67 protein-coding genes (2 of these 67 only partly in view) are annotated in these 53913 nt (G+C 57.4%); 44 read left to right on the top strand and 23 right to left on the bottom strand.

The window, feature by feature from the left end; translation table 11 throughout:
• From ACIPQ1_RS09225 to ACIPQ1_RS09190, 8 genes are all read right to left on the bottom strand, one after another.
• Positions 1–301, bottom strand: the 5' end (the start) of a protein-coding gene (locus tag ACIPQ1_RS09225; protein WP_411386660.1) for a ligase-associated DNA damage response exonuclease. It extends 731 nt beyond the left edge of the window; only the first 301 of its 1032 coding nucleotides appear in the window; its start codon is at positions 299–301; the stop codon falls past the left edge of the window.
• 204 nt (positions 302–505) lie between these two features.
• Positions 506–868, bottom strand: a complete 363-nt coding sequence (locus ACIPQ1_RS09220; RefSeq protein ID WP_446533994.1) for a Mor transcription activator family protein — start codon at positions 866–868, stop codon at positions 506–508.
• A gap of 31 nt (positions 869–899) precedes the next feature.
• Positions 900–1220 carry a hypothetical protein gene (locus tag ACIPQ1_RS09215; protein ID WP_446533993.1) on the bottom strand — a complete coding sequence of 107 codons (321 nt, stop codon included), beginning with the start codon at positions 1218–1220 and terminating at the stop codon, positions 900–902.
• A gap of 1 nt (position 1221) precedes the next feature.
• Positions 1222–2403, bottom strand: coding sequence for an ExeA family protein (locus tag ACIPQ1_RS09210; RefSeq protein WP_446533992.1), 1182 nt, complete (start codon positions 2401–2403; stop codon positions 1222–1224).
• On the bottom strand, positions 2403–4157 hold the full coding sequence (locus ACIPQ1_RS09205; RefSeq protein WP_446533991.1) for an integrase: 1755 nt from the start codon (positions 4155–4157) through the stop codon (positions 2403–2405). The genes ACIPQ1_RS09210 and ACIPQ1_RS09205 overlap by 1 nt, the downstream gene beginning before the upstream one ends.
• A gap of 3 nt (positions 4158–4160) precedes the next feature.
• On the bottom strand, positions 4161–5087 hold the full coding sequence (locus tag ACIPQ1_RS09200) for a hypothetical protein (RefSeq protein WP_446533990.1): 927 nt from the start codon (positions 5085–5087) through the stop codon (positions 4161–4163).
• Between the two features lie 10 nt (positions 5088–5097).
• Positions 5098–5400, bottom strand: coding sequence for a helix-turn-helix domain-containing protein (locus tag ACIPQ1_RS09195; RefSeq protein ID WP_186642575.1), 303 nt, complete (start codon positions 5398–5400; stop codon positions 5098–5100).
• Between the two features lie 217 nt (positions 5401–5617).
• Positions 5618–5854, bottom strand: a complete 237-nt coding sequence (locus ACIPQ1_RS09190; RefSeq protein WP_204126644.1) for a DNA-binding protein — start codon at positions 5852–5854, stop codon at positions 5618–5620.
• 98 nt (positions 5855–5952) lie between these two features.
• Between ACIPQ1_RS09190 and ACIPQ1_RS09185 the strand changes: the two genes are divergently transcribed.
• The 5 genes from ACIPQ1_RS09185 (at position 5953) to ACIPQ1_RS09165 (ending at position 8557) form a co-directional block, all read left to right on the top strand.
• Positions 5953–6396 (top strand): helix-turn-helix domain-containing protein, encoded by a 444-nt coding sequence (locus ACIPQ1_RS09185; RefSeq protein ID WP_446533989.1) that lies wholly within the window; start codon positions 5953–5955, stop codon positions 6394–6396.
• A 16-nt stretch (positions 6397–6412) separates the two neighbouring features.
• A complete protein-coding gene (locus tag ACIPQ1_RS09180; protein WP_446533988.1) occupies positions 6413–6898 on the top strand; it encodes a hypothetical protein in 486 nt (161 codons plus the stop codon).
• Positions 6899–6975: 77 nt separating this feature from the next.
• The gene (locus tag ACIPQ1_RS09175; protein WP_446533987.1) at positions 6976–7575 is read left to right on the top strand and encodes a hypothetical protein; all 600 of its coding nucleotides are present in this window, start codon (positions 6976–6978) and stop codon (positions 7573–7575) included.
• 194 nt (positions 7576–7769) lie between these two features.
• A complete protein-coding gene (locus ACIPQ1_RS09170) occupies positions 7770–8117 on the top strand; it encodes a hypothetical protein (RefSeq protein ID WP_446533986.1) in 348 nt (115 codons plus the stop codon).
• A 53-nt stretch (positions 8118–8170) separates the two neighbouring features.
• Positions 8171–8557, top strand: coding sequence for a Rap1a/Tai family immunity protein (locus ACIPQ1_RS09165; protein WP_446533985.1), 387 nt, complete (start codon positions 8171–8173; stop codon positions 8555–8557).
• Between the two features lie 73 nt (positions 8558–8630).
• Here the strand turns inward: ACIPQ1_RS09165 and ACIPQ1_RS09160 are convergent, their stop codons facing one another.
• Positions 8631–9233 (bottom strand): hypothetical protein, encoded by a 603-nt coding sequence (locus tag ACIPQ1_RS09160; RefSeq protein WP_446533984.1) that lies wholly within the window; start codon positions 9231–9233, stop codon positions 8631–8633.
• A 234-nt stretch (positions 9234–9467) separates the two neighbouring features.
• Between ACIPQ1_RS09160 and ACIPQ1_RS09155 the strand changes: the two genes are divergently transcribed.
• The 10 genes from ACIPQ1_RS09155 to ACIPQ1_RS09110 all read left to right on the top strand — a co-directional run bounded on the left by ACIPQ1_RS09155 (position 9468) and on the right by ACIPQ1_RS09110 (position 16582).
• On the top strand, positions 9468–9968 hold the full coding sequence (locus ACIPQ1_RS09155; protein WP_446533983.1) for a structural protein: 501 nt from the start codon (positions 9468–9470) through the stop codon (positions 9966–9968).
• The gene (locus ACIPQ1_RS09150) at positions 9965–10171 is read left to right on the top strand and encodes a DUF7940 domain-containing protein (RefSeq protein ID WP_446533982.1); all 207 of its coding nucleotides are present in this window, start codon (positions 9965–9967) and stop codon (positions 10169–10171) included. Before ACIPQ1_RS09155 ends, ACIPQ1_RS09150 begins: the two co-directional genes overlap by 4 nt.
• Before the next feature lie 26 nt (positions 10172–10197).
• The gene (locus ACIPQ1_RS09145) at positions 10198–10503 is read left to right on the top strand and encodes a DUF2730 domain-containing protein (protein WP_305490573.1); all 306 of its coding nucleotides are present in this window, start codon (positions 10198–10200) and stop codon (positions 10501–10503) included.
• Positions 10500–10793, top strand: coding sequence for a VpaChn25_0724 family phage protein (locus ACIPQ1_RS09140; RefSeq protein ID WP_446533981.1), 294 nt, complete (start codon positions 10500–10502; stop codon positions 10791–10793). The genes ACIPQ1_RS09145 and ACIPQ1_RS09140 overlap by 4 nt, the downstream gene beginning before the upstream one ends.
• A gap of 2 nt (positions 10794–10795) precedes the next feature.
• Positions 10796–11347 carry a phage protein Gp27 family protein gene (locus ACIPQ1_RS09135; RefSeq protein ID WP_431480840.1) on the top strand — a complete coding sequence of 184 codons (552 nt, stop codon included), beginning with the start codon at positions 10796–10798 and terminating at the stop codon, positions 11345–11347.
• Positions 11344–12948: a hypothetical protein gene (locus ACIPQ1_RS09130; RefSeq protein WP_411387106.1), complete on the top strand. Its 1605-nt coding sequence runs from the start codon at positions 11344–11346 to the stop codon at positions 12946–12948. Before ACIPQ1_RS09135 ends, ACIPQ1_RS09130 begins: the two co-directional genes overlap by 4 nt.
• Positions 12945–14327, top strand: a complete 1383-nt coding sequence (locus ACIPQ1_RS09125; RefSeq protein ID WP_411387105.1) for a DUF935 domain-containing protein — start codon at positions 12945–12947, stop codon at positions 14325–14327. The genes ACIPQ1_RS09130 and ACIPQ1_RS09125 overlap by 4 nt, the downstream gene beginning before the upstream one ends.
• A gap of 1 nt (position 14328) precedes the next feature.
• Entirely contained in the window at positions 14329–15129 is an 801-nt protein-coding gene (locus tag ACIPQ1_RS09120) for a phage head morphogenesis protein (protein ID WP_446533980.1), read from the top strand.
• 108 nt (positions 15130–15237) lie between these two features.
• Entirely contained in the window at positions 15238–15714 is a 477-nt protein-coding gene (locus ACIPQ1_RS09115) for a phage virion morphogenesis protein (protein WP_411387103.1), read from the top strand.
• A gap of 121 nt (positions 15715–15835) precedes the next feature.
• Positions 15836–16582: a hypothetical protein gene (locus tag ACIPQ1_RS09110; RefSeq protein WP_446533979.1), complete on the top strand. Its 747-nt coding sequence runs from the start codon at positions 15836–15838 to the stop codon at positions 16580–16582.
• Between the two features lie 200 nt (positions 16583–16782).
• Here ACIPQ1_RS09110 and ACIPQ1_RS09105 read toward each other — a convergent pair whose 3' ends face one another.
• Positions 16783–17898 (bottom strand): hypothetical protein, encoded by a 1116-nt coding sequence (locus ACIPQ1_RS09105; protein WP_411387101.1) that lies wholly within the window; start codon positions 17896–17898, stop codon positions 16783–16785.
• A gap of 855 nt (positions 17899–18753) precedes the next feature.
• On the opposite strand from ACIPQ1_RS09105, the gene ACIPQ1_RS09100 reads away from it, so the two are divergent.
• The 3 genes from ACIPQ1_RS09100 (at position 18754) to ACIPQ1_RS09090 (ending at position 21388) form a co-directional block, all read left to right on the top strand.
• Positions 18754–19110, top strand: a complete 357-nt coding sequence (locus ACIPQ1_RS09100; RefSeq protein ID WP_411387100.1) for a helix-turn-helix transcriptional regulator — start codon at positions 18754–18756, stop codon at positions 19108–19110.
• The gene (locus ACIPQ1_RS09095) at positions 19082–20146 is read left to right on the top strand and encodes a reverse transcriptase family protein (RefSeq protein ID WP_411387099.1); all 1065 of its coding nucleotides are present in this window, start codon (positions 19082–19084) and stop codon (positions 20144–20146) included. The genes ACIPQ1_RS09100 and ACIPQ1_RS09095 overlap by 29 nt, the downstream gene beginning before the upstream one ends.
• Before the next feature lie 234 nt (positions 20147–20380).
• Positions 20381–21388, top strand: coding sequence for a hypothetical protein (locus ACIPQ1_RS09090; RefSeq protein WP_411387098.1), 1008 nt, complete (start codon positions 20381–20383; stop codon positions 21386–21388).
• A gap of 59 nt (positions 21389–21447) precedes the next feature.
• Here the strand turns inward: ACIPQ1_RS09090 and ACIPQ1_RS09085 are convergent, their stop codons facing one another.
• Entirely contained in the window at positions 21448–23790 is a 2343-nt protein-coding gene (locus ACIPQ1_RS09085; RefSeq protein ID WP_411387097.1) for a KAP family P-loop NTPase fold protein, read from the bottom strand.
• A 563-nt stretch (positions 23791–24353) separates the two neighbouring features.
• Here ACIPQ1_RS09085 and ACIPQ1_RS09080 point away from each other — a divergent pair.
• The 9 genes from ACIPQ1_RS09080 to ACIPQ1_RS09040 all read left to right on the top strand — a co-directional run bounded on the left by ACIPQ1_RS09080 (position 24354) and on the right by ACIPQ1_RS09040 (position 30443).
• Complete coding sequence (locus ACIPQ1_RS09080; protein ID WP_411387096.1) at positions 24354–25178, top strand: phage protease; 825 nt, start codon at positions 24354–24356, stop codon at positions 25176–25178.
• A gap of 8 nt (positions 25179–25186) precedes the next feature.
• Positions 25187–25555 (top strand): head decoration protein, encoded by a 369-nt coding sequence (locus ACIPQ1_RS09075; RefSeq protein ID WP_411387095.1) that lies wholly within the window; start codon positions 25187–25189, stop codon positions 25553–25555.
• Between the two features lie 12 nt (positions 25556–25567).
• Complete coding sequence (locus ACIPQ1_RS09070) at positions 25568–26548, top strand: major capsid protein (protein WP_411387094.1); 981 nt, start codon at positions 25568–25570, stop codon at positions 26546–26548.
• Positions 26549–26551: 3 nt separating this feature from the next.
• Entirely contained in the window at positions 26552–26983 is a 432-nt protein-coding gene (locus tag ACIPQ1_RS09065; RefSeq protein ID WP_411387093.1) for a gp436 family protein, read from the top strand.
• A complete protein-coding gene (locus ACIPQ1_RS09060; protein WP_411387092.1) occupies positions 26983–27465 on the top strand; it encodes a Gp37 family protein in 483 nt (160 codons plus the stop codon). Before ACIPQ1_RS09065 ends, ACIPQ1_RS09060 begins: the two co-directional genes overlap by 1 nt.
• Entirely contained in the window at positions 27462–27704 is a 243-nt protein-coding gene (locus ACIPQ1_RS09055) for a hypothetical protein (protein WP_446533978.1), read from the top strand. The genes ACIPQ1_RS09060 and ACIPQ1_RS09055 overlap by 4 nt, the downstream gene beginning before the upstream one ends.
• 3 nt (positions 27705–27707) lie before the next feature.
• The gene (locus tag ACIPQ1_RS09050) at positions 27708–29129 is read left to right on the top strand and encodes a phage tail sheath subtilisin-like domain-containing protein (protein WP_446533977.1); all 1422 of its coding nucleotides are present in this window, start codon (positions 27708–27710) and stop codon (positions 29127–29129) included.
• The gene (locus ACIPQ1_RS09045) at positions 29130–29654 is read left to right on the top strand and encodes a phage major tail tube protein (RefSeq protein WP_411387089.1); all 525 of its coding nucleotides are present in this window, start codon (positions 29130–29132) and stop codon (positions 29652–29654) included.
• Between the two features lie 96 nt (positions 29655–29750).
• Positions 29751–30443, top strand: coding sequence for a hypothetical protein (locus tag ACIPQ1_RS09040; RefSeq protein WP_411387088.1), 693 nt, complete (start codon positions 29751–29753; stop codon positions 30441–30443).
• Between the two features lie 532 nt (positions 30444–30975).
• On the opposite strand, the gene ACIPQ1_RS09035 is transcribed toward ACIPQ1_RS09040, so the two are convergent.
• The 3 genes from ACIPQ1_RS09035 to ACIPQ1_RS09025 all read right to left on the bottom strand — a co-directional run bounded on the left by ACIPQ1_RS09035 (position 30976) and on the right by ACIPQ1_RS09025 (position 32772).
• Positions 30976–31143 carry a hypothetical protein gene (locus ACIPQ1_RS09035; protein WP_411387087.1) on the bottom strand — a complete coding sequence of 56 codons (168 nt, stop codon included), beginning with the start codon at positions 31141–31143 and terminating at the stop codon, positions 30976–30978.
• 479 nt (positions 31144–31622) lie between these two features.
• Complete coding sequence (locus ACIPQ1_RS09030; protein WP_411387086.1) at positions 31623–32207, bottom strand: hypothetical protein; 585 nt, start codon at positions 32205–32207, stop codon at positions 31623–31625.
• A 58-nt stretch (positions 32208–32265) separates the two neighbouring features.
• Positions 32266–32772, bottom strand: a complete 507-nt coding sequence (locus ACIPQ1_RS09025; RefSeq protein ID WP_411387085.1) for a hypothetical protein — start codon at positions 32770–32772, stop codon at positions 32266–32268.
• 1089 nt (positions 32773–33861) lie between these two features.
• Between ACIPQ1_RS09025 and ACIPQ1_RS09020 the strand changes: the two genes are divergently transcribed.
• Positions 33862–34227 (top strand): DUF6124 family protein, encoded by a 366-nt coding sequence (locus ACIPQ1_RS09020; protein WP_411387084.1) that lies wholly within the window; start codon positions 33862–33864, stop codon positions 34225–34227.
• 60 nt (positions 34228–34287) lie between these two features.
• Here the strand turns inward: ACIPQ1_RS09020 and ACIPQ1_RS09015 are convergent, their stop codons facing one another.
• Positions 34288–34494 carry a hypothetical protein gene (locus ACIPQ1_RS09015; RefSeq protein ID WP_411387083.1) on the bottom strand — a complete coding sequence of 69 codons (207 nt, stop codon included), beginning with the start codon at positions 34492–34494 and terminating at the stop codon, positions 34288–34290.
• A 61-nt stretch (positions 34495–34555) separates the two neighbouring features.
• Positions 34556–34849, bottom strand: a complete 294-nt coding sequence (locus tag ACIPQ1_RS09010) for a hypothetical protein (protein ID WP_411387082.1) — start codon at positions 34847–34849, stop codon at positions 34556–34558.
• A 159-nt stretch (positions 34850–35008) separates the two neighbouring features.
• On the opposite strand from ACIPQ1_RS09010, the gene ACIPQ1_RS09005 reads away from it, so the two are divergent.
• The 6 genes from ACIPQ1_RS09005 to ACIPQ1_RS08980 all read left to right on the top strand — a co-directional run bounded on the left by ACIPQ1_RS09005 (position 35009) and on the right by ACIPQ1_RS08980 (position 40856).
• Positions 35009–35323 (top strand): phage tail assembly protein, encoded by a 315-nt coding sequence (locus ACIPQ1_RS09005; protein WP_446533976.1) that lies wholly within the window; start codon positions 35009–35011, stop codon positions 35321–35323.
• Positions 35324–35664: 341 nt separating this feature from the next.
• Complete coding sequence (locus ACIPQ1_RS09000; RefSeq protein ID WP_446533975.1) at positions 35665–38181, top strand: phage tail tape measure protein; 2517 nt, start codon at positions 35665–35667, stop codon at positions 38179–38181.
• Entirely contained in the window at positions 38181–39062 is an 882-nt protein-coding gene (locus tag ACIPQ1_RS08995) for a phage tail protein (RefSeq protein ID WP_446533974.1), read from the top strand. Before ACIPQ1_RS09000 ends, ACIPQ1_RS08995 begins: the two co-directional genes overlap by 1 nt.
• A complete protein-coding gene (locus ACIPQ1_RS08990) occupies positions 39062–39268 on the top strand; it encodes a tail protein X (protein WP_030132023.1) in 207 nt (68 codons plus the stop codon). Before ACIPQ1_RS08995 ends, ACIPQ1_RS08990 begins: the two co-directional genes overlap by 1 nt.
• Entirely contained in the window at positions 39256–40308 is a 1053-nt protein-coding gene (locus tag ACIPQ1_RS08985; protein ID WP_446533973.1) for a phage late control D family protein, read from the top strand. The genes ACIPQ1_RS08990 and ACIPQ1_RS08985 overlap by 13 nt, the downstream gene beginning before the upstream one ends.
• The gene (locus tag ACIPQ1_RS08980) at positions 40305–40856 is read left to right on the top strand and encodes a phage baseplate assembly protein V (RefSeq protein WP_446533972.1); all 552 of its coding nucleotides are present in this window, start codon (positions 40305–40307) and stop codon (positions 40854–40856) included. The genes ACIPQ1_RS08985 and ACIPQ1_RS08980 overlap by 4 nt, the downstream gene beginning before the upstream one ends.
• A gap of 9 nt (positions 40857–40865) precedes the next feature.
• Here ACIPQ1_RS08980 and ACIPQ1_RS08975 read toward each other — a convergent pair whose 3' ends face one another.
• Positions 40866–41495, bottom strand: a complete 630-nt coding sequence (locus ACIPQ1_RS08975; protein ID WP_446533971.1) for a hypothetical protein — start codon at positions 41493–41495, stop codon at positions 40866–40868.
• An 85-nt stretch (positions 41496–41580) separates the two neighbouring features.
• Entirely contained in the window at positions 41581–42375 is a 795-nt protein-coding gene (locus ACIPQ1_RS08970; protein WP_446533970.1) for a hypothetical protein, read from the bottom strand.
• A gap of 109 nt (positions 42376–42484) precedes the next feature.
• On the opposite strand from ACIPQ1_RS08970, the gene ACIPQ1_RS08965 reads away from it, so the two are divergent.
• Genes ACIPQ1_RS08965 through ACIPQ1_RS08935 form a run of 7 tightly spaced genes read left to right on the top strand, consistent with a single transcriptional unit; the run spans position 42485 to position 46967 of the window.
• Positions 42485–42862: a GPW/gp25 family protein gene (locus tag ACIPQ1_RS08965; RefSeq protein ID WP_446533969.1), complete on the top strand. Its 378-nt coding sequence runs from the start codon at positions 42485–42487 to the stop codon at positions 42860–42862.
• The gene (locus ACIPQ1_RS08960) at positions 42846–43967 is read left to right on the top strand and encodes a baseplate assembly protein (RefSeq protein ID WP_446533968.1); all 1122 of its coding nucleotides are present in this window, start codon (positions 42846–42848) and stop codon (positions 43965–43967) included. The genes ACIPQ1_RS08965 and ACIPQ1_RS08960 overlap by 17 nt, the downstream gene beginning before the upstream one ends.
• Positions 43960–44505: a phage tail protein I gene (locus ACIPQ1_RS08955; RefSeq protein ID WP_446533967.1), complete on the top strand. Its 546-nt coding sequence runs from the start codon at positions 43960–43962 to the stop codon at positions 44503–44505. Before ACIPQ1_RS08960 ends, ACIPQ1_RS08955 begins: the two co-directional genes overlap by 8 nt.
• Positions 44505–45449, top strand: coding sequence for a glycine-rich domain-containing protein (locus tag ACIPQ1_RS08950; protein ID WP_446533966.1), 945 nt, complete (start codon positions 44505–44507; stop codon positions 45447–45449). The genes ACIPQ1_RS08955 and ACIPQ1_RS08950 overlap by 1 nt, the downstream gene beginning before the upstream one ends.
• Before the next feature lie 5 nt (positions 45450–45454).
• Positions 45455–45952, top strand: coding sequence for a DUF4376 domain-containing protein (locus tag ACIPQ1_RS08945; protein WP_446533965.1), 498 nt, complete (start codon positions 45455–45457; stop codon positions 45950–45952).
• 2 nt (positions 45953–45954) lie between these two features.
• The gene (locus ACIPQ1_RS08940; RefSeq protein WP_431480806.1) at positions 45955–46155 is read left to right on the top strand and encodes a Com family DNA-binding transcriptional regulator; all 201 of its coding nucleotides are present in this window, start codon (positions 45955–45957) and stop codon (positions 46153–46155) included.
• Positions 46116–46967, top strand: a complete 852-nt coding sequence (locus ACIPQ1_RS08935) for a DNA cytosine methyltransferase (protein ID WP_446533964.1) — start codon at positions 46116–46118, stop codon at positions 46965–46967. The genes ACIPQ1_RS08940 and ACIPQ1_RS08935 overlap by 40 nt, the downstream gene beginning before the upstream one ends.
• Positions 46968–47311: 344 nt before the next feature.
• Here the strand turns inward: ACIPQ1_RS08935 and ACIPQ1_RS08930 are convergent, their stop codons facing one another.
• Positions 47312–49762 carry a penicillin acylase family protein gene (locus ACIPQ1_RS08930; protein WP_446533963.1) on the bottom strand — a complete coding sequence of 817 codons (2451 nt, stop codon included), beginning with the start codon at positions 49760–49762 and terminating at the stop codon, positions 47312–47314.
• Between the two features lie 363 nt (positions 49763–50125).
• Between ACIPQ1_RS08930 and ACIPQ1_RS08925 the strand changes: the two genes are divergently transcribed.
• On the top strand, positions 50126–50683 hold the full coding sequence (locus ACIPQ1_RS08925; RefSeq protein ID WP_446534044.1) for a cysteine hydrolase family protein: 558 nt from the start codon (positions 50126–50128) through the stop codon (positions 50681–50683).
• 275 nt (positions 50684–50958) lie between these two features.
• Here the strand turns inward: ACIPQ1_RS08925 and ACIPQ1_RS08920 are convergent, their stop codons facing one another.
• The 4 genes from ACIPQ1_RS08920 to ACIPQ1_RS08905 form a co-directional block, all read right to left on the bottom strand.
• A complete protein-coding gene (locus ACIPQ1_RS08920) occupies positions 50959–51162 on the bottom strand; it encodes an SEC-C metal-binding domain-containing protein (protein ID WP_003198420.1) in 204 nt (67 codons plus the stop codon).
• A 5-nt stretch (positions 51163–51167) separates the two neighbouring features.
• Complete coding sequence (locus ACIPQ1_RS08915; protein ID WP_446533962.1) at positions 51168–51653, bottom strand: LEA type 2 family protein; 486 nt, start codon at positions 51651–51653, stop codon at positions 51168–51170.
• A gap of 71 nt (positions 51654–51724) precedes the next feature.
• A complete protein-coding gene (locus ACIPQ1_RS08910) occupies positions 51725–52213 on the bottom strand; it encodes a YchJ family protein (RefSeq protein WP_186708421.1) in 489 nt (162 codons plus the stop codon).
• Between the two features lie 2 nt (positions 52214–52215).
• A complete protein-coding gene (locus ACIPQ1_RS08905) occupies positions 52216–52713 on the bottom strand; it encodes a DUF6231 family protein (protein WP_250965792.1) in 498 nt (165 codons plus the stop codon).
• A gap of 191 nt (positions 52714–52904) precedes the next feature.
• Between ACIPQ1_RS08905 and ACIPQ1_RS08900 the strand changes: the two genes are divergently transcribed.
• Entirely contained in the window at positions 52905–53600 is a 696-nt protein-coding gene (locus ACIPQ1_RS08900) for an OmpA family protein (RefSeq protein WP_186708425.1), read from the top strand.
• A gap of 90 nt (positions 53601–53690) precedes the next feature.
• Positions 53691–53913 carry the start of an OmpA family protein gene (locus tag ACIPQ1_RS08895; RefSeq protein WP_434705183.1) on the top strand. The gene runs 503 nt beyond the window's last position, so 223 of the gene's 726 nt are visible here — the first part of the coding sequence; the start codon lies at positions 53691–53693; the stop codon falls past the right edge of the window.

Here is a 53913-nt window from a genome sequence, read left to right as displayed (position 1 = left end):
GGTACTCCAGCCGCACCTGGGCCGAGCCCAGGACGTGGCCGGCGGGGTGGAAACTCAAGGTTACGCCGTGGTGTTGCAGGCGTTCGCCGTAGGGCAGGGTTTGCAGGTTGATGTCCTGGCCCAGGCGGGAACGCAGAATGCCTTCGCCAGGTGCCGCCGCCAGGTAGTGTTGGTTGCCGCTGCGGGCATGGTCGCCGTGGGCGTGGGTGATGACCGAGCGTTCCACCGCGCGCCACGGGTCGATGTAGAAATCCCCGGGCGGGCAGTACAAGCCTTCGGGGCGGGCAATGACAAGATCCATGCAGTCACCGGAGCGATGGGCTTGTCAGGTAGAGGCGAGGGCGGGGGGAGAAGTTCTATCGGGTTTTCGGGGTGGATGGTGTTCAGGGTTGAGATAAATCCTACCGCATAAGCGAGATAAATCCGGGCTATTCCGGGCTAGGCTGGCACAAACTGGGACAGCCTATGCAATACCGTTGCAACCAGTGCAATGAAAACGCCCCGCTCAGTCATCGACTGGCGGGGCGAACATATCGACCTGGCGACGCGCAATTTCATCCTTTCGAACCGCCTTAACGATCTTATAGATCCACTGAAGCGATACCCCCCACTTGCGCGCCAGGTCGCTTTGATTGGTGCCGTTGAACTCCTCGTAGATCTGCCGATCCCGCCGGCTCAGCTTGCCCGCCAGCCCCATGGGAAAATAGACATTCTGCCCACCCCAATGCGCTGCCATCCGATCGGCGACCTCAGTGGCCACATGGCGAGCGGCCTCATCATCCATCGACACCAACTCGCCAAGCGCAGCCGCAACGTGTTCGGTCAGATCAACGAGCAGTTCCGGCCCCTTGCTTCGGAAGTCACTCATACATCAGTCACCGCAGCATCTAGGGCCAGATTCATTGATCCTGCTCCTTCACTGGCGTGAACCAAGCCACATCAACACCCCGAACTGTCACGATGTTACAAGTCAACGGCCCCGCGACTGAATAGCGAATCCCCCTCAGCTGAGATCCAAATCGGCGCATAAACAGCCCAAGACTGTCCTGCTCGATAAAGATCCTATTGTCCAAGAACACCAAAAGCATGATCGAGACCCCAGCTTCACGGATGTCACGAGTCAACTCATTGAAGGCGGCCAGTTGCGCCGGAAACGCCTCCGTCAAAATACTCAACGGCTTGACCGGCGCCGCATCCCTTACCAGATCCAGAGAATCCATCTCAAACCCCCTTAACAACATCGGCGGTCACCTTAGGCACCCCCAACTGAGCAGCCAAGTTCATCGCCGCAATCACCAAATTGCCAATCGCCAATGGATAAAGCAGCGAAACAGTCCCATCACGCCCCCCATAGCGAGTAGGCTGAGACAACCGCGCCGCAATCGCCTCAATGGCACCGTCATCAATGACGTCCCCCAGCACCTTGCCCACCCGATCAAAGCGGAACGTCAAAAACTCCCCCAAACGCGAATGCACTACCGGCATCAACTTGACCCGCTCACAACGCTGCACCACCTCACGCACATCCGCGTTGCGCTCACTCAACTTCACCCCAAGCTCAGGCTGACCGATCATGATGATGCTCACCAACTTAGTGAACCCGATCTCCAACTCCAGGATGCGCTTAAGGTGCTTCAACGTCGGAACCGGCAAACTGTGCGCCTCCTCAAGTACCAGGCAATGGCGATACCCAGCCGCATGCGACTCCTTCAACGCCTTATGGACCTGAGCGAAACGCGCCTCAGGGCTACTTTTGGGCTTCGACAACGGCGCAACAGCCGCCATCATCGACTCGGCGATATGCGTGCTCTTCAACGACTTGCCCTTAGCGTCGTTATCCTCGGAAGCCAACACATACGGTTCAATGATCATCACCGGATCATTGTTCTCGGCAATGCGGTTCACCAGATCCCGGCGAAGCGTACTTTTGCCGGCCCCCGATTCCCCCTCAACCGCCAGAAACCCACCGTGCCGGGCCGTCTGATACATCGCCTCACGCACATAACGAATCTCCGGGCTCACCCACATATCCTGCGCACACTGCAACTCATCAAACGGATCACGAAACAAACCAAACGCCTTGCGAGTGGCTGGCTGCAGTACTTGTTTGGGCAATAACATCGATTCCTCCTCCCCGGACGCCCCCTTCACAAGGGCCGAACCTGCCGTATTGGCATACGGCCGATCCACTTCATCAAAAGCGTTACCAATAGCGGCATCATTGACGCCGGACTCCGCCAAGAACCCCCGAATGCGTCCCCGCAAAACCTCACCGTCAAGACGGCGAGGCCAAAGGTTGTGGTTCACCAACTGCGCAATTGTTGCGCAACTCAAGTTCAGCGAATGAGCCAACGCCGCCTGAGGTCGGCCCACATCCTGCAAAATCCTTTTCAGCTTCAACATCACTCAACTCCAATCGAATGGCGCATGACCTCAGCGGGCCGTTTCAACTCAGCCTCAACCGCCTCAATCTGTTCTTGGGGAACACCCTCTGGAAACCGCGTCAGCAACCAACCAAACGTCTGAGCCGACCAAAGATTGCCCAAACGCGGACGCAGAAGCTTCGCCGCCTCAACATGACTCAGCGGGGCAATCTCAACAGTGGGAGCATTAAAATCCAGATGCGTACCACGCCGCGGCAGATAAGCCGGCAGCACGGTGTCATTGACGTGCTTATGTGGATCGATCAGCCCACCAAACGGCACGGCCTTCGATTTGCGGGCGGCCTGCGCATCGGCCTGATTGCTCGTCCCCGTCGCAATCTGCTCCAACACCTTGCGCGACACCTGGGCCGGCGTCTCAGCGTGGCGCTTATACCGCTCACCGAGCATCGCAGACGACTCGGCAAACCCGAACGCATCCACCCCAACGCGCTCAATCACGTGATAGCACTCACGCCCATCATCGCCCACCAGCACCGCAATCGCCGAGTCCTTATCGCGCCAGCAATTGCGAGTGATCAGCAACTGATCACCCACCATCACATCCGGCACTGAACTCACATCAAACTGCGAGCCGCGAAACGAAACCCTCAGCAAATTGCTCACCTTGCGGTTTTCCGGCGTACTCACCGCCAGTTCGCGGCACACCTCAACGCTTGGTGCCAGGCGCAACTGCTCCGGCTTAATCAACTGCCAAACGCCATACCGGGTACGCCGCGTGCGGGTATGAATCGACGTCCCATTGAAATACCGCATCCACTGACCGGCCCACGCATTGATCTGCTCCAGACTCGTGGCGGCCTGAAACTTCAGAGCGCTCTCAAACTCACGCTCAACAATATTGTGGGCCTGCTCAACCTGGCCCTTGGCCCGCGCATTACCGGGCCTATGAATCATCAAATCAACCGACAGAACACGGCAAAGATTGCGAAAAATACCACTCGTCATCGCCGCCCCAGGGTCCGTCATCAACACCCAAGGCACCCCATGAAAAGGGTCCGACTCACTGCGCTTCTGCATTGCATTAATCAACACACTGCACAGATTCTCAGCCGACTCCGCCCCCAACACATACTCCACATACAGCGTGCCGCTCGTATGATCGGTAATCACATACCGCCACAGCCGCTGGCGTTCGATCTTCTTCAGGTTCGCGGGCTTGCCGTCATAGAACTCGGCCTTGTTCATCACCCGAGCACCATCATCGGCCAGATAAAACTGCGTCGATATCGAGGCATCAATCTGCCAAACATGATTGGGATGCTGACTCGCCAACGACACCGCCGGGGCGTCCTGCAAAAGCTGTTCGGGATGCAACTTATAAGCGCGCAACGCCCGGCTAATCGCACTGCGACTCAAAGGTCGAAACTCGCCCGTAGCCTCATCCAACCTGCCAGCCATCACCAAGTTATTGCTGCGCAGGCGCTCGACGGCTCGCTCAATCGTCGACAACTGCTTATTGTTCGCCCGGATCGATTCCAACAACACCGCCGAAATCAACCGCGCTTCCTCAAGCGGCAACGCACTGCAACCTGCATCACTGCGCCGCTTACGCGGCTTCGCCAAACGCACCGCCTTCAACTGGCGTTGCAGGGTAGAAATCGACACCCCTAAAGCCAGCGCCCCAGCTTCGTAAATAGCCGTACGCTCACCGTGCATAGCCGCATCAGCGCGCCGTGCGACCTGCATCAACTGCTCAATGTGTACTGGATTCATCAATCAGGCCTCCGCAGGCGTCATCCACGCCACGCCATTCGCCTGATTTGGCAAGTTGAACTCGCTGCGAACCGCCCCCAGCGTAATCTCCAACTGCCGAATCAAACCGGCCCTAAAGACACGGTGGTCCTCGCCACCGACAGCCAACGCCTCCAGCTTCGCAAACCCCTCGCGTAGCGGCCCCAACACACTGGCCTCGGCCTCATAAGCGATCGCCGATACCTCCGCACGCAAAGCCTTCGCCGCCTCATCGGCAGGCATCGCCTGAATCCGCTTGCGAGCCAGCTCCAACTCCCGCCGAGCCTTATCCAACTCACCAGTCTTCCTCGCCATCACCTCGCTTTGCGCGGCGTAATCAGCCTTCGCCTCATCAAGTCGCCGGCCCAGCGTCTCTTTCTCCTTGATGTGCTTGGCAATCATCTCCTCAGCCAGATCAACAAACGCCTCCTTATCGCCGGCTTTCGCCACCTCAACCAGCGCCGCCTGCTGGTCCTGCGGCAATCGCCGATACTGGCGCAACTCCCGGTAACCAATCCCCATCCGCGACATCGAATCCAGCGCCTCCTCACCGAAGGCCCGCAGGTTCGCAATATCCCGATCCACCTGATCAACCGAGCGTCCCAGCAACCCACAAAACTCATCCCACGTACCGCTCAACGTTCCCGCACCGTGCGGACTTTTGCGCCCGGCCAAGCCTCGATACAGCTTGTTCTCCTTCACAAACGCCAACTTCGACGTCCGCACCGTGCGGGAAAACGCCTCAAACACCCCGGCCATTTGCGTCTGGCCCAGCAACTGATTCACCGTGTCGCACTCTTCACTGTGCGAGGCCAACAGCGCAGCCATCGCATTCTGATCAGCCGTCAACATCACCCCATCCAACACAGGCAACGCCAGCGCCTCCGCGGGTATGCTCTTGCTCCGTGCCATACAACCCTCCTTAAACAATCGACCCAGCGGCAATCCGCTGATTGATTTCCTGCATACGGCCCGTCAAACGGGCCATGTGCTCGGCATGCGCCTGCGCGATCTGCAACACACCCACCGAGTGGGCAAAGCGGCCGTTATCCAGCTTCACCGCCAAGCCTTCCTCAATCAGCGTTTGCATCGCTCGCGTGATATTGCTGGGACTGTCCTGCGTCAGATGGGCCAACTCCGCATTACTCAACCCCGTCACCGTGTGGCCCTTCAACGCCTTCAGCGCACGCAAAACACGTGCGGCCGCCGACACTGAGCGATTCATAACCTCGCCTCCGGCATAAACAATTCAGGTAAATTGACGACATCAACCCCCTTGGCTCCGACTCGCGGTGGGGTCCGGTAGGTGTTGAAAACAACGAAAAAGGTGTGAATTCGTGGCTTTTTTGTAGGAAGTTTCTTTTTTTGCTCTGCGTACCCACGCGGCCTAGGTTTTAAAGCGGTAGATTCCAAATTACCGATATGATTTTTCATCACGAGCCTCACGCCACAAAACGGTTGAGCTCAAGGGCCGCTGCCGGATCAGTACAAATTTCTCCGGCCTTAAGACCCAACTTGATCGCGATCTGATGGGCCTGACCTCGTACACACTTTTTGCGCCCACCCAACACCTCGAACACCAGGTTGGGTGAGAAACGATTTGCGATTGCCCATTGGGTAATCGAGATACCTTTGGCCTTAAGCTCAGCTCGGGCCTGATCTGCTGTACGTAGCTCCATGGGTTCACTCCGGGGGGCTAATGGCGCCACTTGGGTGCCGACTAAGTTGCCGTTCGTGGTCGGACGGTGTGAATTGATATTGGAACCAATCGGTTCCCATGAAAAGGCTTTTTGGCAACCGAATGGTTTCTTTTTGTGAGCGGCTGCGCGCCGAACGAACGCGACTTGGCCTCAACCAGACCGACTTCGCGGCACTGGCCGGCGTGACAAAAAAAACGCAGATGCTCTACGAAGCAGGCGAACGTGTACCCGACGCCAACTACCTAGCTGCCATCACCGAAGCCGGTGCCGATACGTACTTCATCATCACCGGGCAAAAAATCGACGCCACGCCGCCCGCCACGCCCTGGACGCCCGTCGATGGCGAAAAGCTCTGCCGAATCATCGAAATGCTAGAGGCCGCCGCCAAACAAGCCGGTCGGCGCTGGCCGGCCAAAAAATTGGCCGAAGTGGCCGCCGAGATCTACAACGCGCTGGGTGAAGATCAAGGGTTTGATCAACCACGCGTTGAGCGAATATTGAAGTTGGTAGTGAATCGCTAAATAGCAAAGGAGTTCTATGCGAAGAGAGGACGAGGCCCTGGTTAACAATCTGTCAGCCAGGCTTTCTGAGGAAATCGAAAATCTCCCCAGGGATGGAAAAAATCGCGAACTCACCATCAAGATCAAGGGCAACCGGGGGCACATCAACCTCGGCCATCAAATCTTTGACATAAAGACCGCCAAAGCGCCCCCGCCAGAAGGCAGTGACCGCGCACGAGAGTGTCCGCAATGTCACCACTGCACCTGGCGCTACACGCAACTGTGCATGCACTGCGACTACAACCTGCACCGCCACGACAAAGTTGCTGAGCAGGAAAAAGAACGGGCACGCCAAGAGCGCCACAATCTCAAGGTGCTGAAAATTGCAGTCTGCTGCGCGGGCATTACCGCGCTGAGCGTTATCGTCATGGAATTCCTGCCCGAAACGCCAGAAGCCTTGGCCCTAGGCCTGACAGGCGTCCTTGGTTTCCTCACACTCATGATCATGAGGTCACACAAATAGAACGCTGGTGGACAGCACTGTAGTTGCCAGCTTTTAACGGTCAGGGACGACCAACGACACTTTAAAAGGAGGTTTCAATGACCGAGAAAAAACGCAGCACGCCTTGGAATGATCGGCCAACCGCCGAAAAAATTGCACTGATCGTCGGCTGGTTAATCATCGCAAGCCTCATGGCTTACGCATTCCTGCCGAACAAACCCGAACCGGGCGCGCCCTCATTAGGCAGCGAATCTGAAGCGCTTCCCTCCGCAGCCCAACACAACCGCGCCAGTGCACAGGCCTTGAGCAGTGCAACCCGCTTCCTATCGCAACTGGATAGCGCAATGGCCGAAGGTATGTACATATTGAAGGCCAACCAGCTACCTGAACTGGCCGCCCACAGCCAACTATTCAAATCATTGCTTGAAGAGGGCTACGCGCAATTTGGCCGCTCCGTATTTCAACCCTTGGGTCGGTGCAGCTCGGCGGCTGTCTTTGCCAACAGCTGGTGGCAGGCCCAAGTGACTGCCGTTCACCAAGGAGGTACTGAGACGATTCCCGGCGCGATCCAAAGCCACTTGGATGAGTACACACTCAACCGAGCTGACTGCCTGCAAAGCGCGGCCCCCTCAGCCGACACCGCTACGTCAACCATCGAAAAAACACGACCGATTGGTCAGCGCACTTATCAGCGATGACCTGCTGAGAGCAACGCGTCGATGCAGGTGGCGACAAGCAGAAATCGCCAAAAGCTGCCTGTTGATGGAATAATGGCAAATAGATGGCTATGCTTACTTGACTGCCGGAGGATGACCTCGACTTCAATAATCGCCACGCCAAGCCTAAGTGGCAGGTGCGAATTGCAATTTTCAACCCTAATCAAGATCGGCCGATGCAAAACACTTTGAAAACTTTGGCTTACTTACCGATGCTTTGGGCCACATTAGCCAGCGCAACGTCACCATGCACAGGTGATGGGTGCGTCGACGAAGCATCGGCTTCCCTTATTGCACCCTATGATTTTTTCGAAGCCAAGTGCTCTTCGGTGAATCCTGGTATGCGGGAGCGATACTCTGCGGTGGCCGCCCACCTCCTACAGGATGCGGACGCAGACACCCTCAAAAACTTGCGGGCTTCGCAAGCCTACGCTCGTGTATTCGCCAAGATAGAGTCGAAGGCGAACTCATTAAGCTCAGATGAGCTTGGCAATGCTTGTGAGAATTTTTCGAAAGAAAACTAAGGCCCAGAAAAAAAGAGCAAAAAACGAATCCAACCAGAACAATGAGCATCGATATGTCGAAACAGCTATTCACGTTCCTTCTTATGGGAACCCTGTCTACCTCTGCTCTAGCCCTCCAAGAGCCCGCACAGCAGACGCTCAAGTACGATGGCAATGAACTACTTCGCGCATGCCACGAGTGGAGCAATTCGGATGCATCCCGAAGAGACCCGTTCCGGGCCGGCTACTGCGTTGGTACCATACTTAGCGCGAAGAGCACGATATCCGCTTTGCAACAGGCTCAATTGATGAAGCCATTCGTGTGCGTTCCCAAGGGTATTATTAACAGCGAGTTGATTAAGTTGGTGATGCTGCGCCTGGAAGACGATGAGCAGTTGCGCCAGATGAATCAAAACGTGGCTGTCGCCAGTGCGCTATCGGATGCCTACCCTTGCCGATAGGACAGCGCCCTTTGGGGGGGCATGATTTGCCCTGGCATCCCACATGTGAGGGCGCAGCCCTACCTGTTTTGTCTCACTCATAATTTGCGGGAGCGGCTTCCAGATATGCGTGAAGTTGCGACAAGAATATGCAGTGGCCCTTGATTTTAGCCAGCTCCGTCATCAGCAGATCAATCCGGAAAATCATCAGCTTCGCGTTGCCACCTTCCGGCGCAATACCATCGCGCTTTTTTGCGTCTGTCGCGCTTCTTGAGAGAGCCACCAGATGCTTCCCATCCGAGTACCGGTGAACGACCCAGTGAGAGAATGTGTGTCGGAACACTCTGTGCATCTCAAACGTCTCCACCGCGGAGATGATGCCGGCCTTGTCAATATTCAGGGCGGTCTCATGAGCTTCTTTTTTTGTGTGGATCAGGACGTCGGTATCGTTCAGTGAGTATGCCGAATCACTTGAAGTACCAAGCCGACGCTCTTGAAGCATAGCGATGAGCCCACGGCACAATGCGTCTGCCACGCAGTACATCTGGATAAGTTCGCCGATCAGGGCGAGATCCTCCTTGCCGACACCCAACAGGAGTCGTGGCAACTCACGAGTACCTTCAGCGCCCTCCAGTAGACGCATAATCTCGCGCGTCTCTTCATCGACCGATCCAACCATTGAATTGTCAGCTTCCATTTTTTTGACCTCGTGATGCCGGAGCTAGCGGATAGACCTAGGCGGCTGTTGTGCAATGGCTACGTACTCGGGTGCTGGTTTGCAGCTTACCTCAACAGAATCTCTTTGTTGTCTGTTCGGTTAACCATCTCCTTAAACCCGATTAAAAGCCCCTCCAGCCCACGCCGCCCACCATAGCGGCGTCAGCACATCCAGCGTCCCACCCCAGGGGCGCCACGACTGGAGGCAACCCCCATGCGACCCGAACACCCCCGCGGCATCCGCAACTACAACCCCGGCAACATCCGCCACACCCAAGGCATCCGCTGGCAAGGCACAGCCCCCAACCAGACCGACAGCCAATACGTCCAATTCATCAACCCACGCTGGGGCATCCGCGCCATCGCCCGCGTCCTCATCACCTACCAAGACAAACGCCGCGCCGCCGACGGCAGCCCCATCGACACCGTGCGCGAAATCATCGAACGCTGGGCACCTCCCACAGAAAACAACACCGACGCCTACGTCATCAGCGTCGCGCGCGCCCTAGGCTTAGACCCCGACGTAGCCAGCGTCGACGTCTACGACTTCGAAATCATGCGCGCCCTGGTCACCGTCATCATCCGCCACGAAAACGGCGCGGGTCCCTTACCAGGCGGCCGCTGGTACGGTGACACCATCATCGCCGACGGCCTATTACTGGCAGGCATTGAGCGCGGTATTGCCCACGGCCAGTTCAAAGGGCCGACAGCATGAGACTGATCACCGACTGGCGCCACAGCTACAAGCTCTACAGCCTCCAAATCAGCTTGGTCATCGCCCTGGTAGCGTTCGCCCAACTGGACCTATTGCCGCTCTGGCAACCCCAGCTCTCACCCAACGCCTACGCCACCCTCAACAGCGCACTGGCCATCCTCCTGTTCGTCGCACGCCTAATCAAACAAAGCCCAGGGCGCTAAGCCAACCTCAAGACCCGGAGCCCTGAATGAACCTCAACGAACTCAACTTCGGCTTCCAAACCGTCCAGTGGCTGGTCCTCACCGTACTCGCCCTCTACACATGGATCACCAAACGCCAAACCGCCAGCACCCAAGAACTGCTCGAACTGCGCACCCGCATCGTCGCCCTCGAAGAACACGTCCGGCACCTGCCAGACCCGTCGGCCATCACCGACCTTCTGGGCGACATGAAAGCCATCCGCGCCGAACTCTCCGGCGTCAAAGACGCCCTCAGCCCCTTGGCCCGGTCGCTGGACCGCATCAACGACTACCTACTGCGAGAAAAAACATGACCCCCTACGCCGACTACCTGCGCCACGACATGCGCCTGGTCATCCTGCGGCTGCTGGCTGAAATGCCCGGCTACCGCGCCAACAGCTCCGTCCTCAACACCGCCCTCGACAACTTCGGCCACACCGCCAGCCGCGACCAAATCAAAACCGAACTGCACTGGCTCACCGAACAGGGCGCCGTCACCCTGGCCGACATCGGCCCGGTACTGGTCGCCACCCTCACCGAACGCGGCCAAGACATCGCCGCCGGCCGCGCCCGCGTGCCCGGCATCAAACGCCCGGGAGCCTGACCATGGTTGGCAAATCCTCCATCAACCGTCTGCCGCCCATCGTCAAGGCCTACATACAAAAGCTCCTGCGCGAAGACCGCCTGACCCTCGACGACATGCTCGCCGACATCCACCGGCGTTTCCCCAACGAAAAGCCCCCCAGCCGCAGCGCCCTGGGCCGCTTCAAAGTCGGCTTCGACGAACTCATCGACAAAGCCCGTCAGCAACGCGAAATGGCCGAAGCCTTCGTCGGCGCCTTCGGTGAAGACGCCACCGACAAAACCGGCGCCTTACTCGTCGAAGCCATCTCGACCCTGACCTACCAAGCCGCCATGGGCGCCCACGAAAAAGACGACGTCACCGTCGCAGAAGTCTCCGCGCTGGCCCGCGCCGCCAAAGCCACCATGGAAGCCCGCACCCTCAGCGTCAAAGAGCGCCAGACCATCGAAAAAGCCACACGCGAACGCCTGCTCCAAGAACAAGCCGCCGAACTCGACAACGCCGTCAAAGCCCAAGGCATGACCGAAGACCAAGCCCTGTTCTGGCGCCAGAAGTTCCTCGGCGTCAAACCATGAAGCCGTCCTCCAGCACACTGCGCGTCATCGAATGGGACGAGTTGCCGCCCAGCGTCCGTCAGATCCCCGAGGGCTACAACCCGCTGGCCGAAGGCATTCTCATGGTCCACCAATCCCAATGGCTGGCCATCGACGCCCACATCAAGCTCTGTGAAAAAGGCCGCCGCACCGGCATCACCTTCGCCGAAGCACTGGACAGCGTCATCACCGCCGCCTCGCAAAAAGTGGCCGGCGGCATGGACTGCTTCTACATCGGAGACACCAAAGAAAAGGGCCTGGAATTCATCGGTTACTGCGCCAAATTCAGCCGCGTCATCGCCGAAGCGCAGGCCTCCGGCGTCAGCCAAATAGAAGAATTCCTCTTCCAAGACCAAGACAACACCGGCAACACCCGCCACATCAACGCCTACCGCATTCGCTACGCTTCAGGCTTCAAAATCGTTGCGCTCTCCAGCAACCCGGCCGGCGTACGCGGCCTGCAGGGCAAAGTCATCATCGACGAGGCCGCCTTTCACCGTGACGTCTCGGCCGTGCTCGACGCCGCCACCGCGCTGCTCATCTGGGGCGGTCGCATCGTCATCATCAGCACCCACAACGGCAAAGCCAACGCCTTCAACCAAATGGTCAGCGACATCCGCGACCAGCGCTACGGCAGCAGCGCCCAGGTCTTTCGCGCTACCTTCGACGACGCCGTCGCCAACGGCCTGTTTGAACGGGTCTGCTTCATGGCCGGCAAGCTCGCCACGGCCCAAGACAAAGAAGCCTGGTACAAACAAATCCGCAACGCCTACGGCCCGCGCAAAGCACAGATGCGCGAAGAACTCGACGCCATCCCCCGCGACGGCAACGGCGTCTGCATCCCCGGCGTCTGGATCGAAGAAGCCATGCGCCCCGGTCGCAGCGTCCTACGCCTGGCCCTGGACGACGACTTCACCCAACAGCCGGTCTACCGGCGCGAGGCCTACGTCGACGACTGGATCGAGCGCTACCTGGCGCCGCTACTGCAACCGCTCAACCCCGAGCACCGCCACTTCCTCGGCATGGACTACGCCCGGCACCGCGACTTCTCCATCATCTGCCCGATGTCCGTTGACCAAGCACGGCATCGCGACGTCCCGTTTGTGGTGGAAATGCACAAAGTGCCCACCCGGCAACAACAGCAAATCCTGTTCTACATCCTGCGCCGGCTGCCGCGTTTCGTCGGCGCGGCCCTGGACGCCACCGGCAGCGGCGAAACACTCGCCGAAGACACCGCCGACGCGTTCGGCCACAACCGCATCCAACAAGTCAAAATCACCCGCGCCTGGTACGGCGCCTGGATGCCCAAATTCGTTCAACTGTTCGAAGACGCGACCCTCACGCTGCCCAAAGACGACTCCCTGCACCAAGACATTCGTGCCATCGAAACCGTCGACGGCATCCCCATGATCGTCAAAGCCCGCAAACAAGACCTCAAAGACCCCGACCTCTACCGTCACGGCGACTTTGCCGGCGCCGGCGTGCTGGCCAACTTCGCCACGCTGGAGGTCGCCAGTGGCCCGGTCACCGTCAAATCACGCCGCCCACGCCAGGGCCAACGCCTCACTCAGGGGTACGCATGAACACAACCGGTGTATGGGTCAGCCCCACCGAATTCATGAGCTTTGCAGAGACCAAGCGCGGGCCCTCGCTCAAACAGCACATAGCCACCCGCGGCCGCGCACAGGCCAGCGACTTCACCAGCCACTTGCCCAACCCCGACCCTATCCTCAAAGCCCAGGGTAAAGACATCGCCATCTACCGCGACCTGCGCAGCTCAGCCTTGGTCGGCGGCAACATCCGCCGCCGCAAGGCTGCGGTCCTGTCCCTGGAGCGAGGCCTGCAACGTGAACAAACCAGCCGCAACGTTGAGCGCTTCGTCACCGATTGGCTCGCCGACCTCGACCTGGACCGCATCATCCGCGAAATGCTCGACGCCCCCTTGTTCGGCTACCAGCCCATCGAACTGCTATGGCAGCCGTTGGGCAGGCACTGGGTACCGCAAGACCTGCTCGGCAAGCCGGCTGAATGGTTCTTCTACGACAAAGACAACGCGCTGCGCTTCCGCGCCAAAGACGCCGGCCCAGACGGCGAGCTCTGCGACCCGCAGCGCTTCATCGTGGCCCGCCAAGACGCGACCTACGCCAACCCCTACGGTTTCCCAGACCTGAGCATGTGCTTCTGGCCGGCCACCTTCATGAAAGGCGGCCTCAAGTTCTGGGTTCAATTCACCGAAAAGTACGGCAGCCCCTGGGTCATCGGCCAACACCCACGCGGCGCCACCGACGGCGAAACCGAACTGCTGCTCGACAGCCTCGAAGCCATGGTCCAAGACGCCGTCGCCGCCATCCCCGACGACGCCAGCGTGCAAATCATCGAAGCCGCCGGCAAAGCCGGCAGCGCCGACGTCTACCGCCAACTGCTCGAATACTGCCGCAGCGAAATCAACGTCGCCATGCTCGGGCAAAACCAGACCACCGAAAAAGACACCAACCACGCCAGCGCCACCGCCGGTGCCGAAGTCACCCAAGACATCCGCGACGGTGACGCCGCTATTGTCGCCAGCGCGCTCAACGCCTGCATTCGCCACGTCGTAGACCTCAACTTCGGCCCACACGTCGTCGCACCGCACTATGCGCTGTGGCAACAAGAAGAAATCGACAAATCCCTCGCCCAGCGCGACAAAGCACTGACCGAGTCCGGCGTAAGGTTCACCAACGCCTACTGGCAGCGCACCTACAACCTGCAAAACGGTGACCTACAACAAGCACCGATCCAAGGGGACAAACCCGCATTCGCCGAAACCACACAACACCGGGCGCCGGATCAAGCCGCCCTTGATCAAGCCATCGACAGCCTGCCATCCGAGCCCTTAAACCAACTCACTGAAAACCTCGCCAACCTCATGTTCATGGCCGACACCTGGGGCCGCCTAAGCGCATCCGCAGACCGGGAAGACTGACATGGCCAGCCCCGCAAAGCAGCTCGACCCTGCGGACCTAAAGATCATCTTCGGCCTCGAACCCGCCAACGCCATCGCCTACCTGAAAGCCAAGGGCTACACCATCACCCGGCATTGGCAAGACATCCTCGACCAGGCCCACGACCACGCGTTCACTGTCGCTAAAGCCATGCGCCTGGACCTGCTCACCGACATCCGCGCCGCCCTCGAAACCGCGCTCCAACAGGGCCAAACCCTCCAGCAGTTCACCGCCAACCTCAAACCCGTCCTACAAGCCCAAGGCTGGTGGGGCCGGCAAGTCATCGTAGACAGCCAAGGCACCGCCGAAACCGTCCAGCTGGGTAGCCCGCGTCGGCTCAAAACCATCTACCAGACCAACCTGCAAAGCGCCTACATGGCTGGCCGCAAAGCCGCCATGGAACAAACCACCGAGACCCACCCGTACTGGATGTACATCGCCGTCCTCGACGGCAAAACCCGCAGCAGCCACCGCGCCATGCACGGCCAAGTCTTCCGCCACGACGACCCCATCTGGTCAACCATCTTCCCGCCCAACGGATTTAACTGCCGCTGCCGCGTCATCGCGCTGAGCGAAGCCGCCGTCAAACGCCGCGGGCTCACCGTAGTCTCCAGCCAGGGGAAGACCTTCACCGAAACCGTCGAGACCGGCACCGACAAACGCACCGGGGAAATCAGAACAGCAACCGTGGGAGGCATCCGAATCACCAACGCCCAAGGCCACAGCATCACATTCCGCACGGACCCAGGCTTCAACCACGCCCCCGGCACCGGCCTGAATTAATGCGCCCCCCGTGGCGAGGGAGCTTGCTCCCGCTGGGCTGCACAGCAGCCCCAACCCAGCCCAACCAATACTTCCTGGCCCACCACAAACCAATATGGAAGGCACCCCATGTTCATCATCGAACTAGACCATCAACACCTGCAGCAGACCCTAAGCAAAGTGGAGCAGACCATCGGCGACCTAACGCCACTCATGCACAGCCTGGCCGGCGAGCTAGCCAGCCAAACCGAAGAAAACTTCGAACATGAGGGCCGCCCCCAGTGGCCTGAGCTTTCCGACGTCACCACTGGACGCCGAGCCGAAATCGGCCACTGGCCTGGAAAAATCCTGCAAGTCAGCGCTGCTGGGCTGGCTGCCTCGATCGCCATCCAAGCGACAGACAGCACGGCGCTGGTGGGTAGCAACAAGCCCTATGCGGCAATGATGCAGTTCGGTGGGGATCAAGCTGATTTTCCGCAGCTGTGGGGTGATATCCCGGGCCGGCCGTACTTGCCCATGGATGCTGAAGGCAACCTGCAGCCTGAAGCTGAAAGGGCCATTCTCGACTTGGTTTTGGCTCATTTGGAAGAAGCAGCACGTTTCTAGGGGGCGCATCCATCGCACGGCCTGACAACGGAACGGAAAAAAAAATATTCCTCGCCGTTGCGCTTCGCTTTTTCTCGGCTAGTATCAAAATGACATCGCGCACCCAGATTAAGGAAAATCGATGAACACACTTATCGGGCTTATCGGGCTTAGCTTCATTCTGAGCGGTTGCGCAAGTGGTACAGCTGACCAGCCGACAAAGATCATCGTAAATCCTTCTCCTATCTGGCCTTGGGATCAAAAGGATGATGACGATAACGATAAAAATGACAATAGAGTTCCTCTCAACGGTTGTCGTAATAATTACTGCAGTGACAACGACATGTTCGCAGCGATGCTTGCGACAGGCACGTACTGCAGGCAGGTCAGCAATTATTATGAGAACGGCGGGAACATCAACTCGGGCACCCGGTTAGCTGTCAAAGTGCTTGGCGTTCTGGCGGGAAGCGTCTTTGGTATTACCGCAGGTGGATCGGCAGCAAAGGCTTGGTCAGGTTTATCGGGCGCAACCAATGGCATTCAGGCCGATTTGAGCGACAACGCATCCGCCCGCTCAAATCGAGCACGAATCGTTAGCAAAATCCTGGCGGATTATAACGTGGAGGTAAAGGCGTTACTCAGCGACAAGGACCCCACAGTGCAGGTGCGGCGGCAGATTGTATGGGCATCTATTAATACATCGAATCGTTGCGCGACTGAAGCTGAGATAGAACCTGAAAATGCGGCTAAAAAAGTAGAGGCTCAGGTCGCAGAAATCAAGAAAACGATTCAGGACAGCAAAGACTCCCAGGCAGCAGCAGCAGCAGCACCACCACCACCAGCACCAGCACCAGCACCAGCACAGCCTATACCCAAACCTGCACAGTAATATCCTAGGCCGGTCGTACGCTACCGCGTAAGGTGTGTTTGACGTAATCGTGACGAGGAACTTGCTCCCGCTTGAGTGTGAAGCTCTCATAAAGCAGAGCTGTTGCGCTGCGGGTGGAAGCAAACCCCTTCGCCACGGATCACTCTATCCCCTCAAGTAAATCTTATTCTGTCTCAGCAAAGGAGCTTTCCCAGTAAAACTTATTTACCGTCGGATGGACCATCTCCAGCCGCCGGTTTAGGTTTCGAGTCGAACAAGCCTTTAAACTTGTCTAGCGAAGCGTGAACCGAGTTCATAGACTCAATCATATAGTTAAAATCATTATTCATATTTTCCTTATGTCCGGGCCACATCACGTCCTCTTTGATCACCTCGAGGACCCGATTGAGTTTTTCCGATACTTCGCCCCCCTCAGGCACCATCTCTTTAACGGCGTAATAAGAAAGCATATATCGATCATATACGGACTTAACGCGCAGGCACGCCAGTGATGCATCCATGTAATGCCGGTACTGTTTAAGGAACCAGGCAGCCAGAAATTCACATACCAAGAACACAACGGAGCTAGCGACCATCCCTATATACATGACAGTATCGCTAGGCTGGCCAATCTTCGCCCAAGCCTGCCAAGCCACAATAGCTACCACATAATAAAGAATCCCACCAAATAAGAATAATAAACCCCTATCAAGAAGGTTTGATCCTTTTTCTTCAGTAAGAGAGATATGCTTATCTAGGCTTTCAACCACACTGCATACATATACTTCAAACGCGGTACCTAAAACCCTCTCACGCTCTACAGCTTTATACTCGGCAGACGCTTCCTTTATCTCTTCCTTTACAAGCTCCAACGTGTCATTTATTTCGGTTGAATCTAGCGTCAACGGCAATCCCAACCGATCAATGACTCCTTTGGCAAATGAACTTATTGTTAATTTGTTAAATGATCCTGCAGAGACATTGGATTCCTTTCTTGCCTTTCGATCAATCGCAACAAATGAGGAGCCCACGATGCGCTCGACAGTTTTTACAATCGTACCAAACACGGCAAATCCGAATAAAATAATGCAGAGCGTTCCTGAAATGTTAGCTTGCAACACATTGAATAGGGTGGGGGCAGTAAAAGATACAACCCCATACAAGCCCACCAAAATTATCCCGTACCCTACAACCAAGGCAAAGAAATCATGAAGACCCGTGCGCTTTACTGGCGAGGTGGGAGGCCTTCTTTCTTCAGGCTTGTTATTATCTTTCTTACGTCCATCGCTCCCTGGCACTTCGTCTTTATTGCTTTTTATATTTTCCTTTACACCCATGTTTGCCTCTACGCAACTATGTTTTATGTAATGTTCTTAACAGACGTTTAACCCCTGCAATTGCGATGTCGATCTGAATGAGCAAAAAGCAAGCGAGGCCGCACAGCATTCTTCGGGTCGCCAATGCAATATCTTACCAGTAGTAGCTCAATGCTATCAGTCTTTTTTGAAGGGCATGTCTCGTTCAAATTGAGAGCGTTGCAAAACCGGCCACTGAGGCCTAGCTTCAGTCATTAGCCAGACCACCAATAGCTCGACACTGATGACAGCTATCGTCCTAGGTGGAGGCGATGTCCGGATCATGCCGATTGGCGAAACCGTGGGATGACTCCCCCGTTCTCTGTCACCAGTGAAGTCACCGTAGGAAATTTATGGCATGGAAAGCCAAAAATATTTTCGCTTTAAGCGAATTTATTTTGACTTTTGGCGAAGCGAGACGTAGCCTGCATCTGCGGTATGGAGATTCTCTCGCTGTTGTTGGGGCTTCGGCCCAGTGGAGGCTTGCCTCTAAACCCTTTCCCAAGCGATTCGCCACCCGGCTGCACAGGGATCCGGATACGCGGGGATACTGCTTTCGTGCGAGACGAAAGCAGGTGCTCAGAAGGGGGGAAATGCGTTGCTTGCTCCAATTTTCAATCCGGTTACATGCGAGACCCTTTCAATTTCTGAGAGGGGTAACTGGAATACAAATATGAAAATTGACAAACCCGCCAAGCGACGTCCGGCTGTTAGAACACGAAAAATGGTTAAGTGGTTGAAGCTGATGATGTGCGCTGTACGTTGGATCGGGGTTCTGTTTGCTCTGATCGACAAGCACTGGCCCAAACTCCTGGAGCACCTTCGTGAGATTTTCTAATGCCTAACCCCCGCTGTTGTCACTTCACTAATGAGGATGCAGTGATGCTAAACCAAGCATTACGCCTAATTCGAACTTACCACGACCTATCCCAGACAGAGTTGTGCAAGGAACTGGGTGTATCTAACTCTCACCTTTCCGAGTTGGAGTCAGGCAAAAAGCAGCCGACTATCGAGCTGCTAGAAAAATACAGCAGATATTTCGACATCCCATTGTCGTCTATACTATTTTTCTCTGAAAATCTTGACACACCTAAGCCTTCGGACAAACTGCGGACAGGTGTAGCAAAAAAAGTAATTCATCTCCTCGAATGGATTGAAAATAGAAATGAGGCTAAAGTGCGCAAAAAAGGTTAAGCAAGAAAAAAAGTCTTATGACATATCGCAAAGCGCTTTATACAAGACCTCCTCAAAGTCAAAACTAGCAGCTATTTACTCCCTTAGCGTTTCTCAACTTCTGAATAGCATAGGTAACTACAAGCGCTTTGAAATGACGCCAAAAGCAGATCCATTTAACACTGGAAAGCAACCAAAGTCGCGCTGGGTTCAAAAGCCAAAAGGGAAGCTGTTAGCCATTCATGAGCGTACTCTGAAGTTATTACGATGCGTTCAAGTTCCTGAGTATATGCAATCTGCTTTAAAAGGCACTTCTTACAAAAGAAATGCCGAGTCCCACTTGGCCGGGCGCATGGTGGCAACGCTTGATATCAGCAGTTTTTTTCGCTCAACCACAAAGTCGCAAGTTTTCAACTTTTTCAGAGAGCAGCTTGAGTGCCCAGGTGACATTGCAAAAATTTATGCGGATCTTGTTACCTGCGATGACTGCATACCGACAGGAAGCCCGCTTAGCCCACTTCTTTCTTATTATGCGAACAAGCCATTATTTGACGAATTGAGTGTGATGGCGAAAAGTTTAGATTTAAATTTCACATGCTACGTTGATGATCTTGCATTTTCGGGAAATCATATAAAGCTAAATTTTCTATGGAAGATCGAAAAAATAATAAAAAAATACGGACATTCTACCGCATCAAAGAAAACAAAAATTTTCGGTCCTGATACTCCTAAACACATTACAGGTACTGTGATTGAAAATGGGGTGTTGAAGGTTCCTAATGTCAGATTCAGAAAGATCAGACTAATAAAATCCGCACTCGCGGGGAAAGGAAACAGCTTCGGCTTTAGCGAGAGTCAATTGAAATACAAATTAGGTGGGCTGCTAGGTGAGGCAGCGTATCTTGACAGCGATTTCAAGTCATTGGCCGATGAATACAACAGAAAAATTAGAGAGCTAAATCTAGCTGCGCTCGGGAATGGAGAGGCATATCGATCACTCCCCAATCCTTCAGAGGTTGCTGATGAAAGCTTCATTCCTCCGTGGAGAACAGAATAATAATTATTACACTCAGCACAGTACAGCTACCGTAAGACCCCCTATCGAGTCAGCTGAAGGAGTTGCGTCAACAGATAACACCCTTCAGATTTTTCGTTACCGAGTAACGATTGCTCTCAAGATCAACCAAATTTCGCCGAAATATAGAGGTACAAGACGACCGGCCTCTATGACGACAACAAACTGGATAGCTCGGCGATGTACGCAAACGGGCCCGACAAGGAGAGTTACTCAGTGCTAGACCTCATATACATCGTGGATGAACCAACCACATCCGCCCGAGCGCAATGCGGTAGCGACGGTTCGTCAGTAAATTTCACAATGCCCGGTCGGGACGACAATCTCAGCGGCATGCTAAATGCGAATCTTGCGGGCGTTGCAGGTGCTACGGTGCTTGCAGCCGGTGCGAGGTTTTTCGCTGGTCCGCTGCTGCCTACCGCTTTGGTAGCCTCCGCATTATTTAGCGTTCCAAGCTTGCTTTCTTCTTATACGAAGGAACGCAGCGCGAAAGGCGAAGACCTAGACGCGGCGAAATTGGAGGAATCACGTGTGCTCGCCGCATACATAGCGCACCATTCGCTATCACGCAGCCAAGCCAAAGCTCAAGGCTATTGCTTTCAACCTGGGCACCCAGTCGTGGGCAAGGCATACAGGAGGCACCCTCTGACGGACTATCCGAATCCAGACAATGGGAATCTCTACATCCCCAGTGATAGCTACGATGCAATTTTGTTGGAAGAGCGAGAGTCAGAGCTGATCAAACTACTGGTCCATCTAGGCGCGACCAAAATCACGATTACCAAGAAAGCGTCAGACAAAACGCGCAACGGTGTGACCGCTGGGTTATCCGCTCAAGCCGGCTCAATGGGCGGCGGTGACATCAAGTTTGCAGGCAACGCCGAGCGTGACGTGAATACGCTTGATACGCGTGAATTCTCGCTGACCGGCCGACCATGGAAGGCAGACAGCAAGGTCGAACGCGAGAGCTTTTTTTGGTTGTCATATGAACCATCTTGGAAAGCAGTAGTATTCGCCCGCGAAAACGGCGGCTGCCTAACTGCGTCTTTGGAAATCAAAGAAAGTACTTCATTTTCATCGGACAAGAATTTGGAGCTTTCGATCAAAGCACAAATGACCGAGATAGGAGGTCAGGCGGGAATATCAAACAGTGGCAACGAGGAAAAAACGTACTTAGTTAGGGCAGAGTTCGCCCCCGTACAGCGTAATAGGGACGAGCTCTAGGTGCTCCTTCGTCAATGTTCTGCTACGACCTGTCAGCCACACAGCTGCCGCCCACCCTGTCATGAGAGGTGAAAAAGGTCGCCTTCCTTTATCCCAAGCCATATTTCCAGATGCTCGTGCAGGGTTTTCAAGGCTAGCGCGTGTTCAGGAAAGTCGGTGGGTTTTATCGCCTCGCATCGGTCCTTTGCCACCTGGATACCGATCAGGTCTTCGATCACATCCTTGCTGAACATGTGGTACGTTCGGCCGACTCGGTCTCCTAGGGTATGGCTTGTGCCGGTACTCATCATGCGCGTTGCCATTCTTGCAAAGCCCTCGTCGGTCTCGATGGCACCCGACATCCAATTGCGTGGCTCGGTAAGGGAGCCGGTATAACTTTTCCATCGGTAGAGTTGGGTAACGATATCTGGTTCAGCAATCATCGCGTCCCTGTCAGAGGCGCGATTTCTGATCAGTTGTAACCAAACGGCTTTCATTGCCTCAACGGTATCGAGATCAAGCGCAGGATTGAAGCTTTCCGCCTTATCTTCTTTTTGAGCCGCAGGATCGTTCAAGTGGATCAATATCGCAGCAACGGACAGAGCTTTGGTCTGGCGGAACGCTTCGAGTGCTAGATCACCTCGTACATTTTCCGGGATTCGCTTCAAGAACCATGAAATTGCTCGCCATGCCGAAACCCAAGGCGAATTGAAGGGATCGCCGCCTACGCCTGCGAGCTTCTGTGCAATGTTAAACATCCCTGGAAGCAAAGTGGCAGCGTTATCAACAGGAAGGCGTTCGACGGACTCGTCGAATCTAGCTACAAGTGAGGGTAACAGCTCCTCTGCCTCTAGATTTGCGATAGCGGCAGTTAGTTCGTCCTCCGTTGCCGTTGCGTCAAGGAACTCAACAAAGCGACGTTCAGACATTTCTCCTAGTGCAGTCTGAAGTTCGAAGTAGCGGGGGAAGAAGCGCGGTGAGCAAGCCCGCTTCGTTGTCAGCCAATTGAGACGAAAATCCTCAGCATAATTCGGACCGCCAAACGCCCATTCAAGAGGTGGGAACAGTTCGGTGATCGTCTCCCTGGCGATTTTGCGACGCGCCTCTGGTACCACCTCAAGGAGGCGCTCGGCTGCGGCTCTTTGCGTATCCTCTTGGCCATCACTTCGAAAGCGACGCTCTTGAAGGACCAGTGTCCTTTCTCGGAATAGAGCTTCGTGTAGATCCGCCTCAAAAACTCGCAGAGCTTCAAGAACCAAAAAATCGACAATATTCACTTCGAACACGTCGCCAGATACATGCAAGGGCATGTGCACTGCCACAGATAAGATTAGCCGACGAGCATCTCGGACGTTGCGTAGACGCGGTTGGATGCAGCCCACGAAAGCGTTGCCCCAGCGTGTCTCTGAGAACCCATTGGCCTCAGTCGCATAGCGGCCGACCAACAGGGAAAGTTCCTCTCCAAAAATCCTATGTACAACCGTCACAGGGACGGCGGGTAGATCGAAATTTGTTTGCACAATTTTTTCGAGAAAAGCTCGCCCGTCGCCGTCCGCGACCGGATCGAGCGCTCTCTCTACGATGCTGGGTTGGAAGAGCAGCACGAAGACTATGTTGGGCAAGTTTGCGTTGGCCTTCACTTGCCGAAGTAGTACCCGAATCTGCTCGGGCTCGAGTCTATCAATATCGTCGACGAAAACGATTAACGGACGGGGGAGCTCTCGTAAACGGCGGTCGAGAGCCTCGCGTACCTTGTCGAGTGGTTCCCCACTGCGATCACGTCCGTAATGCAAGAGTAGACGTCCGATCAGGGATGTGGCTACGGCCAGACCGGCAAGTGCAGCCGCGACCTTAGCAGCGGTAGGAAGATCGAAACCAATGGCCGAAGCAATGAAAAGCACTGAAGCATTCGTCAGCACTGACGAGATCATTTGGCTAGAACTGCTAGCCTTTTTAAGCGGGGCGCTGGCCCCCGTCAGGATCGCGCCGTAGCGCCGCAGAGCTTCGGCGCGCTTGAGCGCGGCCTTCGAATGCTCCCCTCCAAGTTGATCCGCTATTTGGCTGAAGAGAGCACGGGAAATTGCGTCGCCGTCCCCCCATTGCCATGGATTGAAGTCTAGCCAGTCCGAACCACTGCCTCTTTCCGTAAGTCGCTCAGTCACTAGGTTCTTCAAGGAGGATTTGCCAAAACCCCAACCACCGCGGATTGCGAACACTCTTCCTTCACGCAAGCTGAGTTCTGAGAGCACCGTAGCTATGCGGCTCGCAAAGTCGGCCCTTCTAAGGCGATCCTCCGACTTCGTACGAATCGGACTTTCCGATCCGATTTCATCTACAGATAGACCAGCCGTGATGGGACTGATTTTGGGCTTCGCTCCGCGACAGGAAAACCATGTTGAGAAGCGGATGAATAGCCCGTTCATAATGCTGATACTCGCAGGGAATTTTCGTTCGATCAAAGTGCCAAAATTGGAATGACAGCCGAGTGGCTGGATAGCCAGTTCGCGATAAAGCGGTCAGTAGGGCAGATTATGGTCAAATACTGGCTTAAAGCCAGTAAACAACTAAGAAATTTTAGGTAAGCCCTCGCCATAGAAATAACAGCTCTTCTCCGGAGAGAATTCCACGAACCGTAGCATTGCCCCGTCCTAAGAAGGCGAACCTTGACCCCAGTAGTTAGTTTCGTAAACGCCCGTGCCAGACGCGAGGAACAGCCTAGGTCATACCGATTCACAGTGAAGCGAAAAATCCGATGTAAACGCTTTATAAACCCGGTCAGCCCCATTGCGAATCATTGAGTCTCCCCTCATCCGGCCAACCCTCACCAATCGAACTCCACGTTAAACCTGCCGATTTCCTATCTCGAACGTTTTGTACTCCCCCAGAACCTCGCCTGAGTTGGCTCACCAACCCTTTAAATCCGATTAAAAGCCCCATTTCCATCCGGCGCCCAAGCTCTGCACATCATCACAACGCAGCGCCCACCATGACCCCACTCCACATCTTCAAACCCGGCACCCACACCGCCCAATGCGGCACCACCTACAACTTCACCGAAGCCGACCTGGCCGCCACCGTCGCCGCCTACAACCCATCGCTTCACGAAGCCCCCCTGGTCATAGGCCACCCACAACACGACGCTCCTGCCGCCGGCTGGGTCAAATCCCTGTCCGCCACCACCCATGGCCTCATCGCCGAACCCCAACAAATCGACGCGTCCTTCGCCGAGCAAATCGCCAAGGGCAGCTACAAGAAAATCTCCGCCTCCTTCTACCACCCAACCGCCGCCAACAACCCCGTGCCCGGCGTCTACTACCTGCGCCACGTCGGCTTCCTCGGCGCCCAACCGCCAGCCGTCAAAGGCCTGCGTCCCATCGAACTGGCCGAAGGTGAACCCGGCGTCATCGAATTCAGCGAAGGCGGCCTACAGCCCACGTCCTGCGCCACTGCATTAGAAGCAGAAAACAAACGCCTCAAAGCCGAACTCGCCCAACGCGACAACGCTGCCCAAAAAAACCTCCACAGCGCCAGCGTCGCCTACGCCGAACAACTGGTCGCCGCCGGCATGAAGCCGCTGCACGCCGCAGTCGTCATCGCCGCCCTCGACGCCGTGCAATCTGCCGCCACCCCCTTGGAATTCGGCGAAGGCGACCAACGCCAGCCACTAAGCGCAGGCCTCAAGACCCTCTTCAAAGACCTGACCAACCCCGTCAGCTTCACCGAAGTCGCCACAAAGGCCCGCACCGGCCAACCCGATGCAGCACCCACCAATCCTCTACTCGCCGATGCCGCAGCCCGCGCCCAACGCTAGGAACCCCCATGGCCACCTTTAACCAACCCAAAGACCTGGGCGACTTACTGTTGCTCCAAGTCAGCCCCGGCTGGACCAAAAGCAACGTCACCTTACTCGCCGGCACCGACTACCCACTCGGTCAAGTGATCGCCAAAGTCGCCGGCAAATACCAAGCCCTCGATCCCGCCGGCAACGGCGCCGCCAAAAAAGCCGCCGCCGTCCTGGCCGAGCACGTCGACGCCACAGCCGGCGATCAACCGGGCGTGGTCATCGCCCGCGGCGCAGTCCTCGCCATAGCGCACCTGGTCTGGCCCGCCGGCATCACACCCGCCCAGCAAGCCGTCGCCCTCGACGAACTCAATGCCCTGGGCATCGTCGCCCGCGTAACCCTCTAACCGGAGCCCACCATGAACCTGCCAGACCTATTCAGCGTCGCCAACCTCACCGCCGCCGTGAACAAACTCCCGGCCATCCCCGGCAAGGTTGGCGCCATGGGCCTGTTCGACGAGAAAGGCGTCACCAGCACCAGCGTCGTCATCGACGAACGCGAAGGCCGCTTGGTGCTCGTGCCCAACACCTCACGCAACGACGACCCGGCGCCGCTCGAAGGCCGCAAACGCAAGCGCCGTACCTTCGAAACCCTGCATCTGCCGGTCAGCAGCTCAATCCTGCCCAGCCAGCTACAAGGCATCGCCGCCTTCGGCCAGGAAAGCGCCACCGCGCCCGTCGTCACCGTCGTCAACGACCACCTGCAAGAACTCAAAAACAGCATTGAAGCCACCCGCGAATTCCAACGTGTCGGCGCACTGCGCGGCCAACTGCTGGATGCCGACGGCTCGCTGCTCTTCAACCTGTTTGAAGAGTTCGACGTCAAACAAAAGAAGGTCACCGTCGCCCTCAGTAACCCAGACACCAACGTGCGCAAAGCCTGCCTGGACGCCAAGCGCCACGCCGAATCCAAACTCGGCGGCGTCATGGTCACCGGCTTTCGGGCCTTCTGCGGGCCGGACTGGTTCGATGCCTTCACCGACCACGCCAAGGTCAAAGAAGCCTTCGCCCACTACCAGGCCGCCCAAGATCGTCTCGGTGGTGACATGCGCTCGGGCTTCACCTTTGGCGGCATCGAGTACATCGAATACGACGTCACCGTCAGCGGCCAGCGCTTCATCCCGGCCGACATCGCTCAGGTCTTTCCCGTCGCCCGCGGAGTGTTCCGCCTGTTCAACGCCCCGGCCAACTACAACGAGACCGTCAACACCCTGGGCCAGGCTTTCTACAGCAAAGCCGAGCCGCGCAAGATGGGCAAAGGCTGGGACCTGGAAGCCCAAGCCAACCCCTTGGCCATGTGCTTGTTTCCCGAAGCCCTCGTCGAACTGAAGGCGGGCTGAGCCATGCGCTACTGCACCCGCGCCGACCTCGGCAACGCCATTCCGCTGATGACGCTCACTCAGCTGTCCAACGACGACCCGGCCGCCACCGCACCCAACGAAAGCGTCATCGACGACGGTGTGCGCCAGGCCGAAGAACTGGTCGACGGTTACCTACGCGGTCGCTATCAACTGCCGCTCGACCCGGTGCCCACCGTCCTGCGCGATGCCGTGGTCTACCTGGCACGCCATTGGCTCTACCAACGCCGCCCCGAGGGCGCCTTGCCAGACGCCGTCAAAGACAGCCGCAAAGACACCCTCAAACTGTTGGAGAACATCCGCGACGGCGTCATCACCCTAGGCACGCCCACCGGCCTGGCCGTGCCAGAGCCGGGTGAGATCCGCGTGCGCGCTCGCCCTCAACAATTCGACGCCCAACAGTGGGACCGCTATTAATGACGCCGGCCAAAACCCAAACCGAACAGCTGCTCGACGCCATGCTCGCCCGGCTACAAGCCGACCTCGGCAACGAACTGATGATCGAGCTGTTCCCCGAAAATCCGTTGCAATATCGGCTCAACCATCCCCGCGGCGCCGTCTTGCTCGCCTACGGCAAATCCACGTTTGGCCAGTCAGAAAGCACCGACGCCTGCTTCCAAGCGCGTCACCTGGTGCTGCGCCTCACGTTGGTGTTCCGCCAACTCAATGGCAAAGACGGCGTTGTCAGCCACCTTGACCGCATCCGCGCCTGCCTCACCGGCTGGTACCCACCGCACGCTAACCAGGCCTGCCGTCCCGTCTCCGAACACTTTATCGGGCATCACAACGGCCTCTGGCAGTACGCCCAGGACTTCGCCGCCGGCATCCCACACCTGCAAACTCAGGACCACGAAAGCGGGCCAAAACTGACCTCCGTCCAGCTTCAGGAGCACCCATGAAACTCACCACTTATCGCTACGCCGGGCTACCCAGTTGCGCCTCTCTACGTGTCGGCAAAACCGGCGAACGCCTCGAAGTCCTCCTGCATCCAGGCCAACCGGTCAGCATGCCCGCTGACCACGAATACACCCGCGTTTTGCTGGCCCTCAAACACCTGCATCCGCAACCCGCCAACCCTCTGCCGGCGGGCTTACCCGTAAAGGCAGCAGCACAACCAATATCCGCCCTCAAGGAATAACCCATGCCCGCCAATTACCTGCACGGCATCGAAACCACCGAAGTCGAACGCGGCCCCAGGTCCATCCGCGTGGTCAAATCCGCCGTCATCGCCGTAATCGGCACGGCGCCCACCGGCCCCATCAACGAACTGACCCTATGCCTTAACGACATCCACGCCGCACAGTTCGGCCCGCACATCACAGGCTTCTCCATCCCCGAAGCCCTGCAAGGCATCTTCGACTTCGGCGCCGGCACTGTACTGGTCGTCAACGTGCTCGATCCCGCCATCCACAGCACCACAGTGGCCGAGCAAGACGAACAATTCACCAGCAGCGATCAACTGCTACTGGAACACGGCGCACTGCAAACGCTGGAAATAAAATCCGCTGACGGGTTGGTCACCTACTTAGAGGGCACTGACTACAGCACAGACAGGCTGATGGGACACATCCGCCGCTTACCGGCGGGCGCCATCGCCGCCAATGCCCAGATCAAAGTGGACTACACCCACGCCGATCCCAGCAAAGTCACCGCGACGGACATCATCGGTGCTGTCAACGCCGCAGGGCGGCGTACCGGCCTAAAAGCCTTCCAAGACAGCTATAACCAACTGGGCTTCTTTCCCAAAATCTTCATTGCCCCGGGCTTCAGCACCTTGAAAGAAGTGACCGCCGAGCTGGGCGCCTCGGCCGGCCAGGTCGGCGGCATCGCCTACATCGACGCGCCCATCGGCACCACCGTACAACAGGTACTGGCCGGGCGCGGGCCAGCGGGCGCCATCAACTTCAACACCAGCAGCGACCGTGTTCGGTTGTGCTACCCGCACATCAAAGTCCACGACGCCGCCAATGGCGAACGCCTGCAACCGTTGTCGATCCGCGCCGCAGGCCTGCGCGCCAAAGTTGATAACGACCACGGTTACTGGTGGAGCAGTTCCAATCAGGAACTGATCGGCGTCATCGGCCTAGAGCGACCACTAACCGCCCGGGTCGATGACTCACACAGCGAAGTCAACCTGCTCAACGAAAACGGCATCACCACCGTCTTCAACGCCTTCGGCACCGGCCTGCGCCTGTGGGGCAACCGCACCGCGGCCTGGCCCAGCGTCACCCACATGCGCAACTTCGAAAACGTGCGCCGTACCAAAGACGTTGTCGACGAATCCATCCGCTACAGCGCGCTGCAGTTCGTCGACCAACCACTCACCACCTCGCTCATCACCAGCATCACCGAAAGCGTCAACTTGTTCCTGCGCAAACTTATCGGCGACGGCGCCTTGCTCGGCGGCGAATGCTGGTACGACCCGGCCCGCAACCCTCAAACCGAACTGGAACAAGGCCACGCACTGTTCAACTACAAACTCACCGTACCGCCGCCCTTTGAACGCGGCACCTTCGAAACCGAAATCACCGGGCAATATCTGGTCAACTTGGGAGCTGCATAAATGGCAGGCTTTACCGCGCACCGTATTTCCAATGCCAACGTCTATCTCGATGGCACCAGCTTCTTTGGCAAGTGCGAAGAGATCGACCTGGGCAGCATCAAAACTGTGTCGAGCGACTTTCAGGGGCTGGGCATGGTTGGCCTGATCGAGTTGCCGGATGGCATTGATAAGCTGGAAGGCAAAATCACATGGAACAGCTTGTACTTCGAGGCGGCCAAGAAGCTGGTCACGCCGTTCAAGAGCGTGCAGTTGCAATGCCGTTCCAACGTACAGGTGTTCAACAACGGAGGGCTGGTCAATGAGATACCGCTGGTCACGACCATGACCATTACCGGTAAGGAGTATCAGTTGGGCACGCACAAACCGCGTGACCCGACCAAATATGAGACGCCGTTTTCGGCGACCTACGTGCGGCAGATGATCAATGGGGATGAGGTGGTGTTGCTGGACTATCTGGCGAATATTTTTCGGGTGGGCGGAGAAGATCAGTTGATCAAGTACCGAAAAAATATAGGGCAAGCTTAAATTACGTCGCTGTGCGGGGGGTGGAAGTAAGTGGCTCACGAAGCCGGGACGTCAGCCGATATTGAGCGTGAATTTCTTAAAATAGGATAATCACTGATGGCTGATTTGACGTGGTCGCAGACGCTCGCGGTTTCACTGCTCACTGCTGCTATAACCCTTGCAGGCACGAGCTGCCAACAAGCTCGCCAGGATGAGCGAGCGGACAGAGCAAAATTTTTGGATGGCGCCCAAGTCACGGCTCAAGAAACCAGCCGTCTGTTGTATGACGGCTACAATGCGCTGGATAAGTTATTAAAAGAAACGGATCAGAAAGGCTGGGGGGAGTTCTCTAAAGGGCCGTGGCATGAATACATGCAATTCCAACGCGGTTGGCGTCAGCACCTGATCGCCGAACATTTTAAGCTATCGCGTTACTTTGGCAAAAATATGGCAGATGAGCTAGTCCATATCGATGAAATCGACATTCACCCTGTGAACAATCTTTCCTCCCCTAATCCGTGCTCGCCACCAGGAGACGAAAAAAATTATGATATAGAAAAACTCTCCGGCCAGATCGAATGTTATGCCCGACTTGCAACATTAAAACAAGATGTCATTAATCAGGACATTGAAGACAGAAAGGCCGGAGAGCTATTCGACGCAATACAATCTAAGAGTGGCACCGAACAATATGCCCGGGATCTGCTTCAGCACTATGATAAATCTACGGTTAGCTATCTTAGAAGGCTGGATGCAACGCTAACAGAGCTAGGTGTTACGAAAGTAACTGTCGTGCCTAGCGATTCTTAATATAAAACCTCCTAGGGCAGCTGGACAAGTCCTCGCAATCGGTAGTAAGAGCGGTGACTTACCTGCAGGCTCTGATTGAACGCCTTTCCAAGCAGAATGGAGGGGCGTAACCGAACCAGACGTGCCTGCTTCCACCTACCTAAAATCATTCTGGCTGAGCCAATCCGGACTAAATGCCTTCAAAAGGTTTACCTCTGGCCAGAAATAATGGCAATATAATACTCATCAAGGACTGATAGTAGAGGCGAGAAACCCGTGATGATTGGCCCAAAATTACAAAACGATTTTCTCATAAGATCGCTGGGTTTAAAGAAAGAAGTAGACCTTTTCCGAGCTTTTATTAGCGCCTTTAATGCACTGGGAACTGATGCGCTCGCGAAAGAGTATCATGGTAACCGATATCAAGTTACGTTTAACGAACGTCGGGGTGCTGGACGGGCGGTCCCTCGCTGCGAATTATGTGATGTAATGATCATCAATTATCCGATAAGTGATCCTGGCGCCGCCCGAATTACTTTCAATCAAGCAAAAGTCACGGATAACGTGCTGCGATGTCATCAAGCCTTTTCAACGGCAGCTCCTTATAGTTTTCGTGCAAACCTGGAACAATGGGATTTGCTTTCCAATCGCCCATATATAAGCTCTGCGTCAAGATTTTTTTACCCACCGTCCAATCTGCTTTCTGGTGCGCTTCTTTCATCTGTAGGTACATTTGGAGTCTTTTACCCAGTCGGCACAAGTTTTGACTTTGCATATTTGGTGGCAGACGGTCTCACTCCGCTCCATAACAATGCCAGCCCATCCGGGACGCTTCTATGGAGAGCTCCATTACTGCAAATTCGTGTTGTTGGAACCCATGACGAAATGACAGGAACGTGCTGTCTGCATCAATTTGGGGACGCGTTGGAACAAAACCTCATTGGTACACCTATCTCAACGCTTCTATCGGGTTCATCCGGGCAGGGGGCGGCTCAGATGCGTGCTTGGCTTAGGGAGGTTTTATTGTCGCTTCAGCGAGAACACCCAGACTCTTCGCTGCCGGAAGAACTCTTGAACGGCCTCCAGTTGGGCCAAGAAGAGGAGCAGGACACTACAGGGAAACGTCCACAGTCCCTATCACTTCCTCGGGCCATAGTATTGACTAGGACGCGTGGCCGCGACATGGACAAAGAGACGGGCCTATTCCACCGGTGAGGTTGGCCTACCGCCTTTATAGTGCTCTCTTAGTTCTTCGTTTCCAGAGAGCACCTCCATCATGATCTGCAACATGAGGAGGGGGCCAGGTGTGATCTGGTCGGGATTGACATTTCGCCCATCAAAATCTGGATCAGTTTCGATCTCGACATTAATAACCCACCAGACCTCGACCTTCCGCATCAAGCTCATGATTTCCTGCATTTTTTCCGAAAGCGCGAGATCTTTTCCGACCAACACGATCTCAGGCATCTCATGAGCTAACGAGTTGCGTAGTTGTTTGAGTCGCTCAAAGTCTTCAATATCATCCTGATCAATCGCCCCTATATTCTTCAGCCATATTAATGATGCATATAGGGGGCTTTTACTAAGCTTTAGAACTTTAAGGTCGTATTCTGGGGATGTGGCTATTTCGCCAGCAGTAAAATCGATGCAATAAAAATCCTTTAAACGACGAACGATGGAGTCCTTCAGCATTTCAAAGGCTGTTATGTAAAGCGATATAGCAATCAATCGCTCCTGCATCACCGCAGGTGTCAGTAGATTCTCCCATTGCTGCTCAATGCTCATATCGTCGTCCTGATGGAATTGCTACAAGTGTTCGGCGCATCCGAGCAGGGGGTGATCACTACTGACGCAGCCAGCGCTGCGAACTAATCGCTATGAACTGCCTAATCCCTAACGAGCCACGCTCATTCCGGGCTTTTGACCCCGGCTTAGTCAGGGCAGTAACCACCGCATCACGACTGGCCTCGTACATAGCAAAAGCGTCGAAATCAGAGTCAAGCAACACCAACAGCACCGTGTCGAAGGGTTGCGCCAAATCAATAGAACCCAATCGGCCGGATATCTTGGCCTGAGTCACCACGCACCGGCCTTTGATCTGGATATGTACAGGGCCGCCGTTTCTGATTTCGGTGGCGTCGTAACCGGCCTTTCTGGCGCAATGTAGATCCAGGCCAAGCTTGGTCGCGGCTTCGTATTCAGCCACCTCACCGGTAATACCTAACGGCTTGCCCGTTAACCGGTAGTAGCGTCGAGCAAGTACTTTCGCATCGCGTAAGACTTCAAATATCTCAGCATTGATGGGATCGACGCTGGCTTGGATGTCATTCGTAACTGGGAGCTGAGCCAAATCTGAGCCTCATTACGCTAGACACCGGGACGCTGAAGATTAGCAGCCATTTAGCGGTGAGTCCGTTCGCAATGTTGAGGACGATACCTTTTAGGGGTAGGAGTCTTTCAAAGGGCTACAACCCCCAGCGCCATTACCTACAACCACCACAGAATCCCCTGGCAGCACTTCCACAGCTCCACCGGTATCTTATCCCTCGTCACCGCTCGCGGTGACCGGGCAGAGCGGCCTGCAGTAGTACTTAAGGTGCCTCTGATGAAGGAACAGGTCGCTCCGCCCGATGTTGATGGCGCTGTACGCCGGGCCCCCTGGGCACTCCGGCATTGCAAATCCCCGGTCCACACCGGCGTACAGTGCCATCTTTTTAGCCGCCAGAGCTTTATGGTAGCTATGCGGGGTTCAACCCACTGCATTGAGCGCGATCTTTCAGCCGGTGACCTCGTACAGCTGCCTCCCTCCGCCAAGCATCTTCAAAGCCCATCAAAAGCGGTCGAGGGCTGAAGCCAGTCGCCCAAAACAATCGCCTCCAACCTCAAGCCTTCGGCCGAGAATGCACGTTGTTGCTGCGGTCAGATGTAGGCAAATTCCTCAAAGCATCCGCCAGCGTATTATCTACGGCAGAATCTCGTTTAATATCGATGAGCCCGAAGCGCCCCATAAGACGCTGTATTTACAACAATACAGTCCCAGGAAGTAACAAAGAAAAGTCGCCCCGTTTAATTGCCGTAAACATATCCAGCGCGACACGTTTAAATACACTCCACATTACGCCCTAAAGGCTACGAGACCTTGCGTCCTTACTTACGCATGCGTCAGAATCCGCTGGCTTGTGCGCTTTGCCCCGGGCCTCTATCGTTGACCTGCCACTGCCCATCAGTGGTCGGGTTTAGTCGCCCATCAGGTTTGGTAAGGTGCTTGAGCACCGTTCAGTCAGGTCATTTATATGCCTGCACTAAATGGTGGTTGTGCGCAGGGCGTCCTCGGGCGCGCCGGGTTTTACCAATTCCTACCGGTCGACTAACCTGCGTACAGCCGCCACCCTTCTTTTAGTCGAGAACGGTTGCAGCTCCAATGTAGGAATTGTTAACTATGTTCAAAGTAACCCCCAACCCCCCGGATATCGATTCGGTACTCTACGGCGACTCTCTCGACCCCGAAAGGTTGAAAGAGGCGGCAGACCGCGCGCTCAAGCATTACCTGAACCCCGGGGCAACGAAAACGCAGATACAGCCCCGCAAGCCCAGCACGATCTTCACCATCGACGCAGCGGTGGATGACGAAACGTTGCTCGTTGAGGCGTGCGAATCCTTGGCATCCGCCAGCGTGTTGGTCAGCGACCTCACCGATTTGACGGACGGCCCAAGACGCCAAACGATGCTGGTGCTGCAACGGGTCATCATGTTGGGTGAGTTAGCGGTCAATCGAGTACTGGATAACCACAGGCTACCTGGGTAGTCGCCAGGTAATGTTGCGGGGGCGCCGCAAGCGCCCTCACAACAAAACAGACAGCAAGAACTACAAGGTCTCTTGCTTCTTCTGTTCAGCAACGCGGCCAATGTAAGCACGCAGGTGAACCCTCGCGGCACTGACTGGGCTAAGCCCACGAAGCTCGGTGGAGCGTTGGCTTCCGTCAGGCAGCGATACCGTCAAGGTGTCATTGAACACGCTGTACAGAGCGGTATGCTGCACGCCGTCAATTTCAAGTGTGATTTCGTCTTCCATCCGGTCTCCGATCGTGGCAAGGGTGAACCATTCCCGCCGCGACGGGAATGATCGCCGGTCATCAACGCATGTTCAGGCAGGCGGGCAGGCTATCGAACACTTCCAGGCCGTGGCCGGTTACCACGTATTCCGAGTTCCCTCGGATAAGCTCTTCATCTTTGAGCCACCGTACGCAGTCGTTTAGAAATAACTCCTCAGGCGTTTCAACGTAATACCCCTCGTGAGGATCCAGACGGCCTTTCGGAAAGCCGAAATCCTCCGCGCCCAAGCCAATAGGCGTAGGACAAGCATCGATTAGTTTGCTCATTATCTGAGCGATCAAATCATTAAATTTTTCTTTGTTCGACTCACTCATAATTCCATTTCTCCTTGTGTAGCGGGTCTGGTTACCGTCTTCCAAAGCAGCCTGAATCCTCTCTTTAAATCCGATTAAAAGCCAGTATCCACTCGCACCGTCATCATCAGGGCTCAACCAAAGAGCAACCGATCTCACCGATCGACCTGGAGCAAAACGATGACCGATGCACTGACCTTTACCCTCAATTTTCCGTTCACCAGCGCCAGTGGTGAGCAGATCTCAACGCTGCCCATCAAACGCCTCAAACGTAAAGACATCACCGCGGCGCAAGCGGTGACCAAAGACGAAGGCGCCATGGAAGATCAACTGGTGGCCAAGATGCTGGGCATCACACTCGAAGACCTGGGCGAATTCGACATCGCCGACTCCCGGCTAGCCACCGAGGTGTTGCGGGAAATGGCAGCCGCACGTGACCTTGCTGCACTCCTGGGACGAAGCGTTGTTGCTGGTACTCAGGATGCAGCCCTCTGAGATCGCCCAGCTCGAATTGGTGGAGTACTGGCGCTGGGTAGAGGTGTGTCAGCGTGAGATCGATCGCCGGCTCGAACTGGCCGACGAAGCCAGTGGCTGATCAGCGCCACAACACCCACCACCAGCCCCGCCAGCAACGCGCCGCCCGCCGCCAAAGGGGCAGCGGCCAAGGCCAGCAGCGGCAGCCCAAAACAGAACGCCAACACCGCCGCCCACAACGGAAAATGCACCAGGCACAGCCAGGCAAGCCAGACCACACCGGCGCCGAGGGCCAGTGCGTAAACGATGTGGGCGGTGCGTAGCGCGATTTTTTCTAACATGCCCAAAGCGTAGCAAGATCGATGGCGAATGAAGTCCTATTGGGGTTAAAAATCGGCGGGGTTGTTTCAGGCAGTTTCAACGCGGCCTTCGGCACAGCCAAATCCACCGTGCAGCAGCTCGGGCGGGCCACTGATGGCCTTGCGGTTAAGCAGCAGGCCGTCGGTAATGCGCTATCGGCGTCCTTGGCACGTGGCGGCACCGGTCTTGTGCAGTTGCGCCGCCAGTACGATGCGCTGGGCAACACCATCGACCAACTCAAAGCCAAGCAAGACCGCCTCACCGCCAGCATCGAGCGCGGTGCAGCCCTCAAGAACCAACGGCGTGAGCTACGTGGCCAGGCCATGGAGGTCATCGGTACCGGCGTAGCGTTGGGCGCCCCCGTGCTGCGGTCATTCAATACCGCCGTCGATTTCCAGGACCAGACCCGCGACATCGCCATCACCGGCGGCTTCAACCCGGCGCAAGAGCAGCGCCTGAGCCTGGCGATGCGTGGCGCGGCGCTCAGGTGGAACCAGACCCAAACCGAGGTCGCCAACGGCACCGCCATCCTCATCGCAGGCGGCATCGACAGCCTGAAAGAGCTCACCGCGTACGCCCCGGTCATGGCTAAAGCCGCCACCGCCACCCGCGCCAGCATGAAAGACTTGGGTTCGGTCGCCATCGCGCTCAACGACAACTTGGGCATTGGCGCCGCGGGCCTTGAACGCTCCATGAACATGCTGGCCTTTGCCGGTAAAAGCGGCCAGTTCGAACTGGCCGACATGGCCAAGTGGCTGCCACAGCTCACGCCCCAATTCGCAGCCTTGGGCATTACCGGCGAGCGCGCCGTGGCAGAGATCGGCGCCTCCTTGCAGATCGCCCGTCGCGGTGCCGGCAGCAACGATGAAGCCGCCAACAACTACAAGAACTTCCTCTCAAAAATCACTGCGCCAGAAACGCTCAAGGCCTTTGAAAAAGTCGGCATCGATCTCAAGGGCAGCATGAAAAACCTGGTCAGCGAAGGCCTGTCCCCGGCACAGGCCATGCTCAACATCCTCACCGCGCACTTGGGCAAAAAGGCCCCGACCGCGGCGGCCGAGTACGGTAAGGCGCTGGACATCAAGGATGAGCAAGAACGGGCCATGGCCCTGGCTCGGCTCGACGAAGCGTATAAGCTCGGCGCCTTGTTCGCCGACCAACAGGTGTTGTCCTTTGTTCGGCCGGCATTGGCGAATCAAAAGGATCTGGCCAGCATCGAACAAGGCAGCAAAAACGCCGCCGACCAAGGCGTGCTGGATCGGGACTGGGCCAAGCGCATGGGCAGCTCCAAAGAGCAATTGAAAGAGCTGCGCAATAACCTGACCGATGTAGGCCTTTCGGTCGGCAGCGCGCTGCTGCCCGCCATCGTCGACGTCAGCCGCGCCGTGGTGCCGCTCATGCGTTCGTTCTCGGCTTGGGCAGAGCAGCACCCGGACGTCATTCGCGGCGTGGTCGGCCTGGTCGGTGGTTTGTTGCTCGGCAAACTGGCCTTTATCGGCGTGGCCTATGGCGCCCACCTGGTCATGGCGCCGTTCGTGGCCCTGACCACCACCGTCACCACGCTGTCCGCCAAGTGGGCGATGTTTCGCGCAATGTGGCAGATGGGTAAGTTCACGCCGCTCATCACAGGATTACGCCGTTCCGGCGCGGGCCTGCTCAAGGTCGCCCGTGGTGCGCTGCACCTGGGCAAGATGCTGGGCGGTACGTTGTGGGTCGGATTGAAGCTCGCCGGGCAAGCCGTCCTTTGGCTCGGCCGTGCCCTGATGCTCAACCCCATTGGGTTGGCGATCACCGGCATCGCCCTGGCGGCCTACTTGATCTATCGCCATTGGGCACCGATCAAAACCTTCTTTACCGGCCTCTGGAGCGAAGTCCGCGCAGGCTTCGACGGCGGCCTGTCTGGCATTCTCGCGGTACTGCTCAACTTCTCGCCGCTGGGTTTGTTTTACCGGGCCTTCGCCGGCGTCATGAATTACTTCGGCATTGAGCTACCGGGCACGTTCACCGAGTTCGGCGGCCTGCTCGTCACGGGACTGGTCAACGGCATCGGCAACATGGCCGGCGCCCTCAAAGACAGCGTCGTGGGCATTGGTGCATCCGTTAAAGATTGGTTCACCGAAACCCTGGGCATTGAGTCGCCCAGCCGGGTCTTCATCGGTTACGGCGCCAACATCAGCGAAGGCGCGGCCCTGGGCATCAAGGCTCAGTCGGGGTTGGTCCGCCAGGCGGCGCTAAGCATGGCCGCACAAAGCGCGGTCGGCATCGCGCCGCCCAATCCGGCTCAGGTGACCCGGGCCAGCATGCTAGGCGCCGCTGGCGCGAAGTCCGCCGCCTCTGAGTCCGTGGGGCCCATGACCTTCCATTTCTCGCCCCAAATCAACGTGCCCAGCGGTGCCGGCATGGAGCAAATCAACCAGGGCTTACACGCCACTTATGCCGAATGGGTGCGGTTAATGGAGCGCTATCTACACGACAAACGCCGCCACAGCTACGGCCCCGCCAATGAGGTCACCGCCTAATGTTTGCCATCTTGGGCGATATCGAATTCACCGTTGCGGGCGGCATCAGCGGCATAGAACACAGCGGCTCGGCCGACTGGGCCGAACATGCGCGCATCCAAGGCAAGCCGTTACTGGAATGGATGGGTGAAGGCCTGGATGAATACCACCTGACCATTGAATTGCACCCGCTACTCGGCGACCCCGAAGAACGTTTGCGGGCATTGCGCTTAGCCAAAAGCCAACACCAGCCGTTGGCGTTCGTCATGGGCAGCGGTGAATACCTGGGGGCCTATGTCATCAGCAACATCAGCCACACACTGCGGCGCGCCACGGCCACCGGGCAGGTCAAAGCCGCCACCGTGCAACTAAGCCTGAAGGAATACACCGGCGCCTTCACGCGCAAAGCCCTGCGCCCCGGCTTACTTGACGACGCCCTTAGCGGTACGTCAGCCGCCACCATCGGCTCACCGGGTTTGATCTCTCACATAAAGCCATCGCCCAGCGCCCTGCAAAAGGTGGTCGCTCACGCGAAAACCGCCGCCACGGTGCTCAAGGCAGGCCAAAATTTTTACCACACGATCCAGAGCCGTAACGCCACCCTGATTCTGGAACAGGTCCCGCAGTTACTCGGTAAAACAGCGCAGGTCATTGAACCGCTGCAAGGGTTAGCCACTACCGCAGGACTGCTTCACAACGGTGCCGATTTATCGCGCCTGGGCGAACAGGTGCTAGGCGATGTCCTGGGCGCACGCGCCAGCCTGAACCCCGTGGACCTGAGCAACCTCGTCGAGCGTTTTTCTGCATCCCGAGACGCCCTCGACCAAGCCGTCAGCCAAATGGACGGTGCCAACACCCGACTGGCGACCTTGGCCGCACAAATCCTGACCCGGAGGGGCTGATGTTCATTGCCCATATCACCACCGAAGGCGAACGCTGGGACCAACTGGCCTGGCGGTATTACGGCGACGCTCACCGTTATTTACCCATCGTCCAGGCCAACCCCCACGTTCCCATCAGCGCCACATTGCCGGCGGGGCTGACACTTGCCATTCCCGTATTGCAACCACTGCCCACCACAGAAGACCTCCCGCCATGGATGCGATGATTCCCCAGCAGGTGCCACAGGCGCGCTTTGTACTGACCTATCAGCAGCGCAACATCACCCGTAACGTCAGCCAGCACTTGCTGTCCTTGTCCTACACCGATTTCCTCACCGGGAAGGCCGACAGCTTGGCGGTCGAGCTGGAAGACACCCAAGGCAAATGGCGCGATCAATGGTACCCAGGCCACGGCGACAGCTTGGCACTGTCCATCGGCTGGGAAGGCCAGCCCCTGCGCGCCCTCGGCCGTTTCGAAATCGACGAAATCGAACTCAACTGCCCACCCTCGACCATCACGCTGCATGGCTTGGCCACCGGCATCAAAGCAGCGCTGCGCACCACACAGCATTACGCCTACGAAAACACCACACTGGCCGCCATCGCCCAGCAGATCGCCACGCGCCAAGGCCTACAGCTGATCGGCAACATCCAGCCGATCCCGCTCGACCGTATAACCCAGCAAGACGCCGACCTGACCTTCCTGCGCAATCTGGCTGCCGAATATGACTATGCATTCAAGATCAACGGCCAGCGCATGGTCTTCCATGCCATCAGCGAACTGACCAACACCGCGCCAGTAGCCACGCTGATACTCCAGGACTTAAGCCATGTGAACCTGCGCGACCAAATAAAAGACGTCCCCCAAGCCATCGAGCTCAAACACCAAGACCCCACCAGCAAACAACTGATCACCTACAAGATCGAGAACGGCGAAACCGTCGCCGCGCCCAGCAGCCTCAGCAAAACCACCACCAGCGGCGACACCCAAAAAAGCCGCCAACGCAGCGCCTCAACCGAAGCGGCCAAAGCCAAAGCCAACGCCGAACGCGCCAAAGCCAACCGCGAACGCACCACCGGTAGCTGGACGGCCATGGGCCAACCCAACCTGGTCAGCGGTAATGTCATCGTCCTGGCCGCCGCCGGCCAACTCGGCGGCCACTACCTCATCACCTCATCCCACCACCGCATCATCCGTACCGGCGGCTACACCGTCGACAAACACGTCTGCCGCGTCCGCCCCCCCCACCAAGAGCCAACCCCATGAGCATCGAACTGGCCTACGGCGAAGTCAGCGCCATCGACTATCTAAGCTGCCGCATCCGCGTCCGCCTGGACGACCGCGACGGCCTGCAGACCTATTGGCTCAACATTCCCCAGCGCAATACCCAAGGCACAAAGCGCCGCCCACTCATGCCCGAATTGGGCGAACAGGTTGCGGTGTTGCTTGATGCGGATGGGGTGGGTGGTATGTACCTGGGCGGCATTTATTCAACTGCCGAACCGCCGCCGGTTGCGGATGAAGACACCGATTTTGTGCGGTTTAGTGATGGGACGGTTTCGACTTATGACCGTAAGACGGGGGTGATGAGACTGGATTGCGTGGGGGCTTTGATTGTGAAGTGTGGGCGCAACATCACCGTTGAGTCGGGTGAGCCGGTGGTGGTGAAAGCGCCTTCGGCACTGTTCGATGTTCCGCAGATCGTGTTAAAGGGCGATCTGCGGTTGAGCGGGAATTTGAATGTTGATGGCTCCGTTGATGTAAAAGGTACTGTCATGGACGTGGGCGGAAATTCAAACCATCACGATCATTGAAACTGGGCCTTAGAGGGCCTTTGCCATTCTCTCAAGATCATCAGCCACAAAACTGAAGCCAAAAAAGTTGGTTGGCCGCTCATATGAAAATGCGCCTTGGTTTTCAGACTCATAGTTTGGTAACCGACTAAGCAATTCGTCGCGTAACATTGTTGCTTCAATTTTGAACCGACGGTCATACTCATCGTTGCGTTCGTATGTACTGTTGAGCACCATACGGGTGTATTCATCCCACCTCCAACGCTGCTCCTGCTCTGAACCCTCTTGATTGGCACCAAACCATCGGCTATCAAGGGCTGAGCTCTCAAGACGCCGAAAGCGTCCGATAAACTCCCTAAGATCAGCCACCAGTTTTAGCGTCCTATCCCTTAACTCCGTCTCCCCAGAGTCGACGACCTCCGCAAGCTTTTCATCGTACTTGGCCGCTTTCTCTCGGTAAGCCTCAGTCTGCTCTGAGCGCAGGTGCAGGCGCTCCTTGAGCGTTTCGCTAGTGGCTTTCACCTGCTCGATAACCGCCGTGTACCGCCAGCAGGCTATGAAATAGGCAGCTCCAAACATCAGGGCCGCTAGAATCAAAAAGGAGAAGGGAGCCATAGCGATGACTGCCCATTCAGCTTTGATTACTTTCAGTAATTCCAAAGGTTTCCCCTATACATTTTTGTGGACGCCAGCGTCACAATCCCACAGGCGCCCTGAAAAAGCATCCGACAGGCGAGAGGCCGTATCATATCGTCGCCGAACGCAATGGAGAATTAGGTGTATTCGGATCTTTACTCATATCGAAGCTGAAAGGCGGTCCCGCCCAGTCGAAACGGCCTTCCTCATCCAAAAGTTGAGGAGGGATAACCTCTTCCAAAAGAATGTCGTTCCTTTTCACTCGATAGGCGACGGCCATTCCATCCTCCACGCGTTTGAAACGGACCTCTTGGAAGATTCGCCCATTTCGGGCGTTGATAAAAATATTAAAGCTGCGATCACCGCTCTCACGAAGATCAGCTCCCTCGTACATCAATCTGGAGCCACACGGCATGTCTCCTATATTCAGATACTGCGCGTACCCAGCATCGTCATCGGGACGATATTGAGGTGTGTTAACCATCGCCTCCAAGTCAAGAATTCTTACATTCACTTGATACAGCGGGTAGTCCCCGGAATGTAAGGCCAGCCAAGAGGCATTATTGCCTATGGTTCTGAATGGCATGAGAAAACAAAAGCTGTCTCCGCCCGTCACATGGTTAATCATTTGTAGCGATTTGGCTTCAAGTTGGGTCACCACGTTCTCAAGACGGCTCTCGACATTTGTCAGGCTCGACTCCACACCCGCTTGCTTGCGGACCCGGAATATCTGGCCGGTCATCCAGCTAGCCAGAAAGAACGATGGCCCGAAGGCCGCGATGACGCTTTTTACCGTAAGCGGCTGCTCCCAAACCGCGTAACCGGTCCATACAGCAGCGGCAAGGAAAGGAATCCAGAACTCTTTTACTAACTGGCGCATTGTTTTATTTGAAATGCCTGGCACAGAAGCGACTCCTTTCGATATTTTGAGAATTTTGCCTCATTGGCGGCCCACACCGCATCTCTAAACCTGATTAAAAGCGGCCATCAATTAGGTCGCCCATCATGGGCTCATGACGAAGCCCATTCCCCACACCAGCATCACCGCCGCCCACTGGCAGCCCACCCTAGGAACCTCCGGCGAGGTAGTTGAGGGCTTGCGCGATATCGACCAGGCCATCCGCATCATCCTCTGCACGCCCAAAAACAGCGATCCTCATCGCCCAGAGTTTGGCAGCAACCTGCACCTGTACCTCGATTGGCCCACTAACCGCGTCACACCGCACTTGGTGCGCGAAGCCGTTGACGCGATTCGCCAATGGGAACCCCGCGTCTCGGTAGCCCAAGTGCAAATCCAGATCCACACGGCGCAAATCACCGTGCGCGTGCAATGGCGCGTAGCCGGTGAAATACAGCAGTTGACCGAGGTGCCCTATGCGCGAGTTGCCTAAACCCGAATTCATCAAAATAGACCCCGCCGCGCTGGAAGCTCAGCTCATCGCCCGCTATGAACAGAAGTCGCGCAAAACCTTGTACCCCGCCCAAATAGAACGGCTGTACATCGACCAGATTGCCTACGCGGTGTCCCGGTTGCAGATGAGCATCCAGCATGCCGGTGAACAACTGCTGGTGCGATTCGCCCGTGGCCCGATCCTCGACTATCTCGGTGAGCTGGTCGCCACGCCTAGGTTGCTGGCCCAGGCCGCCCGCTGCACCGTACGCTTCACCATGCCTGCAGTGGTAACGCAGCCGCTACTGATCCCAATCGGCACTCGGGTCAGCACCCAAGATGCCAAGCTCACTTTCATCACTGATCGAGACGTAGTGATGGCTATCGGTCAAAGCCAAGTCACCGTCACCGCAACCAGCACGACCGTGGGCGAACACGGCAACGGCTGGACCGCCGGACAGATCAGCGTCCTCGGCAACTCTCCAGCGCTGGGCATGACCGCAAGCAACACGACGGTCACCGCCCACGGCGCCGAAGATGAAAACGATGAACGCTACCGCGAGCGCATCATCTTGGCTCCCGAAGCCTTTAGTAACGCGGGCAGCCGCGCAGCCTATCGTTACCACACCCTGGCGGTGCACCAATCCATCGTCGATGTCGCCGTGCAGGGCCCAGACGAAGGTCAGCCAGACGGCCACGTCGCACTGTTCCCACTCACCACCTCGGGCTTGCCGACAGACGATCTACTCCAACGCATCGAGAACCAGATCAGCGGCGAAAAAATCCGCCCCCTATGCGACACGGTCAGCGCGCTGTCACCCGTCGAGGTCGTCTATCCAATCAAGGCAAACATCACGTTTTATGCCCATGCCGACCGAAGCGTCGCCATGGCCACCGCGAAGGCTGCCGCCCAGGCCTATGCCGACGAATGCCGCGCCAACCTCGGTCGCGATTTAGTGCCTGAACAGCTCACCGCATTGCTTCAAGTCACCGGTGTATACCGCGCTCATCTATTGCTGCCGGCAGTCCCACAGGAATTGCAGGGTAATGAGTGGGCAAACTGCTCAGAGATACAACTGATCGACGCCGGGGTGGCACATGACTGACCACCCACTGCCGCCGCCATTGGCCGGCGACGAACGTTTCATGCTGCTGTGTGAGCTGCTTAACCAAACCTTGGATGAGCTCGACCTCAACCTGATGTTGGTCTATTTGATCGATCTGGTTAAACCCTCGCTGCTCCCGATCCTGGCCGACCAATTCTCACTGCTAGACGAAGCCGCCTGGCAACTGGCCGAGTCCGAAGAAGCCAAACGCAAGTTGATTAAAGGTGCCGGTGAACTGCACCGTTTCAAAGGCACGCCTTGGGCCATCCGCGAAGTCATCCGCCTACTGGGCTTCGGCGAAGTCATCCTTTTGGAAGGGATACACGCGCAGCCAAGCACCGAGCCTTCCACCTGGCCGCTGTACCGGGTCGTTCTAAAACGCGTCATCACCAACGATCAAGCGGTGCTTGTGCGCCGCTTACTTCTTTCGGTCGCCCCAGCGCGCTGTCGCCTGGTGTCGCTCGACTATCAATCCGTCGCCATCCGCTACAACGCAGTCGCGCGCTACGACGGCCAATACAACCATGGGAGCAGTTAATGGCCGAGTTACCCGAGTCCCAGGAATGGGCGCAAGGTGTTTACCAACTAGAAACCTCCGATCCTGTTCTAGGCGGGCCGGACGGCGTATCGAATCAACAAGCCAAGCAATTGGCGAACCGAACGAGCTGGCTAAAGAAAAAAATAGAGTCTTTCCTGGACGGCTCCGGCATTAGCTTTGCCAGCCAGGAGGAAGCAGAAAAAGGCGTCGAGACCAACAAGCCCATGAACGCTCTCCGAGTGTTCCAAGCGATCGGCGCCAAAGTCATCCAGGCGACCACAAGTATCCCAGGTATCGCGCGGATCGCAACGTCCACCATGGTCAGAGCCGGCACCGACAACCGCGCAATCGTGACGCCTAAGACACTCGCAGCCATGTTCCCGTTCCGTGGTCGGCAGGTCTATAAAGTGCCGGGGGTCTACACCTGGGACGTACCTTCTGGAGTGACCAAAGTGTGGGTGGAAGTCATCGGTGCCGGTGGCGGCGGTGCGCGATCTACAACACCTCCAGGTCCCTCAGGTGGGGCCGGTGGAGGATTAGCCCGAAAGTTTTATGACGTCGGTGACAAAGCCTCAGTGATCGTCACTGTAGGCGCGGGCGGTATTGGCGCTTTAGTTGATGGGGGCGCGGGCACCTCTGGTGGCACTTCATCATTTGGCACTGCTATAGCGGCGATGGGCGGCGGGGGTGGTGTTATTGACGGCAAAGCACCCTACGGTGGGAGAGGTTTAGGAGGAGACGAGAATCATAGCATCGGAACAGCGGGTCACTCCTCCGGCACCGCCAGTAATAATAGCTTCCATGGGGGCGCAGGCGGGGGCGGTGAATCAACCTCTACTGCAGATGACAGCCGTAAGCCGATGACGCCGGGGCAAGGAGGCGGAGGACGCATCGTCAGCTCCGCCCCTGACGGCGCAGATGGACAGGTAACAATTCAATGGTGACGAGCATGTGGGCCCGCATAGAAAACGCGACAGTTGCAGAGATGACAAGTATCGACCCGCAGGACCGGTTCCCCCCGTCACTAAACTGGATAGCATGTCCTGACGACACACAGCCAGGCATGCAGTATGCGGATGGATTATTCACTGTAAAACCAAAAACGCCAATCGACCTTGCCGCACAAATTGCCAGTCGGCGCTACCAACACGAAACAGCAGGCATCACCGCAAACAGCGTGAATATCGATACCAGCCGAGACAGCCAAGCGTTAATCACCGCTGCGGCGTTATCTGCCGTTATGGACCCCACTTACGTGTGCGTTTGGAAAGCACTAAACGGTCCGGTCACGCTAACGGCAGCTCAGATAATCGAAATCGCCACCGCCGTACGAGCGCATGTCCAGGTCTGCTTTGATCGGGAATGTCAGCTACTGACGGCATTAACCGAGGGGACCTACACAGTCGACATGCTTGACCACGGCTGGCCGGCGATCCAAGAGGCATAACCATGCAGGAAATCCGCTGTGGCGAGTGCCACCGCAAACTCGCCGCCGTCCGCAGTTTCATAGATCTACAAATCAAGTGCCCGCGCTGCCGGACACTCAATCACCTGAAGGCCCCGAGCCTCCTATCCGAATGCCCTGAGCATCTGCCCAAAAAAGAGCAGACATGCCCCAGCCCACCATTGGAAGCCTGTTCGCAGGCATAGGAGGTTTTGATGTCGGATTCGAAAACGCAGGCTACCGAACCGCCTGGCAAGTGGAACTCAACCCCACCAACCGGGCTGTCCTTGCCGATCGATTTCCTCACGCCACCCAGTTCGAAGACGTCCGCCACTGCGGCGTCCACAACCTCAGTCCCGTCAACGTCCTCACCGCCGGATTTCCCTGCCAAGACATCAGCATCGCCGGCTCAAGACCCAACAACAAAGACACCCGAGGCCTGCGCGGCCAACGAAGCGGCCTGTTCTGGGAAGTCATACGAATCCTCAAAGAGACACAACCTCGCTGGGTGGTGCTTGAGAATGTCGTTAACCTGCTCGCTATCAATGATAGCCAGGACTTTGAAACAGTCATCGGGGCCCTTGCGCAATGCGGGTATGTGGGATGCTGGCGAGTGCTTAATGCTCAATATTTCGGAGTCCCCCAGCAACGTCGTCGCATATTCCTGGTCGCAGGTCATCGACGAATGCCCCCCATCGAGCTGCTGGCTGACGCCGCGCCAGTGGAAGCAATACCTCCAGCGTCTGGCAAGATCCCGTGGCCACGGCCCGCGGATGCATGGGCTGCCAATACTCTATTGGCAAACAAAGCCGGCTCACAAATCGCTATGGGCTGTACAACTTTCATCGCTCACCCGAACCGATGGCATCAGATGGCTGAGCGGCAGCGAACGTCTGAAGATGATGGGATTTGCCTCGGACTGGATGCGGCCAACCTTGCAGAGGCTTTCGCTGCCGGAAACGCCGTCGTTACGCAAATCGCGCAATGGATTGCCGAAAAACTAATCAAGGCAGGCTAGTGGCCAAGGCAGCGGGAATATCGTCCCCGCTGCCAACCCCCACCTCAACTTCCGAAATTCCCTTGCACCACACGCAAAAAACCTAAACCCTATTTACCTCGCCCCAGCGCCCGGACTTTTCGCGCTCGGCATCAGGATGGACGGGCGCCATCGCGAGCAAGCTCGCGATGGCTTCAGTCCAGACAACGCAGGACCTGTGGCGAGGGAGCTTACTCCCGCTCGGCTGCGCAGCAGTCGTAAACCGGTTGATGCGGTCTGCTTGTAGACATGCAGGGGGCTGCTTCGCAGCCCAGCGGGAGCAAGCTCCCTCGCCACAAATCCTGTCTCCAGGCCCGGGGTTGCAGTTACTTGCCAGGCACCAGGGTCAACCGCGTCTTGCCGTAGGCTCGATCGAAGTTCTGCGATTGCAGCGGCAAATTCTGGTATTGCCCCTTGATCCATGGATCGATGCCATTGGCATAGTGCGGGCTGACCGGGTTGCCGGACTGGCCGGTGCCGTCCTGGATCATCAACGGTTCAGGCTGGCTGAAGTCGACGATAAAGCGCATGGAAGGCGCCAGGGTGGTGGTGAAATCCTGCCCCCAGGCAAACGCCGCCGTGTTGAGCGTGGTGCCGTCTCCACCGGCCGGCAGCGGGCCGCGTACGATCTGGCCGTTGCTGTTTTTCCACGTATAACGATGCAACTGGCCCCACTGCCAAGCCTTGTGGTCACCGCCCAACTGGCTATCACCGGCACTGATGGTGGCGGCCAGGCTGCGGGCGAGGATGACGGCCTTGTCTTCTTTCTGCGGTGTGCGCACATCGTCCCAGAATGGGCTGTCTTCGCGCCCCAGTAGATGATCGGCCTGGGCCGAGTAGGACAATTGGCCGTTGGCGACCAGCGCCTGCCACGCCACGCTGCTGTCCGGGCCCAGCTCGTCGAGGAAAATCTGCTTCATGCTTTCCTGCAGGAACAGCCCATAGATCGCCGCGTCGGCGGAAGTCGGGCTGAGCCGGCCATCGAATGCCATCAAGCGGGTATAGGCTTCGCGGGCTTTGGCCCGGTCAGCCACCGGCAAGGCTTCGATCGCCTGTTTGAGCGGCTGGGTCATGCCCGGGGCTTCGAAGACGCGTTTGAGCTTGGCCGCGAACGTCGTGCTCTGGTCGTATTGCATGGCGGTGAGGCTGCGGGTGTCGTGCTTGCCCGCGCTGGCCAATTCGGCCATGCGTTCGCCACGCTCCGGTGCGCCCCAGGAATTGGACAACTGCATGCCGTAGCCATGGGGAATGACCCGTTGGTTGGCGGTGCCGAGCCAGCCCTGGGCCGGGTCTTGATCGTAGGGGTGCAGCATCGGGTCGGCGTAACCGTCCCAATCGTAGCGACCGTCCCAACCTGGCGATGGCAACAGGCCTTCGCCTTCGCGGCGGTTCGGGTAGCGACCGGTGACTTGCCAGCCGATATGGCTGGCGTCGGCAAAGACCAGGTTCACCGCCATGGCGCGGATCTCCCGGCTGGCATCGGAGGCTTTCTCGACGTTCTGTGCCCGGGACAGGTCGAAGAAGGCATCCAGGGTCTTGTCGTCGCTGAAGCTGGGTGTCTGCAAGGCCAGGCCAAAGCCGCTGGCCATGGCCGGCCCCTGGGCGCTGTTGAGCAACGGGCCGTGGCGGGTCTCGAACACCGCTTCACGAATTGGTCGCTGGCCTTTGATGAGGTAGGTTTCGTTGCGCACGATCACCGGCTGCCATTTGCCGTTGATCTCGTAGGACAGGCTGTTGCCCTGGCGTCGGATTTTTTCCAGGAACAGGTCTTGGTTGTCTCCCAGCACGCTGGTCATGCTCCAGGCCACCTTGCCGTTGAATCCGGCCAGGATCATTGGGATGCCCGCCACGGAAACCCCGGCCGCCTGGTACTTGGGAGCGCGGATCTGTACGGGACTCCACAGTCCCGGCATGCCCAGCGGCCCATGGCTGTCGCTGGCCAACAAGCTCTTGCCGCTGCGGCTGCGTTGCGGCGCGATGGCCCAGTTGCTTGCAGACGCAGCGCCCAACAGATTCAGCCCGGCCAACTGGCCGGTGGCCTTGCTGATTTCGTTCAGGCCTGGGATCTGGCCGTTGAGGCGCAGGCCCTGGAGCTTGTCGGCCTCGGTCACGGGCAGTTGCTCGTCCGGATAGGATGGGCTCAGCCAGGCGAGCTTGTCGTTGTTGACGGTCTGGGCCAGCACGAGGCTGGCGATTTCTTCCGGCAGGTTGGCTGACTGGCTGAAATTCAGCAGGCAGAACATCAGCGCCGAATCTTCCGGCTTCCAGTATTCGGGCTTGTAGCCAATGGCGGCCAGGTCCGCCGGCAGCTTGTCACGGTAGCGGAACAGGTAGGCGTTGACGCCGCGGGCATAGACTTCAAAGAAGCGCTTGAGCCGTGGCGAAGACGCCTTGTACAGCTCGTCGGCGTTTTTCTTCAGGTTGACGGCGCGCATGTAGCGGTCGACGTCCAGCCGTTCGGCGCCGGACATCTCTGCCAACCGCCCCTGGGCCAGCAGGCGCAGGGTGACCATCTGGGCAATGCGGTCGCTGGCGTGGACGTAGCCGAGGGTGAACAGGGCGTCATGGAAGCTGTTGCTTTCGATCAGCGGCATGCCTGTTGCATTGCGCCGGACCGAGACGTTCTGCGCCAGCCCCTTGAGCGGCTGCACGCCGGAAGTCGGCGGGACAGTGTCCTGGGCATTCCAGGTCTGGCATCCGCTCAAACCGAGCACACTGGCCACTGCGGCGGCAACGCCGAGCCGGGGGACGAGGGAAATAGAGGCTGGCGAGGCCATGGCAAAGCTCCTGCGGGAGGGGGTGGCACCAATAAAGGCGCTACGTTAGTGAGCGGGCGGGGGGCGCGCAAGCGGGGGCGAGGGTTATTTGTTGATTTAGCGATGAAAGCCCTGCTGTTCACTCAAGGACGACTGTGAACCTGTGGCGAGGGAGCTTGCTCCCGCTGGGCTGCGCAGCGGCCCCAAAACCATTCGACACGGTGCGTCAGGAAAAAACGGCTGGCAGGTTTTTACGGTTGCTGCGCAACCGAGCGGGAGCAAGCTCCCTCGCCACAAGTCAGCGCTTTTGCTCGAAGACTTGCCTGTTGGAAGAGGTGATGCTCAAGTGTGGAACATTCAATGACCAAGCAAGAGAAAACCGGCATGGAGCTACGGCACGACGCGGCGCTGATCCTCATCGATCAACAGAAAGGCATCCTCCACCCCAGGCTCGGCCCGCGCAACAACCCCGAGGCCGAGCTGCGCATGCTGGAATTGCTGGCTTTCTGGCGACACACGGCGCGGCCGGTGATTCACGTTCATCACTTGTCCCGTTCGCCGGACTCGGTGTTCTGGCCGGGGCAGTCGGGGGTGGAGGTCCAGCCGCGGTTCGAGCCGATGGCCGGGGAACGGCTGGTGCAAAAACAGGTGCCGGATGCGTTCAGTGGCACGCGCCTGGAGCAAGACCTGCGCGAAGCCGGTATCGGGCAACTGGTGATCGTCGGCGTGGCGACGCACAACTCGGTGGAGTCCACGGCCCGCACGGCCGGCAACCTGGGGTTCGACACTTGGGTGGTCGAGGACGCCTGCTTTACCTTCGACAAGACCGATTACTTCGGCAATCCTCGTTCGGCGGCCGAGGTGCATGCCATGTCCCTGGGCAACTTGCACGGTGAGTATGCGACGGTGGTGGGTGTGGAGCGGATTCTGCAGGCGGGCTGATACATATGCAGTGGAGATGCCGGCCCCGCCCCGGAGCAAGCTCCCACAGGGGTTTTGAAAGCGGCACGGTCTCGTGGCGAGGGAGCTTGCTCCCGCTTGAGTGCGAAGCGCTCATTGCTTTTTTGGGGCCGCTACGCGCCCCAGCGGGAGCAAGCTCCCTCGCCACAAAAAGCTTCCAGGCCATCACACCCTGGATTGGTTAATGGCAAGCACTGTGGGAGCGAGCTTGCTCGCGATGACGGTCTAACAGGCGAAAAACTTCTTCGCCCTGCCCCTCAAGCTCCGTGGCACTTCTTGAATTTCTTGCCATTGCCACACGGGCAAGGGTCGTTGCGACCGACATCCTTCAGGGCGTTGCGTACCGGCTCCTGGTGGGCGTGGCCGCAGTTCGGACCGTGGACGTGGCCGTGGTCATGATCGTGGTGATGGTCGTGATCGTGGTTGCAATCAGGGCCGTGAACGTGGGGTTGCTGGGTCATCGGGGTTACTCCGCAATTAAATCGGCGGCGATTATCACGCCATTGCGCTCAAGGTGCACGTAGTGGGCAATGAATAATCCGGTTTCCAGCTCACCTTCCAGACGATAGGGGATCTGTTTCCGGGGTTTCTCCAGCAGCTTCACCACTTCCCGCACTTGCGGCCACAGGTTGGTGCGCACCGGCACCTTGAAGTAGGCGCTGTGCCTGGGGCGCACGGTGAACCAGTGTTCATGCTCACCTTCGGTCAGCAACAGCTCGCCCAGGTGGACACGGTAGGTCAGGCCACGAACGGTGAGGTCGCTGTCGCCGGGGTTGTCGACGCGAAAGTGCAGCATGAACCGCTGTTCCACCAGCCGGGCCCGGATCACCTCGACCTTGACCAGGTGCACCTGGGGCTCAGGGGCTTCATCACCTCGCCAGGAGGCACAGCCGCCGAACCCGAAGAGCAGCAGCAGGCAGGTGACGCGCAGCAAGAAGGATGGAAGGGTCATGTCCGTGCCTCTGGTTTATCCCCAGTCTAGCCCTATGGGCCGATGGACGGGCGTCGGACGTTTCCGAAAAATCAGCGGTTGAAGTAACCGGCGCAGCATTTCTTGAATTTGTACCCGCTGCCGCACGGACAATCGTCGTTGCGTCCCGTCTTCACCGGCACGGTCGGGTCGATGAAGTACCAGCGCCCGTCGTTCTGCACGAACGAGGACTGTTCCCGGTGGCTATGCTCGCCCTGGCCATCGTGCCAGCGCGCCGTGAACGTGACGAAGGCGTGTTCCGGTTTACCGCCGAACACTTCGCTGCTTTCCACCTCCAGCCCCAACCAGGTGCTGTTGGCGCTCCACTCGCTGATGGACTGGCGATCAAGGCCTTGCTGCTGGGCGGGCAGGGTGGTGGCAACCAGGTAATCCACCAGGCCCAGCACATAGGCGCTATAGCGCGAACGCATCAAGGCTTCGGCGCAGGGCGCCGGGTGGCCGTCGTGGTAGTGGCCGCAGCAGGCGTCCAGTGAATTGCCACTGCCGCAGGGGCAAATGGGTGATTGGGAGCTTGTGTTCACGGTTACCACCAATATTTTCCGAAGTTTTCCGGGTTGGCCCAGAAACGTGAGTTGAGCCAGTCGGGGACTTGTTTGTATTCAAGCAGATCGTAGGTGAACAGGGTCAGCACCTGATCGTCACGCTGGAATCGCTCACTGGCTTGCAGGGCCAGGGAGAAAAAGTCCGTCTCTTGCCAGCCGCAGGCAGTGAGGTCGGCCAGCACGGCGATGCGGCTGGCGTTGAGATTGCGGATGCCGCCCAGCAGGTTCAGACCCTCGCGCTTGGGCAAATGCTCCAGGCAATCGAGTGCCAGGGCCAGGTCAAAACGGCGCGCCGCGACGTCCGCCGGCAGCGCGCCGGGGCCGGCGTGGACCACTTCGGTGTCGGGGTGGGCCTGCTGGAAGGCTTCGAGTGCGGGAAAGCCGCTGGCACCGATCAGCAGCAGTGTTCGGGGGGCATAACGGTCAAGCACGGCCGCCAGGGCTTGCTGGGGCGTACGCGAAGAAATGGCAACGGTCATCGAAGTTCCTCAGTCAGAACCACCACGATAGCCTGCCCGGACATCATGGCCTAGAGCGGTTTGTCCCGGAATGTGCGCAAACGTCGTAAACACGGGGCGAAAACCCGCGATTGCTCAGGCTGGCGCAGATTCGAAGTCGGGTCTTTACTCCCCTGAATCGGCGCCAAGCCGATCCCTCAAGGAGAAACCCGATGAGCATAGTTCGGACAGCGTTACCCCTGGTTCTGCTAACCAGTGTGTTGACTGGTTGCGCAGGTTTGCAGAAAACCGACTGGCCGACCTGTGCGGCTGTCGGCGGAGCGATCGGCGCCGGATTGGGCGCCATAGAAAGCACTTCCTGGGCTGGCGGCGGCGCGTTGTACGTTGGCGGCATGGCGGCAGCTTATTGCTGGGTCAAGGGCGACGGCGACGAAGACGGCGATGGCGTGCCGGACAGCCGTGACAAATGCCCGGGCACACCGAAGGGCGTGCAGGTCGATGCCGACGGTTGCCCGCCGCCCGCGCCGGCGCCGGTGGTCGAAGAAGCGGTCGTGGTCAAGGAAGAAACCATCGTGATCCGCGATGTGCACTTTGAATTCAACAAAGCCACGCTGACTCCAGCCGACAAGGATGTACTGAGCACGGTCGCCACCCGCCTGAAGCAGGAAACGTCCACCGCGCAACTGAGTGTCACCGGCCACACCGACAGCGTTGGCAGCGATGCGTACAACCAGAAGCTGTCGCAGCGGCGAGCCGATTCGGTGGTGAAATACCTGGTCGAAAACGGCGTGCCGCAGTCCAGTTTTGTCTCGGTGTCCGGCGCCGGTGAGAGCCAGCCTGTGGCCGATAACAAGACCGCCGACGGCCGCGCGATGAACCGCCGCACGGAGATCAAGATAAACCGTTGAAACCCTTGGCATCCGCGGCTTGTAGAGTTGCGGATGCGGGTCTTTACTCCTGTGTGACCGGTATGGGCCGGTGACACAGGAGCCTTCACCATGAACGTTCTAATCAGGGCCGCCTTACCGGTGCTGCTGGCGAGCAGTCTGTTGTCCGGTTGCGCCACTCACAGCGACGGCAGCGCACCCCTCAATCAACGCACCTGGCCAATCTGTAGCCTGATCGGCGGCCTCGTCGGCGGCGGGTTGGGGGCCATTGAAAGCAGCGGTTGGGCCGCTGGTGGGGCCGCTTTGGGGCTGCTGGGCGGTGGCTTGATCTGCT

The sequence above is a fragment of the Pseudomonas sp. LARHCG127 genome, assembly GCF_052871455.1.
The sequence above is the reverse complement of the archived record's forward strand: the minus strand, read 5'-3'. Positions and strand labels throughout refer to the sequence as shown.

Excerpts from the sequence above, each read along its gene's own strand:
- ACIPQ1_RS09220 (WP_446533994.1), bottom strand. The coding sequence starts at position 868 with ATGAGTGACTTCCGAAGCAAGGGGCCGGAACTGCTCGTTGATCTGACC.
- ACIPQ1_RS09215 (WP_446533993.1), bottom strand. The coding sequence starts at position 1,220 with ATGGATTCTCTGGATCTGGTAAGGGATGCGGCGCCGGTCAAGCCGTTG.
- ACIPQ1_RS09210 (WP_446533992.1), bottom strand. The coding sequence starts at position 2,403 with ATGTTGAAGCTGAAAAGGATTTTGCAGGATGTGGGCCGACCTCAGGCG.
- ACIPQ1_RS09205 (WP_446533991.1), bottom strand. The coding sequence starts at position 4,157 with ATGAATCCAGTACACATTGAGCAGTTGATGCAGGTCGCACGGCGCGCT.
- ACIPQ1_RS09200 (WP_446533990.1), bottom strand. The coding sequence starts at position 5,087 with ATGGCACGGAGCAAGAGCATACCCGCGGAGGCGCTGGCGTTGCCTGTG.
- ACIPQ1_RS09195 (WP_186642575.1), bottom strand. The coding sequence starts at position 5,400 with ATGAATCGCTCAGTGTCGGCGGCCGCACGTGTTTTGCGTGCGCTGAAG.
- ACIPQ1_RS09190 (WP_204126644.1), bottom strand. The coding sequence starts at position 5,854 with ATGGAGCTACGTACAGCAGATCAGGCCCGAGCTGAGCTTAAGGCCAAA.
- ACIPQ1_RS09185 (WP_446533989.1), top strand. The coding sequence starts at position 5,953 with ATGAAAAGGCTTTTTGGCAACCGAATGGTTTCTTTTTGTGAGCGGCTG.
- ACIPQ1_RS09180 (WP_446533988.1), top strand. The coding sequence starts at position 6,413 with ATGCGAAGAGAGGACGAGGCCCTGGTTAACAATCTGTCAGCCAGGCTT.
- ACIPQ1_RS09175 (WP_446533987.1), top strand. The coding sequence starts at position 6,976 with ATGACCGAGAAAAAACGCAGCACGCCTTGGAATGATCGGCCAACCGCC.
- ACIPQ1_RS09170 (WP_446533986.1), top strand. The coding sequence starts at position 7,770 with ATGCAAAACACTTTGAAAACTTTGGCTTACTTACCGATGCTTTGGGCC.
- ACIPQ1_RS09165 (WP_446533985.1), top strand. The coding sequence starts at position 8,171 with ATGTCGAAACAGCTATTCACGTTCCTTCTTATGGGAACCCTGTCTACC.
- ACIPQ1_RS09160 (WP_446533984.1), bottom strand. The coding sequence starts at position 9,233 with ATGGAAGCTGACAATTCAATGGTTGGATCGGTCGATGAAGAGACGCGC.
- ACIPQ1_RS09155 (WP_446533983.1), top strand. The coding sequence starts at position 9,468 with ATGCGACCCGAACACCCCCGCGGCATCCGCAACTACAACCCCGGCAAC.
- ACIPQ1_RS09150 (WP_446533982.1), top strand. The coding sequence starts at position 9,965 with ATGAGACTGATCACCGACTGGCGCCACAGCTACAAGCTCTACAGCCTC.
- ACIPQ1_RS09145 (WP_305490573.1), top strand. The coding sequence starts at position 10,198 with ATGAACCTCAACGAACTCAACTTCGGCTTCCAAACCGTCCAGTGGCTG.
- ACIPQ1_RS09140 (WP_446533981.1), top strand. The coding sequence starts at position 10,500 with ATGACCCCCTACGCCGACTACCTGCGCCACGACATGCGCCTGGTCATC.
- ACIPQ1_RS09135 (WP_431480840.1), top strand. The coding sequence starts at position 10,796 with ATGGTTGGCAAATCCTCCATCAACCGTCTGCCGCCCATCGTCAAGGCC.
- ACIPQ1_RS09130 (WP_411387106.1), top strand. The coding sequence starts at position 11,344 with ATGAAGCCGTCCTCCAGCACACTGCGCGTCATCGAATGGGACGAGTTG.
- ACIPQ1_RS09125 (WP_411387105.1), top strand. The coding sequence starts at position 12,945 with ATGAACACAACCGGTGTATGGGTCAGCCCCACCGAATTCATGAGCTTT.
- ACIPQ1_RS09120 (WP_446533980.1), top strand. The coding sequence starts at position 14,329 with ATGGCCAGCCCCGCAAAGCAGCTCGACCCTGCGGACCTAAAGATCATC.
- ACIPQ1_RS09115 (WP_411387103.1), top strand. The coding sequence starts at position 15,238 with ATGTTCATCATCGAACTAGACCATCAACACCTGCAGCAGACCCTAAGC.
- ACIPQ1_RS09110 (WP_446533979.1), top strand. The coding sequence starts at position 15,836 with ATGAACACACTTATCGGGCTTATCGGGCTTAGCTTCATTCTGAGCGGT.
- ACIPQ1_RS09105 (WP_411387101.1), bottom strand. The coding sequence starts at position 17,898 with ATGGGTGTAAAGGAAAATATAAAAAGCAATAAAGACGAAGTGCCAGGG.
- ACIPQ1_RS09100 (WP_411387100.1), top strand. The coding sequence starts at position 18,754 with ATGCCTAACCCCCGCTGTTGTCACTTCACTAATGAGGATGCAGTGATG.
- ACIPQ1_RS09095 (WP_411387099.1), top strand. The coding sequence starts at position 19,082 with ATGAGGCTAAAGTGCGCAAAAAAGGTTAAGCAAGAAAAAAAGTCTTAT.
- ACIPQ1_RS09085 (WP_411387097.1), bottom strand. The coding sequence starts at position 23,790 with ATGAACGGGCTATTCATCCGCTTCTCAACATGGTTTTCCTGTCGCGGA.
- ACIPQ1_RS09080 (WP_411387096.1), top strand. The coding sequence starts at position 24,354 with ATGACCCCACTCCACATCTTCAAACCCGGCACCCACACCGCCCAATGC.
- ACIPQ1_RS09075 (WP_411387095.1), top strand. The coding sequence starts at position 25,187 with ATGGCCACCTTTAACCAACCCAAAGACCTGGGCGACTTACTGTTGCTC.
- ACIPQ1_RS09070 (WP_411387094.1), top strand. The coding sequence starts at position 25,568 with ATGAACCTGCCAGACCTATTCAGCGTCGCCAACCTCACCGCCGCCGTG.
- ACIPQ1_RS09065 (WP_411387093.1), top strand. The coding sequence starts at position 26,552 with ATGCGCTACTGCACCCGCGCCGACCTCGGCAACGCCATTCCGCTGATG.
- ACIPQ1_RS09060 (WP_411387092.1), top strand. The coding sequence starts at position 26,983 with ATGACGCCGGCCAAAACCCAAACCGAACAGCTGCTCGACGCCATGCTC.
- ACIPQ1_RS09055 (WP_446533978.1), top strand. The coding sequence starts at position 27,462 with ATGAAACTCACCACTTATCGCTACGCCGGGCTACCCAGTTGCGCCTCT.
- ACIPQ1_RS09050 (WP_446533977.1), top strand. The coding sequence starts at position 27,708 with ATGCCCGCCAATTACCTGCACGGCATCGAAACCACCGAAGTCGAACGC.
- ACIPQ1_RS09045 (WP_411387089.1), top strand. The coding sequence starts at position 29,130 with ATGGCAGGCTTTACCGCGCACCGTATTTCCAATGCCAACGTCTATCTC.
- ACIPQ1_RS09040 (WP_411387088.1), top strand. The coding sequence starts at position 29,751 with ATGGCTGATTTGACGTGGTCGCAGACGCTCGCGGTTTCACTGCTCACT.
- ACIPQ1_RS09035 (WP_411387087.1), bottom strand. The coding sequence starts at position 31,143 with ATGAAAGAAGCGCACCAGAAAGCAGATTGGACGGTGGGTAAAAAAATC.
- ACIPQ1_RS09030 (WP_411387086.1), bottom strand. The coding sequence starts at position 32,207 with ATGAGCATTGAGCAGCAATGGGAGAATCTACTGACACCTGCGGTGATG.
- ACIPQ1_RS09020 (WP_411387084.1), top strand. The coding sequence starts at position 33,862 with ATGTTCAAAGTAACCCCCAACCCCCCGGATATCGATTCGGTACTCTAC.
- ACIPQ1_RS09015 (WP_411387083.1), bottom strand. The coding sequence starts at position 34,494 with ATGGAAGACGAAATCACACTTGAAATTGACGGCGTGCAGCATACCGCT.
- ACIPQ1_RS09010 (WP_411387082.1), bottom strand. The coding sequence starts at position 34,849 with ATGAGTGAGTCGAACAAAGAAAAATTTAATGATTTGATCGCTCAGATA.
- ACIPQ1_RS09005 (WP_446533976.1), top strand. The coding sequence starts at position 35,009 with ATGACCGATGCACTGACCTTTACCCTCAATTTTCCGTTCACCAGCGCC.
- ACIPQ1_RS09000 (WP_446533975.1), top strand. The coding sequence starts at position 35,665 with ATGGCGAATGAAGTCCTATTGGGGTTAAAAATCGGCGGGGTTGTTTCA.
- ACIPQ1_RS08995 (WP_446533974.1), top strand. The coding sequence starts at position 38,181 with ATGTTTGCCATCTTGGGCGATATCGAATTCACCGTTGCGGGCGGCATC.
- ACIPQ1_RS08990 (WP_030132023.1), top strand. The coding sequence starts at position 39,062 with ATGTTCATTGCCCATATCACCACCGAAGGCGAACGCTGGGACCAACTG.
- ACIPQ1_RS08985 (WP_446533973.1), top strand. The coding sequence starts at position 39,256 with ATGGATGCGATGATTCCCCAGCAGGTGCCACAGGCGCGCTTTGTACTG.
- ACIPQ1_RS08980 (WP_446533972.1), top strand. The coding sequence starts at position 40,305 with ATGAGCATCGAACTGGCCTACGGCGAAGTCAGCGCCATCGACTATCTA.
- ACIPQ1_RS08965 (WP_446533969.1), top strand. The coding sequence starts at position 42,485 with ATGACGAAGCCCATTCCCCACACCAGCATCACCGCCGCCCACTGGCAG.
- ACIPQ1_RS08960 (WP_446533968.1), top strand. The coding sequence starts at position 42,846 with ATGCGCGAGTTGCCTAAACCCGAATTCATCAAAATAGACCCCGCCGCG.
- ACIPQ1_RS08955 (WP_446533967.1), top strand. The coding sequence starts at position 43,960 with ATGACTGACCACCCACTGCCGCCGCCATTGGCCGGCGACGAACGTTTC.
- ACIPQ1_RS08950 (WP_446533966.1), top strand. The coding sequence starts at position 44,505 with ATGGCCGAGTTACCCGAGTCCCAGGAATGGGCGCAAGGTGTTTACCAA.
- ACIPQ1_RS08945 (WP_446533965.1), top strand. The coding sequence starts at position 45,455 with ATGTGGGCCCGCATAGAAAACGCGACAGTTGCAGAGATGACAAGTATC.
- ACIPQ1_RS08940 (WP_431480806.1), top strand. The coding sequence starts at position 45,955 with ATGCAGGAAATCCGCTGTGGCGAGTGCCACCGCAAACTCGCCGCCGTC.
- ACIPQ1_RS08935 (WP_446533964.1), top strand. The coding sequence starts at position 46,116 with ATGCCCCAGCCCACCATTGGAAGCCTGTTCGCAGGCATAGGAGGTTTT.
- ACIPQ1_RS08930 (WP_446533963.1), bottom strand. The coding sequence starts at position 49,762 with ATGGCCTCGCCAGCCTCTATTTCCCTCGTCCCCCGGCTCGGCGTTGCC.
- ACIPQ1_RS08925 (WP_446534044.1), top strand. The coding sequence starts at position 50,126 with ATGGAGCTACGGCACGACGCGGCGCTGATCCTCATCGATCAACAGAAA.
- ACIPQ1_RS08920 (WP_003198420.1), bottom strand. The coding sequence starts at position 51,162 with ATGACCCAGCAACCCCACGTTCACGGCCCTGATTGCAACCACGATCAC.
- ACIPQ1_RS08915 (WP_446533962.1), bottom strand. The coding sequence starts at position 51,653 with ATGACCCTTCCATCCTTCTTGCTGCGCGTCACCTGCCTGCTGCTGCTC.
- ACIPQ1_RS08905 (WP_250965792.1), bottom strand. The coding sequence starts at position 52,713 with ATGACCGTTGCCATTTCTTCGCGTACGCCCCAGCAAGCCCTGGCGGCC.
- ACIPQ1_RS08900 (WP_186708425.1), top strand. The coding sequence starts at position 52,905 with ATGAGCATAGTTCGGACAGCGTTACCCCTGGTTCTGCTAACCAGTGTG.